This is a genomic window from Streptomyces antioxidans (genome assembly GCF_000968685.2).
In the GTDB taxonomy this organism is placed as follows: domain Bacteria; phylum Actinomycetota; class Actinomycetes; order Streptomycetales; family Streptomycetaceae; genus Streptomyces; species Streptomyces antioxidans.
This window is the reverse complement of the sequence record NZ_LAKD02000005.1, coordinates 167,555-221,165: the sequence shown is the minus strand read 5'-3', so window position 1 is coordinate 221,165 and position 53,611 is coordinate 167,555. Positions and strand designations below refer to the sequence as shown.

General features: G+C 70.7%; 51 protein-coding genes and 1 rRNA gene (1 of these 52 only partly in view). 34 read left to right on the top strand and 18 right to left on the bottom strand.

Going from position 1 to position 53,611, the window contains the following annotated elements; translation table 11 throughout:
- Positions 1–2: 2 nt before the first annotated feature.
- The 9 genes from rrf to VT50_RS04900 all read left to right on the top strand — a co-directional run bounded on the left by rrf (position 3) and on the right by VT50_RS04900 (position 7,112).
- Positions 3–119: ribosomal RNA gene (rrf, locus tag VT50_RS04940) — 5S ribosomal RNA — on the top strand.
- Between the two features lie 76 nt (positions 120–195).
- Positions 196–852, top strand: coding sequence for an HAD family hydrolase (locus tag VT50_RS04935; RefSeq protein ID WP_046084290.1), 657 nt, complete (start codon positions 196–198; stop codon positions 850–852).
- A 24-nt stretch (positions 853–876) separates the two neighbouring features.
- On the top strand, positions 877–2,142 hold the full coding sequence (locus VT50_RS04930) for an MFS transporter (protein WP_046084289.1): 1,266 nt from the start codon (positions 877–879) through the stop codon (positions 2,140–2,142).
- Positions 2,111–3,283: an acetoin utilization protein AcuC gene (locus tag VT50_RS04925; RefSeq protein ID WP_046084288.1), complete on the top strand. Its 1,173-nt coding sequence runs from the start codon at positions 2,111–2,113 to the stop codon at positions 3,281–3,283. Before VT50_RS04930 ends, VT50_RS04925 begins: the two co-directional genes overlap by 32 nt.
- A gap of 122 nt (positions 3,284–3,405) precedes the next feature.
- The gene (locus VT50_RS04920) at positions 3,406–4,221 is read left to right on the top strand and encodes a phosphatase (RefSeq protein ID WP_046084287.1); all 816 of its coding nucleotides are present in this window, start codon (positions 3,406–3,408) and stop codon (positions 4,219–4,221) included.
- 129 nt (positions 4,222–4,350) lie between these two features.
- The gene (locus tag VT50_RS04915; RefSeq protein ID WP_014053989.1) at positions 4,351–4,560 is read left to right on the top strand and encodes a helix-turn-helix domain-containing protein; all 210 of its coding nucleotides are present in this window, start codon (positions 4,351–4,353) and stop codon (positions 4,558–4,560) included.
- A gap of 137 nt (positions 4,561–4,697) precedes the next feature.
- Positions 4,698–4,796: a 30S ribosomal protein bS22 gene (locus tag VT50_RS04910; protein WP_003948845.1), complete on the top strand. Its 99-nt coding sequence runs from the start codon at positions 4,698–4,700 to the stop codon at positions 4,794–4,796.
- Positions 4,797–5,007: 211 nt separating this feature from the next.
- Positions 5,008–6,051, top strand: coding sequence for an NAD-dependent epimerase/dehydratase family protein (locus VT50_RS04905; protein WP_046084286.1), 1,044 nt, complete (start codon positions 5,008–5,010; stop codon positions 6,049–6,051).
- Positions 6,052–6,065: 14 nt separating this feature from the next.
- Positions 6,066–7,112: a lysophospholipid acyltransferase family protein gene (locus VT50_RS04900; RefSeq protein ID WP_046084285.1), complete on the top strand. Its 1,047-nt coding sequence runs from the start codon at positions 6,066–6,068 to the stop codon at positions 7,110–7,112.
- A 60-nt stretch (positions 7,113–7,172) separates the two neighbouring features.
- On the opposite strand, the gene VT50_RS04895 is transcribed toward VT50_RS04900, so the two are convergent.
- The 4 genes from VT50_RS04895 to VT50_RS04880 all read right to left on the bottom strand — a co-directional run bounded on the left by VT50_RS04895 (position 7,173) and on the right by VT50_RS04880 (position 11,317).
- Positions 7,173–8,417: a DUF5667 domain-containing protein gene (locus tag VT50_RS04895; protein ID WP_046084284.1), complete on the bottom strand. Its 1,245-nt coding sequence runs from the start codon at positions 8,415–8,417 to the stop codon at positions 7,173–7,175.
- A gap of 217 nt (positions 8,418–8,634) precedes the next feature.
- Entirely contained in the window at positions 8,635–9,441 is an 807-nt protein-coding gene (locus VT50_RS04890; RefSeq protein ID WP_046084283.1) for an ECF subfamily RNA polymerase sigma factor, BldN family, read from the bottom strand.
- A gap of 535 nt (positions 9,442–9,976) precedes the next feature.
- Positions 9,977–10,900, bottom strand: a complete 924-nt coding sequence (locus tag VT50_RS04885) for an HAD family hydrolase (protein WP_046084282.1) — start codon at positions 10,898–10,900, stop codon at positions 9,977–9,979.
- A gap of 138 nt (positions 10,901–11,038) precedes the next feature.
- Positions 11,039–11,317 (bottom strand): glutaredoxin family protein, encoded by a 279-nt coding sequence (locus tag VT50_RS04880; RefSeq protein ID WP_046084297.1) that lies wholly within the window; start codon positions 11,315–11,317, stop codon positions 11,039–11,041.
- Between the two features lie 351 nt (positions 11,318–11,668).
- Between VT50_RS04880 and VT50_RS04875 the strand changes: the two genes are divergently transcribed.
- From VT50_RS04875 to hemB, 5 genes are read left to right on the top strand one after another with little or no spacing between them, the layout of a single operon-like run.
- Positions 11,669–12,490 (top strand): redox-sensing transcriptional repressor Rex, encoded by an 822-nt coding sequence (locus VT50_RS04875; RefSeq protein WP_046084281.1) that lies wholly within the window; start codon positions 11,669–11,671, stop codon positions 12,488–12,490.
- Positions 12,487–13,965 (top strand): glutamyl-tRNA reductase, encoded by a 1,479-nt coding sequence (locus tag VT50_RS04870; protein WP_046084280.1) that lies wholly within the window; start codon positions 12,487–12,489, stop codon positions 13,963–13,965. The genes VT50_RS04875 and VT50_RS04870 overlap by 4 nt, the downstream gene beginning before the upstream one ends.
- Positions 13,962–14,951: a hydroxymethylbilane synthase gene (hemC, locus tag VT50_RS04865; protein WP_046084279.1), complete on the top strand. Its 990-nt coding sequence runs from the start codon at positions 13,962–13,964 to the stop codon at positions 14,949–14,951. The genes VT50_RS04870 and hemC overlap by 4 nt, the downstream gene beginning before the upstream one ends.
- On the top strand, positions 14,948–16,612 hold the full coding sequence (locus VT50_RS04860; RefSeq protein WP_046084278.1) for a bifunctional uroporphyrinogen-III C-methyltransferase/uroporphyrinogen-III synthase: 1,665 nt from the start codon (positions 14,948–14,950) through the stop codon (positions 16,610–16,612). Before hemC ends, VT50_RS04860 begins: the two co-directional genes overlap by 4 nt.
- Positions 16,609–17,613, top strand: a complete 1,005-nt coding sequence (gene hemB / locus VT50_RS04855; RefSeq protein ID WP_046084277.1) for a porphobilinogen synthase — start codon at positions 16,609–16,611, stop codon at positions 17,611–17,613. Before VT50_RS04860 ends, hemB begins: the two co-directional genes overlap by 4 nt.
- 80 nt (positions 17,614–17,693) lie before the next feature.
- On the opposite strand, the gene VT50_RS04850 is transcribed toward hemB, so the two are convergent.
- From VT50_RS04850 to VT50_RS04835, 4 genes are all read right to left on the bottom strand, one after another.
- Positions 17,694–17,945: a hypothetical protein gene (locus tag VT50_RS04850; protein ID WP_206269342.1), complete on the bottom strand. Its 252-nt coding sequence runs from the start codon at positions 17,943–17,945 to the stop codon at positions 17,694–17,696.
- Entirely contained in the window at positions 17,942–19,621 is a 1,680-nt protein-coding gene (locus VT50_RS04845; protein ID WP_046084275.1) for a sodium:solute symporter family protein, read from the bottom strand. The genes VT50_RS04850 and VT50_RS04845 overlap by 4 nt, the downstream gene beginning before the upstream one ends.
- A complete protein-coding gene (locus VT50_RS04840; RefSeq protein ID WP_046084274.1) occupies positions 19,621–20,241 on the bottom strand; it encodes a nucleoside/nucleotide kinase family protein in 621 nt (206 codons plus the stop codon). The genes VT50_RS04845 and VT50_RS04840 overlap by 1 nt, the downstream gene beginning before the upstream one ends.
- Before the next feature lie 97 nt (positions 20,242–20,338).
- Positions 20,339–21,214: a sugar phosphate isomerase/epimerase family protein gene (locus tag VT50_RS04835; protein WP_046084273.1), complete on the bottom strand. Its 876-nt coding sequence runs from the start codon at positions 21,212–21,214 to the stop codon at positions 20,339–20,341.
- A gap of 125 nt (positions 21,215–21,339) precedes the next feature.
- Here VT50_RS04835 and VT50_RS04830 point away from each other — a divergent pair, with 125 nt between their 5' ends.
- A complete protein-coding gene (locus VT50_RS04830) occupies positions 21,340–22,593 on the top strand; it encodes an ROK family protein (RefSeq protein ID WP_240529040.1) in 1,254 nt (417 codons plus the stop codon).
- A 168-nt stretch (positions 22,594–22,761) separates the two neighbouring features.
- The gene (locus VT50_RS04825) at positions 22,762–23,643 is read left to right on the top strand and encodes a D-alanyl-D-alanine carboxypeptidase family protein (RefSeq protein ID WP_046084271.1); all 882 of its coding nucleotides are present in this window, start codon (positions 22,762–22,764) and stop codon (positions 23,641–23,643) included.
- A 157-nt stretch (positions 23,644–23,800) separates the two neighbouring features.
- Here the strand turns inward: VT50_RS04825 and VT50_RS04820 are convergent, their stop codons facing one another.
- Positions 23,801–24,394 (bottom strand): AMIN-like domain-containing (lipo)protein, encoded by a 594-nt coding sequence (locus VT50_RS04820; protein ID WP_046084270.1) that lies wholly within the window; start codon positions 24,392–24,394, stop codon positions 23,801–23,803.
- 254 nt (positions 24,395–24,648) lie between these two features.
- Here VT50_RS04820 and VT50_RS04815 point away from each other — a divergent pair, with 254 nt between their 5' ends.
- Positions 24,649–26,142 carry an alpha/beta hydrolase gene (locus VT50_RS04815; RefSeq protein WP_046084269.1) on the top strand — a complete coding sequence of 498 codons (1,494 nt, stop codon included), beginning with the start codon at positions 24,649–24,651 and terminating at the stop codon, positions 26,140–26,142.
- A gap of 135 nt (positions 26,143–26,277) precedes the next feature.
- On the opposite strand, the gene argS is transcribed toward VT50_RS04815, so the two are convergent.
- The gene (gene argS / locus VT50_RS04810; RefSeq protein ID WP_046084268.1) at positions 26,278–28,068 is read right to left on the bottom strand and encodes an arginine--tRNA ligase; all 1,791 of its coding nucleotides are present in this window, start codon (positions 28,066–28,068) and stop codon (positions 26,278–26,280) included.
- A 155-nt stretch (positions 28,069–28,223) separates the two neighbouring features.
- On the opposite strand from argS, the gene lysS reads away from it, so the two are divergent.
- Positions 28,224–29,969 carry a lysine--tRNA ligase gene (lysS, locus tag VT50_RS04805; RefSeq protein ID WP_075200249.1) on the top strand — a complete coding sequence of 582 codons (1,746 nt, stop codon included), beginning with the start codon at positions 28,224–28,226 and terminating at the stop codon, positions 29,967–29,969.
- Between the two features lie 71 nt (positions 29,970–30,040).
- Here lysS and VT50_RS04800 read toward each other — a convergent pair whose 3' ends face one another.
- The 3 genes from VT50_RS04800 to VT50_RS04790 form a co-directional block, all read right to left on the bottom strand.
- Positions 30,041–31,501 carry a DUF2637 domain-containing protein gene (locus VT50_RS04800; protein WP_206269341.1) on the bottom strand — a complete coding sequence of 487 codons (1,461 nt, stop codon included), beginning with the start codon at positions 31,499–31,501 and terminating at the stop codon, positions 30,041–30,043.
- A gap of 97 nt (positions 31,502–31,598) precedes the next feature.
- The gene (locus tag VT50_RS04795; protein ID WP_046084265.1) at positions 31,599–32,303 is read right to left on the bottom strand and encodes a hypothetical protein; all 705 of its coding nucleotides are present in this window, start codon (positions 32,301–32,303) and stop codon (positions 31,599–31,601) included.
- A gap of 147 nt (positions 32,304–32,450) precedes the next feature.
- Entirely contained in the window at positions 32,451–33,335 is an 885-nt protein-coding gene (locus VT50_RS04790) for a hypothetical protein (protein WP_046084264.1), read from the bottom strand.
- 171 nt (positions 33,336–33,506) lie between these two features.
- On the opposite strand from VT50_RS04790, the gene VT50_RS04785 reads away from it, so the two are divergent.
- Complete coding sequence (locus VT50_RS04785; RefSeq protein WP_046084263.1) at positions 33,507–34,700, top strand: RtcB family protein; 1,194 nt, start codon at positions 33,507–33,509, stop codon at positions 34,698–34,700.
- Between the two features lie 148 nt (positions 34,701–34,848).
- Here VT50_RS04785 and VT50_RS04780 read toward each other — a convergent pair whose 3' ends face one another.
- Complete coding sequence (locus VT50_RS04780; RefSeq protein WP_046084262.1) at positions 34,849–35,604, bottom strand: SDR family NAD(P)-dependent oxidoreductase; 756 nt, start codon at positions 35,602–35,604, stop codon at positions 34,849–34,851.
- A 199-nt stretch (positions 35,605–35,803) separates the two neighbouring features.
- On the opposite strand from VT50_RS04780, the gene VT50_RS38950 reads away from it, so the two are divergent.
- Entirely contained in the window at positions 35,804–36,955 is a 1,152-nt protein-coding gene (locus VT50_RS38950) for a hypothetical protein (RefSeq protein ID WP_046084261.1), read from the top strand.
- On the opposite strand, the gene VT50_RS04770 is transcribed toward VT50_RS38950, so the two are convergent.
- The gene (locus tag VT50_RS04770; RefSeq protein ID WP_046084296.1) at positions 36,945–37,277 is read right to left on the bottom strand and encodes a YnfA family protein; all 333 of its coding nucleotides are present in this window, start codon (positions 37,275–37,277) and stop codon (positions 36,945–36,947) included. The two genes, VT50_RS38950 and VT50_RS04770, sit on opposite strands and share 11 nt — an antisense overlap.
- A gap of 86 nt (positions 37,278–37,363) precedes the next feature.
- On the opposite strand from VT50_RS04770, the gene VT50_RS04765 reads away from it, so the two are divergent.
- Both VT50_RS04765 and VT50_RS04760 read left to right on the top strand, forming a co-directional pair.
- Positions 37,364–37,789, top strand: coding sequence for an effector-associated constant component EACC1 (locus tag VT50_RS04765; RefSeq protein WP_053048421.1), 426 nt, complete (start codon positions 37,364–37,366; stop codon positions 37,787–37,789).
- Positions 37,786–39,201, top strand: coding sequence for a caspase family protein (locus VT50_RS04760; RefSeq protein ID WP_053048420.1), 1,416 nt, complete (start codon positions 37,786–37,788; stop codon positions 39,199–39,201). Before VT50_RS04765 ends, VT50_RS04760 begins: the two co-directional genes overlap by 4 nt.
- 43 nt (positions 39,202–39,244) lie before the next feature.
- On the opposite strand, the gene VT50_RS04755 is transcribed toward VT50_RS04760, so the two are convergent.
- On the bottom strand, positions 39,245–39,793 hold the full coding sequence (locus VT50_RS04755) for a hypothetical protein (protein ID WP_075200248.1): 549 nt from the start codon (positions 39,791–39,793) through the stop codon (positions 39,245–39,247).
- 116 nt (positions 39,794–39,909) lie between these two features.
- Between VT50_RS04755 and hemL the strand changes: the two genes are divergently transcribed.
- The 7 genes from hemL to ccsB all read left to right on the top strand — a co-directional run bounded on the left by hemL (position 39,910) and on the right by ccsB (position 47,774).
- Entirely contained in the window at positions 39,910–41,226 is a 1,317-nt protein-coding gene (gene hemL, locus VT50_RS04750; protein ID WP_075200247.1) for a glutamate-1-semialdehyde 2,1-aminomutase, read from the top strand.
- An 8-nt stretch (positions 41,227–41,234) separates the two neighbouring features.
- Positions 41,235–41,921, top strand: a complete 687-nt coding sequence (locus VT50_RS04745) for a histidine phosphatase family protein (protein WP_206269340.1) — start codon at positions 41,235–41,237, stop codon at positions 41,919–41,921.
- Positions 41,922–42,099: 178 nt separating this feature from the next.
- Positions 42,100–43,287: a polysaccharide deacetylase family protein gene (locus tag VT50_RS04740; RefSeq protein WP_046084257.1), complete on the top strand. Its 1,188-nt coding sequence runs from the start codon at positions 42,100–42,102 to the stop codon at positions 43,285–43,287.
- Between the two features lie 120 nt (positions 43,288–43,407).
- Positions 43,408–44,025, top strand: a complete 618-nt coding sequence (locus VT50_RS04735) for a TlpA family protein disulfide reductase (protein WP_046084256.1) — start codon at positions 43,408–43,410, stop codon at positions 44,023–44,025.
- A 6-nt stretch (positions 44,026–44,031) separates the two neighbouring features.
- Positions 44,032–44,796, top strand: coding sequence for a cytochrome c biogenesis CcdA family protein (locus VT50_RS04730; protein ID WP_046084255.1), 765 nt, complete (start codon positions 44,032–44,034; stop codon positions 44,794–44,796).
- A 3-nt stretch (positions 44,797–44,799) separates the two neighbouring features.
- Entirely contained in the window at positions 44,800–46,683 is a 1,884-nt protein-coding gene (gene resB / locus VT50_RS04725) for a cytochrome c biogenesis protein ResB (RefSeq protein WP_046084254.1), read from the top strand.
- On the top strand, positions 46,680–47,774 hold the full coding sequence (ccsB, locus tag VT50_RS04720) for a c-type cytochrome biogenesis protein CcsB (protein WP_046084253.1): 1,095 nt from the start codon (positions 46,680–46,682) through the stop codon (positions 47,772–47,774). Before resB ends, ccsB begins: the two co-directional genes overlap by 4 nt.
- Before the next feature lie 133 nt (positions 47,775–47,907).
- Here ccsB and VT50_RS04715 read toward each other — a convergent pair whose 3' ends face one another.
- A complete protein-coding gene (locus tag VT50_RS04715; protein ID WP_046084252.1) occupies positions 47,908–48,438 on the bottom strand; it encodes a PLD nuclease N-terminal domain-containing protein in 531 nt (176 codons plus the stop codon).
- Between the two features lie 90 nt (positions 48,439–48,528).
- Here VT50_RS04715 and VT50_RS04710 point away from each other — a divergent pair, with 90 nt between their 5' ends.
- From VT50_RS04710 to VT50_RS04700, 3 genes are all read left to right on the top strand, one after another.
- A complete protein-coding gene (locus VT50_RS04710) occupies positions 48,529–49,980 on the top strand; it encodes a menaquinone biosynthesis decarboxylase (RefSeq protein WP_046084251.1) in 1,452 nt (483 codons plus the stop codon).
- Positions 49,977–50,900 (top strand): menaquinone biosynthesis prenyltransferase MqnP, encoded by a 924-nt coding sequence (gene mqnP, locus VT50_RS04705; RefSeq protein ID WP_046084250.1) that lies wholly within the window; start codon positions 49,977–49,979, stop codon positions 50,898–50,900. Before VT50_RS04710 ends, mqnP begins: the two co-directional genes overlap by 4 nt.
- A gap of 81 nt (positions 50,901–50,981) precedes the next feature.
- Positions 50,982–51,656 (top strand): UbiX family flavin prenyltransferase, encoded by a 675-nt coding sequence (locus VT50_RS04700; RefSeq protein WP_046084249.1) that lies wholly within the window; start codon positions 50,982–50,984, stop codon positions 51,654–51,656.
- Here the strand turns inward: VT50_RS04700 and VT50_RS39505 are convergent.
- Positions 51,653–51,829 (bottom strand): hypothetical protein, encoded by a 177-nt coding sequence (locus tag VT50_RS39505; RefSeq protein WP_167396581.1) that lies wholly within the window; start codon positions 51,827–51,829, stop codon positions 51,653–51,655. The genes VT50_RS04700 and VT50_RS39505 overlap by 4 nt on opposite strands.
- 112 nt (positions 51,830–51,941) lie before the next feature.
- Between VT50_RS39505 and VT50_RS04695 the strand changes: the two genes are divergently transcribed.
- Positions 51,942–52,403: an Lrp/AsnC family transcriptional regulator gene (locus VT50_RS04695; RefSeq protein WP_044571827.1), complete on the top strand. Its 462-nt coding sequence runs from the start codon at positions 51,942–51,944 to the stop codon at positions 52,401–52,403.
- A 46-nt stretch (positions 52,404–52,449) separates the two neighbouring features.
- Positions 52,450–53,611, top strand: partial view of an aminofutalosine synthase MqnE gene (gene mqnE / locus VT50_RS04690; protein WP_046084248.1) — the 5' portion only. Its footprint extends 17 nt past the window's final position; 1,162 of the gene's 1,179 nt are visible here — the first part of the coding sequence; its start codon is at positions 52,450–52,452; its stop codon lies off the right edge, out of view.

Here is a 53,611-nt window from a genome sequence, read left to right as displayed (position 1 = left end):
GTTTCGGTGGTCATTGCGTTAGGGAAACGCCCGGCTACATTCCGAACCCGGAAGCTAAGCCTTTCAGCGCCGATGGTACTGCAGGGGGGACCCTGTGGGAGAGTAGGACGCCGCCGAACAATCTTTATGAAAAGCCCGGTTGGGAGCTTCGGCTCCTAACCGGGCTTTTCGCATTTCGGTTTGTAGGCTGACCTCATGCGCTATGACCTGGTCATCTTCGACAACGACGGAGTGCTCGTCGACAGCGAGCCCATCTCCAACCGGCTGCTCGCCGCCCACCTCACGGAGTTGGGGCACCCCACCAGCTACGAGGACTCCATACGCGACTACATGGGCTCCGCCCTGCACCGCGTCCACGACCTGGTACTCGAGCGCTCTGGCCGACGGCTTCCGTCCGACTTCGACTCCACCTTCCACGACCGGGTCTTTGACGCCTTCCGCCGCGAGCTGCGGCCCGTGGCCGGTGTGGCCGACGTGCTGGAGAAGCTGCGGGCCGACGGCGTTCCGTACTGTGTCGCCTCCTCCGGGAGCCATCAGCGCATCCGCGTCGCCCTCCGTACGACCGGGCTGTACGACCTCTTCGGCGAGGACCACATCTTCAGCTCCGAGGACGTGGGCCGGGGCAAGCCCGCCCCGGACCTGTTCCTGCACGCGGCCGAGTCCATGGGCGTCGCGCCCGAGCGCTGTGCCGTGGTCGAGGACAGCCCGCTCGGAGTCCAGGCCGCCCTGGCCGCCGGGATGGATGTGTACGGCTATACGGCCATGACGCCCGCCGCCAAACTCTCCGCCGCCCGGGGTCTCTTCACGGAGATGACCGAACTGCGAAGACTGCTCACCTCTACCCACAAGTAGCCCGGGGCCGTACGCTCCACGCCCATGACGGATGCGCGTGGAAGCCGCAGGCTCCGGCAGGGCCGGGCCTCATTGGCCATCAGCTTCTTCGTCCAGGGTGCGATCTTCGCTTTGCTGGTGACGCGCATACCCGCGCTCCAGGACCGGTACGGGATATCCGATGGGCTGCTGCCCGTCTTCCTGGCCGCCGTGCCGATCCTCGCCGGGGCGGGCAGCGTCGGCACCGAGCATCTGGTCAGGCGGATGCGTCCGGGGCTGGTCCTCCGCGTGGTGCAGCCCATCGTCTCCCTCGCCCTGCTGGCCGCCGGATCGGGCACGGCGGTGTGGCAGCTCGCGCTGGCGCTCGCGGTGTTCGGGCTGACGGTCGGGGCGCTCGACGCGTCGATGAACATGCTCGGGGTCAGCCTCCAGCGCGCCTACGGGCGCAGCATCATGCTCGGCTTCCACGGCGCGTACAGCCTTGGAGGGATCGCCGGGGCCTCGCTCGCCTGGGCCGGGGCACACTGGGACCTGCCGCTGCCCACGCTCTACGCGCCGCTGGTGGCCGTCCTGGTGCCCGTCGCGCTGATCGCCAGCCGCTGGTACGTCGACCGAGGCGCCCATCAGCCCGAACAGGCCCAAGGCGCCCATCAGACCGGACAAGCCGAGCTTCAGCCCCAGCAGGCCGAGCCCGCACGCCGCGACGGCGCCTCCGTGGGCATGCGCGCGCTGCTGCCGCTCTGCCTCGTCATGGCCTTCGCCTACATCGGCGATTCCACCGTCTCCAACTGGAGCGCCAAGTATCTGGAGGACGTGCTGCACAGCTCCGAGCAGCTGGCCACGGTCCCGTACAACGTCTATATGGTCACCACGCTCCTCGGCCGCTCCTTCGGCGACCTCGGGGTGCGGCGCTTCGGCGCGGTCACCGTGGTCAGGGCCGGGGCGCTGCTCGCGGGCGGCGGCTTCGCGGTGGTCGCGGCGGCGCCCGGGGCGTGGGTGGGGATGGCCGGGTTCACGCTGCTGGGGCTGGGGCTGTGCGTACTGGTGCCGCAGACCTTCGCGGCCGCGGGGCGGCTCTTCCCCGGGGCGTCCGATGCCGCCGTCGCCCGCCTGAACATCTTCAACTACGTGGGCTTCCTCATCGGCTCCCCGCTCGTCGGCGCGCTGGGCGGGGCGTGGAACTACCGTGCGGCGATGCTGGTGCCGATGGCGCTCGTGCTGATGACGATCCGGTACGCGAGGTCGTTCAGCCCCGTACCAGCCGGATACGGTGACGGGCATGAGCGGCCGCGCACAGTTGATGTGGGATGAGGAAGTAACCGGATACGACTTCGGCGCCGGGCATCCGATGGACCCGGTGCGGTTGGCGCTGACCATGCGGTTGGTGCAGGCGTACGGACTGGACCGGGCGGTCCGGGTGGTGGCCGCCAAACCGGCGGGGGAGTCGACGCTGCGCCTGGTCCACGGGCAGGAGTACATCGAGGCGGTACGACGGGCCTCGGGCGCCCCGGAGGCGGCGGACGGCTCGTACGGGCTCGGGACGATCGACGATCCAGCCTTCGCGGGGATGCACGAGGCGTCCGCACTGATCGCCGGGCAGTCGGTGGGCGCGGCCGAGGACGTCTGGCGCGGGGAGGCGCTGCACGCGGTGAACTTCGCGGGCGGGCTGCACCACGCCATGCCCCGGGGCGCGTCCGGGTTCTGCATCTACAACGACGCGGCGCTGGCGGTCGCGCGGCTGCTGGAGCTGGGTGCGGAGCGGGTCGCGTATGTGGATGTGGACGTCCACCACGGGGACGGGGTGCAGGCGGCCTTCTGGGACGATCCGCGAGTGCTGACGATCTCGCTGCACGAGCACCCCCGGACGCTGTTCCCGCAGACCGGCTGGCCGGAGGAGGCGGGCGGGGAGGGCGCCGAGGGCTCGGCGGTCAATCTGGCCCTCCCGGCCGGGACCTCGGACTCGGGCTGGCTGCGGGCCTTTCACGCGGTGGTGCCGGAACTGCTGGCGGCGTTCCGCCCGCAGGTGCTGGTGACCCAGCACGGCGCGGACACCCATGTCGAGGACCCGCTGGCCCACTTGGCGGTGACCGTCGACGCGCAGCGGGCGGTCGCCGAGAGCTGTCACCGGCTGGCGCACGAGCACGCGGACGGACGCTGGGTGGCGCTCGGGGGCGGCGGCTACGCGGTGGTGGACGTGGTGCCGCGGTCCTGGACGCATCTGGTCGCGATCGCGGCGGGGCGGCCGGTGGAGCCCACCACACCGGTGCCGGAGGAGTGGCGGCAGGAGGTGTACCGGCGGACCCGGATGGACGCGCCGCGGCGGATGACGGACGGGCGGGAGCCGGACTGGCAGGACTTCCACGAGGCCGGGTACGACCCGGCCGACCGGCTGGACCAGGCGGTTCTGGCGACACGCCGGGCGGTCTTCCCGCACCACGGGCTGCTGCCGTAGGGCGGCCAGCCCCCGGGGCCCCGCGTGGTCCGCGGGACAACCCGTAGCGGCCGTTACGCCAACCGTGGGGTCTGCCCGCGTATCCGGGCGGCCGAGGGGGCGGGTCCGCCAGCATCGGTGGCGTGTTGAGTACCGCGGCGCTGCGTGCGCATCTGCTGGCGGCGCGGCTCGCCGGGCCCGTGGCCACGAGCCGGGAGGGGAGCCTGCGCCGCTATCGGCTCTTCGCGGCCCGTGACCCCCGGGTGCTGCTCGGGCTGGAGCCCGAATACGACTGGTCCTTTATGGAATTGCTCGGCCTGATGGGCGAGAAATGCGGAGTTTCGATCGACCCGGCCAATGTTTCGGGTCCGGATGTGATCGATCCGGGGCTGACGATCGCCGCGCTGGACGCCTTCGCGGACCGGCTGCGCGGGGCCGCCCGGGACCGGCTCCCGGTGCTCCTCGGCACCGGTCATCCCCACCGTCTCCTCGGCTTCTACGCCGCGTTGGCGTCGGCGCTCTCGGCGGCGGGCTGCCGTGTCCTCACTCCCGCGCAGGGTAGATGTATCGACATAACGACGCGGTTCGGCGTACGTACCCACCGGCTCTCCTACGTACGAGGTGTCGCGATGGTGCGGGCGCCCGGCGCTCGCCCGACCGCGAGTGAGCCGGGCGCCCACAGCCATTCGCCGCTCCCGGTTCGGGTCGCCCTCGGCTGTGCCGCGGAGTCCGGCGGGCCCCTGCCCGGGCTTGTCATCGGAGACCACGGATGGGTCTGCGGAGCAGGTCAGCTGGGCTTTGAGGCCATCGGTCCCGGTGACACGGACGACCCCGCGCTGTTCGTCGGGGAGGCCGAGGGGCGGGTGTCCGTCGCCGTTCCGCTTGATGACGGTGTGCGGTCTGGTTACTACCGGCCGATTACTCGCTATGTACTCAATCGAGCGTGTCTGTCACAGTAGGCGTCCGATCGCTACTCCTCTTCCCCACTTGCATCACCCGCCCCTAACCTGGGGTGGAGCGCGCATGCGACCAGGAGTCACCGGAGGGGAAGCCGGTGCCCGACATGTGCGGAAGGTTCAGGTGTTGTCATGGCTGCTGGCGAACGGCCTCTGAACGAGGTTCAGTTTCTGACCGTGGCGGAAGTCGCCTCGGTGATGCGAGTGTCCAAGATGACCGTGTACCGCTTGGTGCACAGCGGTCATCTGCCGGCGATCCGGGTGGGCAGGTCTTTCCGGGTCCCAGAGCAAGCGGTTCATGAATACCTCCGCGAATCGTATGTGGGGGTGGAGTCCGCCTAGTCCGCCCAGGCCGTTTCCGGGCCCGGGGAGGACCCTCGGATTACGTGGTTCGCTTGGCGCCGGGTAGGCTGGCCCGATGTAGGTCGTGTGGGCTCGGACGCCCCGCACCGAGTGAATCGAAGTGAGCGAGGGTAGTCGTGGGCTCTGTTATCAAGAAGCGGCGCAAGCGGATGGCCAAGAAGAAGCACCGCAAGCTGCTCAAGCGCACGCGCGTCCAGCGTCGCAACAAGAAGTAAGCAAGCGACGCTGTGTTCGTCCCGCGGCCCTCCCACCACCGGTGGGAGGGCCGCGGTGCATGGGCGGCGCGGGTCTCCGCCGCGTCCGCCCCTGTGGCCCCGGCCTAAAACGTCGCACCGCGCGGCGAGTGGTCATCACAGTGCAACATCGACCGGTTACGGTGTTCGGCACAACCCAGCTCGGACGAGGGTGGGAAGGAAGGCGCTGATCTTGGGAAAGGTCGTGCTCGTCACCGGGGTCGCTCGCCGGCTGGGAGGCCGTTTCGTCCGGCGCATACAGCGCGAACCCGATGTGGAGCGGGTGATCGGCGTGGACGCCGTACCGCCCGAACACCGCCTCGGCGGCGCCGACTTCGTCCGGGCCGATATCCGTCATCCCACGATCGGGAAACTGCTCGCCGAATACGGCGTCCACACCGTCGTCCACATGGATATCAACGGCACTCCGCTGGGCGCGCGCGGCAATCGCGCCTCGGTCAAGGAGACCAATGTCATCGGCACCATGCAGCTGCTCGGCGCCTGCCAGAAGGCCCCGTCGGTGCAGCGGCTGGTGGTGAAGTCCAGCACCAGTGTCTACGGCTCCGCGCCCCGTGACCCCGCCGTCTTCAGCGAGACCACCCCGCCCAAATCCCTGCCCAGCGGCGGCTTCGCCAAGGACACCGTCGAGGTCGAGGGATACGTCCGCGGTTTCGCCCGGCGCCGCCCCGATGTCGCGGTGTGCGTGCTGCGCTTCGCCAACATCCTGGGGCCGTGCGCGGACTCCCCGCTCGCCGAGTACTTCGCGCTGCCGGTGCTGCCCACCGTCATCGGCTACGACCCGCGGCTGCAGTTCGTCCACGAGAAGGACGCCATCGAGGTGCTGCGGATCGCGGCCTCCGAACCGCGCCGGTCCACGCTCAACAGCGGCACGTTCAACATCGCCGGAGACGGGGTGCTGCTGCTCTCCCAGGCCGCCCGGCGGCTCGGCCGCCCGACCCTGCCGCTGCTGCTGCCCACCCTGCGCTGGGCCCGCACCGCACTGCGGTCCCTCGGCATCACCGACTTCTCGCCCGAGCAGATCCGGCTGCTCACCCACGGCCGGGTCGTGGCCACCACCCAGATGCGCGAGACCCTGGGATTCGAACCCGAGCACACCACCGCCGGTGCCCTCGCGGACTATGCGCACAGCCGCGGCCCCGGGCTGCTCCCGCCCGAGACCCTTGCCCGTACCGTCGACCGGCTCGCCGCGCTGCTGCCCGCCGGCGCCCAGCCTTAAGGAGCGCAACCACCATGGCGGACGCCAAGGTCATTCCGTTCGGTGAGGAGCCCCGGTCGTCCCGGAGGAAGGTCCCCCGGCTGGGCCGCGGCGGCCGCTCCCAGGGCTCGCTCAAGCCCGTACCGCAGCAGCGCGACGAGGCGCTTGAGCAGTGCCCCCAGACGGCGGCCGCGGCCGTGCCGCCCCTGCCTCCCGACCCGCCCAAACCCGCCCCGGGCAGCGGCGACTGGGAGCGCAAGCTGGCCCACGGGCTGAGTTTTCTGCGCCGCAGGATCACCGGGGACTACGAGGTCGACGACTTCGGCTACGACCACGATCTGACCGAGCAGGTGCTGATGTCCCTGCTCCGTCCGCTGTCCGACAAGTACTTCCGGGTCGAGGTGAAGGGGATCGAGAACATCCCCGACAGCGGCGGCGCCCTCGTCGTCGCCAACCACTCCGGAGTGCTCCCGCTGGACGGGCTGATGCTCCAGGTCGCGGTGCACGACAACCACCCGGCCAAGCGCCATCTGCGGCTGCTCGCCGCCGATCTGGTCTTCGTGCTGCCGGTCATCAACGAGCTGGCCCGCAAGGCCGGGCACACCCTCGCCTGTGCCGAGGACGCCCAGCTGCTGCTGGAGCGCGGCGAGGTGGTCGGGGTGATGCCGGAGGGCTTCAAGGGGATCGGCAAGCCGTTCGCCGAGCGGTACAAGCTGCAGCGCTTCGGGCGGGGCGGCTTTGTCTCGACGGCGCTGCGCGCGGGGGCGCCGATCGTGCCGTGCTCGATCGTGGGTGCGGAGGAAATCTACCCGATGGTGGGGAACGCGAGGACCCTGGCCCGGCTGCTCGGCATTCCGTACTTCCCGATCACGCCGACCTTCCCGCTGCTCGGGCCGCTGGGCGCGGTGCCGCTGCCGACGAAGTGGACCATCCAGTTCGGCGAGCCCATCCCCACCGACGGGCATCCGCCGGAGGCGGCGGACGACCCGATGCTGATGTTCAACCTGACCGACCAGGTACGAGAGACGATCCAGCACACGCTCTACAAGCTGCTCGTCCAGCGCCGGTCGGTGTTCTTCTGAGTTCGGGTTCCTGACCGAAAGGCGGTCCGGGGGCGGGCGGTGTGCCCACCCCCGGCACTTTCACCTCGTGTCGTCGCCGTCGATGCTCAGGCCCGGCAGCAGGTCCGGAAGGAGCGGGGGGATGGTGATGTCCGGCTGGGACGGCTTGCTGCCCGGGTCGCCCTTGCCCGTGGAGGGGCTGGGGCTGGACCCGCCCCCGAGCGGTGGGTCCAGCAGGTCACCTGCCCCGCCCACCAGCCCGCCGCTCTGGCTGCTGGTGCTGGCCGAGGACGACGGGTGCGGCCCGGGGGCCGTCTTCCCGTCGGTGCGGCCCCCGCTCGGGGCGGCCGAGGCGGACGCCGGGCGGTCGTCCGGGTCCAGCCCGCCCGCGCGCTGTGGCGTATGGCCGGTCTGCGGGCCGGACTGGGCCTGCTGGCCCTTCTTCGTGGGCAGCAACGCCCGCAGCGGACCGACCTCTTGGTCTATGGCGTCGAAGACCGAGCTCACCTCGTCGCCGACGTCCATGAGCTGGACCGGCAGCCGCTCGCGCAGTCGGCTCCAGCCGTCGCGGTGGGCCTGGGAGAAGCTGGACAGCTGCTGGATGGGGCCGAGCGAGCCATCGCGCTGATAGACCTCGTGGAGCAGCCGGTGGCCCTCGGAGGCGTCATGGCGCATCCCGGCCAGGACCCGGCGGATCTCGCCCAGCGAGTCATGGTCCAGATCGCCGGTGCGGGTCCGCTCCATCAGGCGGCGCGCCTCGCTCATCCGCGTGGACGCCTGGTCCAGATAGATCCGGCCCCGGTCGGCGTCGCCGTCCGCCATCTCGAGCTTCAGGTCTTCCATACCGCGCTTGAACCCGTAGAGGGTGTCTCCGGGCAGCGCGTTCGAGCTGGCCGCGGCGACGCCGCCGAACGCGCCCGCCGCCACGCCGACCGTGAGCCCCCCGGCCGCGAGCCCCTTGGACCAGCGGGAACGGGGGCGGAATCTTGCCACCGGGGGTTTGGCCCGGTGGGCACCACTGGGGCGGCGGCGCTGCTCGGGCACGCGCGGCGCCCCCTCGGCGAAGGCCGCCTCCATGGCGGCGAGCAGCTGCGCCCGCTGGGTGGCGCGGACCTCCGGGTCCAATGCCGGTGCGGGCAGCTCGCCCAGCCCGCTCGCCAGGGCCAGCAGCCGTCTCCGCTCGGCGCTCTCCGCCGATGGGGAACCTGGCTGTTGCTGCGGCGTCTCGTCCTGGGCGGCCTGGTGGTTGCTCTCCAGGTCCTCCAGGGCCTCCAGGGCCTTGGCGAAGGCGTTCGCCCGCCGGTGTGCCGATACGTTCGCGATCACAGGCGGCACCTCCTCTCGTCGTGACGGTCGACTCCCCAGGACACCCGAGGGTTCCGTGCCATGCGCGCGTCCACCCGATCGAGTGAGTGGATCACGGGCAGGGCACGACCACGAGGCGCCTGCATCCCCCACAACGAGCGGCGCAGCACCCGGGTTACGCCCTCCCCGGCGGCCCTCCCGACGGGCGGACGGACCGTGGCCGGGAGGATACGGACGGTCAGCGGGCGTCGTCCGGCAGGAGCCGGGCCAGGGTGCGCACGGCCCGGTACTGCAGCGTTTTGATCGCGCCCTCGTTCTTCCCCATGACCCGGGCGGTCTCGGCGACCGAGAGGCCCTGGAGGAAGCGGAGCGTCACGCACTCCTGCTGCTGCGGGTTGAGCTTGCGCACCGCCTGCAGCAGGGCCGCGTTGGACAGCGATTCGAGGACGGAGTCCTCGGGGCTGCGCTCGACCTCGTTGGCGTCCAGCATCTCGCCGGTGGTGACCTCGAGCCGGAAGCGGCTGGACTTGAAGTGGTCGGCGACGAGGTTGCGGGCGATGGTCACCAGCCAGGCGCCGAAGTCGCGGCCCTGCCAGGTGAAGGTGCCGATGCGGCGCAGGGCCCGCAGGAACGTCTCGCTGGTGAGGTCCTCGGCCGTGGCCCGGCCGCCCACGCGGTAGTAGATGTAGCGGTAGACCGTGTCGGCGTACTGGTCGTAGAGCCTGCCGAACGCCTCGGCCTCTCCGGACTGGGCGCGCTCGACGAGGTCCATCATGCGGCGGCTGTCGCTGTCGGCGCTTGGGCGCCGGGCGGTGGGGGTGGAGCCGCGGGGGCGTCTGCCCACCGCGGCGCCGCCGTCCGCCAGGGCGTAGCACGGACCGGCCTGGCCGGGGCGGTCGACCGTGCCGACGGCTGGGCTGACGGGCTGTGGGGTGGCGAGGGCGGGGACGGCATACGCGGTGGGGACGAAGCCGCGCAGACAGTCGAGGACCGTTGCGCGCAGCGTAGCCAGGCCCGAGGCGTCAACCCCGACGTGTGGGTACACGGGACTCCCAGAGGCAGAGCTTCCATCACGTGCAGTACGGGACCGTCACCCGCCGTAGGGACGCGTGGGTACCGGTTTGCGTCTAAGGAGAATAACGCTTCGTACAGGCGGCACTACACCCAGTTGCTCAAATCATCGTTTCCGTTCGCTCTGTTATGGATTGATGACGCATCAAGTATCGAACGCATGCCACCAATTGACCGGAACCGTTCGTGGGTTGTGCGATTGTGTGGCGTGTTGTGACAAAGCGGCGGTAAGGGGACTGGCGGGGGCGCTGTGGGGTAGGAAGCGCGGAATGACCGAAACAGGACGGGCGCGTTCGGTTGGTGACGCGGTGTATCGATGGGCACGTCGTCACGGAGCGCGATCGGCGGTCAGCCTTGACCGTCCTCGGTCACGGTCGTGCGCAGGCGGTCAGCACCGCCCGAACGGGGCACTCCGGAAGGGGCTCCACGGGAGGTCAGCGAGGGGTAGGGGTGACGCCGGGGGGCCGGGACGGGCCTCGGCGGCCGGTGGTCGGCGGCGGCCGGGGTGGTCAGCGGCGCCTGCGGTGCAGGGCCACCGCGGCCGCCGTGCCGCCCGCCACCGCGCCCACCCCGGCCGCCGCCGGAATGCCGATCTTGGCCGCTTTGCGTCCGGTGCGGTAGTCGCGCAGCCGCCAGCCGTGCTCGCGGGCGTGCCTGCGCAGCCGGGTGTCCGGATTCACCGCGTACGGATGGCCCACGATCGACAGCATCGGGATGTCGTTGGCGGAGTCGCTGTAGGCCGCGCAGCGGGCCAGGTCCAGCCCCTCGGCCCCCGCCAGCGCCCGTACGGCCTCGGCCTTGGCCGGGCCGTGCAGCGGTTCGCCGACCAGCCGGCCGGTGTAGATGCCGCCCACCGACTCGGCCACCGTGCCCAGCGCCCCGGTCAGCCCCAGCCGCCGGGCGATGATCGTCGCGGTCTCCACCGGTGCGGCGGTCACCAGCCAGACCCGCTGCCCGGCGTCCAGATGGGCCTGGGCGAGGGCGCGGGTGCCGGGCCAGATGCGGTCGGCCATGTACTCGTCGTAGATCTCCTCGCCGATCGACATCAGCTCGGCGACCCGGTGGCCCTTGACGATGGACAGGGCGCTGCTGCGCACGTCCTCCATGTGCGCCGGGTCCTCGACCCCGGCCATCCGGAACCAGGCCTGCTGCCAGGCGAAGCGGGCGAGTTCCCGCTTGCGGAAGAAGTGCCGCTTGTAGAGGCCGCGGCCGAAGTGGAAGAGCGCGGCGCCCTGCATGACCGTGTTGTCCAGGTCGAAGAAGGCGGCGGCCAGCTCGTCCCCGACGACGGGGAACTCCGGCTCGGCGGGCAGCTGCGCCGCGGGGGTCTCGGCCGACGACTTGCGCGCGGCCTCGGCCGACGCCTCTCCGGCGAGGACACTCCGCTCGGTGGCGGGTCGTCGGCGTCGGGTCAACCATCCCAGTGCGGCCATGGAGGGAGCATAGCCAGCGCTCCGGCGCATCCCGTTACGCCCGGGTGTCGGGCCGATTCAGGTTACGCGAAAGGGAGGCGCGCAGAGGCGCGCAGGGGGGAACGGGCCGGGTGCGGGGGCCCGGTGCGGGGGCCCGAATCAGCCGCCGAGCGCGGCGCGCAGCCGCTGGGGATTCACCCGCCAGAAGTCGTGCTGCTCGCCGTCGATCAGCACCACCGGGATCTGTTCCCAGTAGGCGCGGTACAGCTCCTCGTCCTGGGTGATGTCCTTCTTCTCCCAGGGGGTGCCCAGCTCGCCGCAGACCTCCTCGACCACGGCCTCGGCGTTCTCGCACAGATGGCAGTCGGGCTTGCCGATCAGCGTGACCGTGCGCTCGGTGGGCTTCTTGCGCGGAGTGCGGCGCAGCAGCGGAGTCATGTCCATAAGCATGCCCTCTCGCCCGCCCGGGCCGCCCCCGACGGATTCGGAAGTGGGCTGTCGGTCGATTACGATCGTGGGCGTTTTGTTGCTGTCCGGGGGTAAAAAGGTGAGGAGTGAGGGCCTGTGCTCCCGTCGGCGGTCCAGTGGGGCGCGCGCGCCCGCCGGGAACGGTGCGGCGCAGGTAGGGGTTCCGCGGTTGGCTCGATAAGGCGCGTGACACCGGTCACTTTGCTCGGACAAAGCGGACACCATCTTTGTGCACGCGTTCACAAAGACATAGCCTGCTGTCGATGGGGCGGTCATGAAACACCCGGCCGCCCGCAGCCTCGCTCTACCCGCAGGAGCACCGTGGCAACTGGCCGAACTCACCGACCGGCGACCCGTAGCCGAGGGATCCCCGAGGCCACCGTCGCCCGGCTACCGCTGTATCTGCGGGCGCTGACCGCTCTCTCCGAGCGCTCGGTGCCCACGGTCTCCTCGGAGGAGCTGGCCACCGCGGCCGGCGTCAATTCGGCCAAGCTGCGCAAGGACTTCTCCTATCTCGGTTCGTACGGCACCCGCGGTGTCGGCTACGACGTCGAGTACCTCGTCTACCAGATCTCGCGGGAGCTCGGGCTCACCCAGGACTGGCCGGTTGTGATCGTCGGCATCGGTAACCTCGGCGCCGCGCTCGCCAACTACGGCGGCTTCGCCTCCCGTGGCTTCCGGGTCGCCGCGCTGATCGACGCCGACCCCGCGATGGCCGGGAAGCCGGTCGCGGGCATCCCGGTGCAGCACACGGATGAGCTCGAGAAGATCATCACGGACAACGGGGTCTCGATCGGCGTCATCGCCACCCCGGCGGGCGCGGCCCAGCAGGTCTGCGACCGGCTCGTGGCCGCCGGGATCACCTCGATCCTCAACTTCGCGCCCACCGTGCTGTCCGTTCCGGACGGGGTGGACGTGCGCAAGGTCGATCTCTCCATCGAGCTCCAGATCCTCGCCTTCCACGAGCAGCGCAAGGCGGGCGAGGAGGCCAGTGCCCCCGAGGAGGCCGCGGGGGCGGTTCCACCGCCGCCCGTCGCGCCCCATCGCGCGCGCCCCGGCGCCCCCGGCGCCCCCGGCGCCCCCGGCGCCGACAGTGGCCGGCAAGGACCTGACGGGGACGTGCCCGCCGTGATGCCCGCATGAGTCTCCTCGTCGTCGGACTGAGTCACCGCAGCGCGCCCGTGAGCGTGCTGGAGCGCGCCGCCCTGGTGGGGGACGAGCAGTCGAAGCTGGTGCAGGACGCCCTCGTGGCCGAGCCCGCCACCGAGGCCGCGGTGCTGGCCACCTGCAACCGCATCGAGCTCTACGCCGACGTGGACAAGTTCCACGCCGGGGTCGCCGAGCTGTCCACGCTGCTCGCCCAGCACACCGGCGTCGGCCTCGACGAGCTCACCCCGTACCTCTACGTCCACTACGAGGACCGGGCCGTCCACCACCTGTTCTCGGTGGCCTGCGGGCTGGACTCCATGGTCGTCGGCGAGGGCCAGATCCTCGGCCAGATCAAGGACGCGCTGGCGCTGGGGCAGGAGCTGCACACCGCCGGGCGGCTGCTGAACGATCTCTTCCAGCAGGCGCTGCGGGTCGGCAAGCGGGCCCACAGCGAGACCGGGATCGACCGGGCGGGCCAGTCGCTGGTCACCTTCGGCCTGGAGCAGCTGGCCCAGGGCGCGCCGGTGGCCGAGTGGGCCCGGGGCAAGCGTGCCCTGGTGATCGGCGCCGGTTCGATGTCCTCGCTGGCCGCGGCGACGCTCGCGCGCGCCGGTGTATCAGAACTGGTGATCGCCAACAGGACGTTGGAGCGGGCGCTGCGCCTGGCCGAGTCCCTGGCCCAGCAGCACGCCGCCACCCGGGCCGCGATCGCGCCCGCCGACCCCGCCGGTGCGGAAACGTTGCGCGCGGGTCTGGTGGCCCGCGCCGTCCCCCGGGACCGGGTCTACGCCGAGCTGCCGCACGCCGACATCGTGGTGTCCTGTACGGGCGCGACCGGCCTGGTCCTGACCGCCGCCGAGCTGCGCACCGCACTCGCCCAGCGCGCCGCCTGCCCGCCCGGGGCGCACCCCGCCGGGACGGACGTCTCGCTGCTCGACCTGGCGATGCCGCGCGACATAGACGCGGCGGCGCACCGGATCGACGGGCTCCACCTGGCGGACATCGAGTCCCTGGCCGAGGCGGCCGCCGAGCCGTCCGGCGCGCCGGGCTCGTCCGCCGGGGCGATGGCCGCCGATGTGGACACGGTGCGGGCGATCGTCTCCGAGGAGGTGGCCGCCTTCGGGGCGGCCCAGCGTGCCGCGCACATCACCCCGACGGTCGTCGCGCTGCGTACCATGGCGGCGGACGTCGTCGCCAGTGAGATCGCCCGCCTCGACGGGCGACTTCCCGATCTGGACGACAAGCAGCGGGCCGAGATCACGCAGACCGTGCGCCGGGTCGTCGACAAGCTGCTGCACGCGCCCACCGTGCGGGTCAAGCAGCTCGCGAGCACTCCGGGCGGCGCCGGTTACGCCGACGCGCTGCGGGAGCTCTTCGACCTCGATCCGCAGGCGGTCGCCGCCGTCAGCCGCGCCGAGGGCTCGGCCCGCACCGCGGAACCGAACGACCCGAAGGGAGGCCGGGCATGAACCCCACCCCCTCACCCGCCGCCTCCGGCGGCGCTCCGCCGCTGCGCCTGGGCACCCGCCGCAGCGCGCTCGCCATGGCCCAGTCCGGCCTGGTCGCGGACCTGGTCCGGGAGGCCACCGGGCGCCCTGTCGAGCTCGTCGAGATCACCACGTACGGCGACACCTCGCGGGAGCACCTGGCCCAGATCGGCGGCGCCGGGGTCTTCGTCTCGGCGCTGCGCGAGGCGCTGCTCGGGGGCGGGATCGATCTGGCCGTGCACTCGCTGAAGGACCTTCCCACCGCGGAGCCCGAGGGGCTGGCGCTGGCCGCGGTCCCGCGCCGCGAGGACCCGCGTGACGCGCTGATCGCCCGGGACGGGCTCACCTTCGCCCAGCTCCCGCCCGGGGCCAGGATAGGCACCGGCTCCCCGCGCCGCGCGGCCCAGCTGAACGCGTGGGCCCGCTCCCGCGGCCTCGACATCGAGACCGTGCCGATACGCGGCAACGTCGGCACCCGCATCGGCTACGTCCGCTCGGGACGGCTGGACGCCGTGGTGCTCGCCGCCGCCGGTCTGATCCGTCTGGGACGGATCGGCGAGGCGACCGAGCTGCTTGACGCCGACCATGTTTTGCCCGCCCCCGGCCAGGGGGCCCTGGCAGTGGAGTGTGCCGCGTCCAACGCGGCGCTCGCTGCCCGGCTCGCCGAGCTCGACGACCCGTCCACACGGGTCGCCGTGACCGCCGAGCGATCCCTGCTCGCCGCCCTGGAGGCCGGCTGCAGCGCACCCGTGGGGGCGCTGGCCGACCTGCTGGGCGACGGTCAGGCTGTCACCGAAATGCGCCTGCGCGGCGTCGTCGGCACGCTCGACGGCACGACGCTGGTGCAGCTGTCCACCACCGGTCCCGTACCCGCATCGCCCAGTGGGGCCGCGGACCTCGGTCGCGTACTCGCCGCCGAGATGCTCGCCAAGGGTGCGGCCGGTCTTATGGGGGAGCGAGCACTTTGAACCCCACCGCCCCGAATCACCCCGGCTGCGGACACGTCACCTTCCTCGGTGCGGGCCCCGGAGATCCGGGCCTGCTGACCTTGCGCGCCGTGGAGGCACTTGCCACCGCGGACGTGTTGATCGCCGACCCTCAAGTGCTCGACGTGGTGCGCGAGCACGTCAGGCCGGGCGTGGCCGCGGACGCTCAGGGCACACCGCGGCAGGCGGACGCTGATGGGTCGTCAGCCACCGCCGCCGTCCCGGTACTCAGGGACAGCGCCAATCTTGTCATGACGGCCGCGCGCGGCGGCAAGCGGGTCGTGCGCGCGGTCGCGGGCGACCCCGGCCTCGATGGATACGCCGCCGACGAGATGCTCGCCTGCGCGGCCGAGGGCATCGTCTTCGAGGTGGTGCCCGGTGTGGCCGCCGCGGTGGGGGTGCCCGCCTACGCGGGAGTGCCGCTGCGGGACGCCCACAGCGCGGATGTGCGCTTCGTGGACGCCCTGAGCGCCGATGAGCGCTGCTGGAGCGAGATCGGTTCGTCCGACGCGACCGCCGTGGTCTCCGCGACCCTGGAGACGGTGGCCGCCGCCGCGGGCGAGCTGGTGGCCGCGGGCCGCAAGCCGGACACTCCGCTCACCGTGACCGTCGCCGGTACCACCACCCGCCAGCGGACCTGGACCGCGACGCTGGGGACCATCGCCCAGGTGCTGAAGGCGGCCAAGGTGCTGCCGTCGCCGCAGGGCGCCCAGCCGGTGATAGCCGTGGTCGGCGAGCAGAGCGCGGCCGGCCGGCGCGATCAGCTGTCATGGTTCGAATCCAAGCCGCTGTTCGGCTGGAAGGTCCTGGTGCCGCGCACCAAGGAGCAGGCCGCCTCGCTCTCCGATCAGCTGCGCGGCTACGGCGCGGTGCCCAGTGAGGTGCCGACCATCGCCGTGGAGCCGCCGCGCACCCCGCAGCAGATGGAGCGCGCCGTGAAGGGCCTGGTCACCGGGCGCTATGAGTGGATCGCCTTCACCTCGGTGAACGCGGTCAAGGCGGTGCGCGAGAAGTTCGAGGAGTACGGGCTCGACGCCCGCGCGTTCGCCGGGATCAAGGTCGCGGCGGTGGGCGAGCAGACCGCCAGGTCGCTGATCGACTTCGGGGTGAAGCCGGATCTGGTGCCCAGCGGTGAGCAGTCCGCGGCCGGGCTGCTGGAGGACTGGCCGCCGTACGACCCGGTCTTCGACCCGATCGACCGGGTGTTCCTGCCGCGGGCCGACATCGCCACCGAGACCCTGGTCGCCGGGCTGATCGAGCTGGGCTGGGAGGTCGACGACGTGACCGCGTACCGCACCGTGCGCGCCTCGCCGCCGCCGGCCGAGACCCGTGAGGCCATCAAGGGCGGCGGGTTCGACGCGGTGCTCTTCACCTCGTCGTCCACCGTGCGGAACCTCGTCGGCATCGCGGGCAAGCCGCACAATGTCACTGTCATCGCCTGTATCGGCCCGGCCACCGCGAAGACCGCGGAGGAGCACGGACTGCGGGTGGATGTGCTGTCGCCCGAGCCCTCGGTGCTCAAGCTGGCCGAGGCGCTCGCTGACTTCGGGACGGCGCGGCGGCAGGCCGCGGTCGAGGCCGGGGAGCCGGTCACCCGCCCGAGCGAGCGACGGCCCGGTTCACGAAGGAGGGCACGCTCTTGACCACCTCGTACGGCGGCTTCCCCGGTACGCGGCCGCGGCGGCTGCGCACCACGCCCGCGATGCGGCGCATGGTCGCGGAGACCCGGCTGCACCCGTCCGGGCTGATCCTGCCCGCGTTCGTCCGCGAGGGCGTGACCGAGCCGGTGTCGCTGCGGTCGATGCCGGGCGTGGTCCAGCACACCCGGGACACGCTGCGGAAGGCGGCGGCCGAGGCGGTCGCCGCGGGGGTCGGCGGGATCATGCTCTTCGGGGTGCCCGAGGAGTCCAAGAAGGACGCGGTCGGCACCCCCGGCACGGACCCGGACGGCATCCTCCAGGTGGCGATCCGCGATGTGCGCGCCGAGGTCGGCGACGACCTCGTGATCATGTCCGACCTCTGTCTGGACGAGCACACCGACCACGGCCACTGCGGGGTCCTGGACGCCGAGGGCCGGGTGGACAACGACGCCACGCTGGAGCGGTACGCGGAGATGGCCCGCGTCCAGGCCGACGCGGGCGTCCACACGGTGGGCCCGAGCGGGATGATGGACGGGCAGGTCGGAGTGGTCCGTGAGGCGCTGGATGGCGCCGGGCACCAGGACGTGTCGATCCTCGCCTACACCGTGAAGTACGCCTCCGCCTTCTTCGGCCCGTTCCGCGAGGCGGTGGGCTCCTCGCTGAGGGGCGACCGCAAGACCTACCAGCAGGACCCGGCCAACGCCCGTGAGTCGCTGCGCGAGCTGGAGCTGGACCTGGCCGAGGGCGCGGACATGGTCATGGTGAAGCCCGCCCTGCCGTACCTGGACATCCTGCGGCAGATCGCCGACGCCGTGGACGTGCCGGTGGCCGCGTACCAGATCTCCGGTGAATACGCGATGGTCGAGGCGGCCGCGGCCAACGGCTGGATCGACCGCGACCGCGCCATCATGGAGACGCTGACCTCGGTACGGCGGGCGGGCGCGGGAATGATCCTCACGTACTGGGCGACGGAGGTCGCGCAGCGGCTGAACCGCGGGGAGTGACCGGAATGACGACGGGGCCGGGGGCGCGGAGCCCCCGGCTTTCGCGTCACCGGCCTTCGCGTCACCGGTCGGCCTTCATGTCACCGGTCCCCGCGCCCCGCGGGGGCCAGTCTGGCCCAGACCGCGAACGCCGCCGCCACGGCCAGCAGTCCGAGGCCGATCCACAGGTTGATGCGGATGCCGTCGGCCTTGGCCACCTCGGCGGCGCCGTCCGTCACGCCCAGCACGGTCAGCACCGCGCCGTAGAGGCCGAGCAGCCCGGCGATGAGCCAGCGCACATCGAAGGTCTTGCCCGGGGTCATGGGGTCCTCGCCCCTCTTCATGTCGCTCATACGGCGATCACCAGCCAGACGCTCAGGGCCGCTGTCAGGGTCAGGATGACGCTCCCCAGCACCACCGGGGACTTCCACCACGGCTGCCGCACCAGCGCCTCATGGGCGTCCGGCGAGTCGGGGTCGGGCAGGCCCCACACCAGACCGGCCAGTTCGGCGACCGGCTTGGGCCTGGTGACGAGGGTGACCGCGACCGTGACGACCGCGTCCACGGCGAAGGCGAAGAGCGCGCCGTAGAAGTTGGCCATCTGGGCGTTGATGGTGTCGTGCGGGCCGACCTGGCCGCCGGGGTAGAACCAGCCGATGTGGTACGCGGAGAGATGGGCCGCTGCCGCCGCGGCCGTGCCGGAGAGCATGCCCCAGAAGCCCGCCCACGGGGTGACCCGCTTCCAGAACATCGCCAGCAGGAAGGTCGCGAACAGCGGCGAGTTGAAGAACGAGAACAGCAGCTGGATGTAGTTCTGGATGTTGTCGTACTCGGAGGCGACGAACGCGGCGGCCACGCTCACCGCGATGCCCGCGACCGTGGCGTAGCGCCCGGCCTTGAGGTAGTAGCCGTCCTCGCGCCCCTTGACCACGTACGGCTTCCAGATGTCGTACGTGAACACGGTGTTGAAGCCGGAGATGTTGGCCGCCATGCCCGCCATGAAGGCCGCCAGCAGCCCGGTGAGCGCGATGCCGAGCACACCGCTCGGCAGGAAGCGCTGCATCATCTCGGGGATCACGTCGTTGTACGTGGGCCCGCCGGGCTTTCCCAGCCGGGGGACGATGATCAGCGCGATCATGCCGGGGACCACGGTGAACAGCGGCAACGCCATCTTGGGGAAGGCGGCGATCAACGGGGTGCGGCGGGCCGCGTTGAGGTCCTTGGCGGCCAGGGACCGCTGCACCTCGGCGAAGTTGGTGGTCCAGTAGCCGAACGCGAGGACGAAGCCCTCGCCCATCGCCAGGCCGATCCAGTCGCCCAGCGGATTGGTCCAGTGGCCCGGTGTGGTGCCCTGCCAGGTGTGCAGCAGACCGGGGTCCTGTACGGCCTCCTTGAGGCCGCTGAAGCCGCCCACCGAGTGCAGCCCGATGACGACGATCGGTATGAGTCCGGCGAGGATCACGAAGAACTGCAGCACCTCGCCGTAGATCGCGCCCGCGAGCCCGCCCAGGGTGATGTACGCGAGGACGAAGACCGCCGACAGCAGGATGGACAGCCACAGCGGCCAGCCGATCAGCAGCTTGACGATCAGGGCGAGCGCGAAGAGGTTCACCCCGGCCAGCAGCATCTGCGCCACGGCGAAGACGACGCTGTTGAGGAGATGGGTCTGGTTGTTGAAGCGGCGGCGCAGATACTCCGAGACGCTGTGGACCCGCGTCGAGTAGTAGAACGGCATCATCACGACGCCGAGGAAGACCATCGCGGGGATGGCCCCGAGCCAGTAGAAGTGCACCGCGGCGGCCCCGTACTGGGCGCCGTTGGCCGCGCCGCCGATGATCTCCAGGGCGCCGAGGTTGGCGGATATGAAGGCCAGGCCGGTGATCCAGGCGGGCATCGAGCGCCCGGCGAGGAAGAAGTCACCGGTGGTGTGGACGGCCCGCTTGGTGGTCAGGCCGATGGCGACGATCGCGCCGAAGTAGACGGCGAGCAGGAACCAGTCGACGGCTCCGAGGCTGAGCGTGCCGGTCATCACCGGCCCCTGACGACGAGGTCGGCGGTCGCCCGCCCGGGGGCCACCAGCCGGGCGTTGGCCTCGTCGGAGGTGAGGACCCAGCGTTCGGCCTCGGCGGGCTCCTTGCCGAACTGCCGATGGCGCTCGATCAGCCGCCGCACCCGCTCCTCGGTGTCCAGCTCGACCCACCAGGTCTCGTCCAGCAGTTCGCGGACCGGGCGCCAGGGCGCGTCGTCCAGCAGCAGGTAGTTGCCCTCGGTGATGACGAGCGGGACCTCGGGAGCCACCGGGATGGAGCCCGCGATGGGCTGCTCCAGCTCGCGTTCGAAGCCCGGCGCGTACACCGGCTCGCCGGGGCGCGGCTCCTTGAGCCGCCGCAGCAGCGCGGTGTAGCCGTACGGGTCGAAGGTCTCCGGGGCGCCCTTGCGGCCGGTCAGGCCGAGGCGGCGCAGCTCGGTGTCGGCGAGGTGGAAGCCGTCCATCGGGACGAGGACGGCGCGGTCCGGGCCGAGCGCCCCGGCCAGGTGCTCGGCGAGGGTGGTCTTGCCGGCCCCGGGCGGTCCGGCGATGCCGAGCAGTTGGCGGTGGCCGGAGTCGGCCAGGCGCCGGGCGCGCTCGAGGAGTTGCTGGGGAGTCATGGCGGATGCCTTCGGGAGTGCGGGTCTTGTGGGGAATGCGGGTCGTTCGGGGAGTGCGGGTCTTGCGGGGCGTCCGTGGTCTCGGGCGGGTGCGGGGTCAGACCACCGCCGCGCGGGCGTGGGCGGCCTTGAGCTGGCCTGCGATGTACGAGCGGGCGTGGGCGGCGAGGTCGGCGCCGTCGGACCACAGATCGCGCCAGACGGCGAGGTCATGGGAGAGACCGGGGGCGATCACGGCGGAGGAGAAGGACTCGAAGGTGATCGGGCCCTGGTAGCCGATGTCCGCGAGGGCGTGGAAGAAGGCGGGGAAGTCCACGGTGCCGGAGCCGAGGTAGCCGCGGTGGGACTCACCGATGTGGACGTAGCCGAGGCGGTCGCCGCAGGCGCGGACCGGGCGGGAGAAGTCCTGCTCCTCGATGTTCATGTGGTACGTGTCCAGGTGGACCAGCACATTGGCCGCGCCGATCTCGTCGATCAGCTCAAGGCCCTGCCGGGCGGTGTTGACCAGGTTGGACTCATAGCGGTTGACGACCTCCAGGCCGAGCGTCACGCCCAGTCCTTCGGCCTCGGCGGCGAGCCTGCGCAGGGCCCGGACGGCGTGTTCGCGGCCCTTGGCGGTCGGCGGGTGGCCGTACTTGCCGAGCGCGCCGTAGAGCACCCCGCCGAAGTAGTGGCCGCCCAGGTCATGGGTGAGGCGGAGGGCCTGGCGCAGCAGCGCTTCGCCGCGGGCGGCGGTCGCGGGGTCATCGGAGGAGACGTCCGAGTCGAAGGGGAGGCCGCGGGAGCAGACGACGCCGAGCTCATGGGCGGCGAGCACCTCGCGGGTGGCCTTCACATCGACGATCCCCGGGTCGTGGAGGGAGATCTCGACCAGGTCGTATCCGGCCTCGCGGCTGCGGGCGGCGGCGGTCCGGGCGCCCTCGGGCGTCCAGTCGCCGGTCCACACGAGTGCGTGCACTCCGAGGTCGTTCATGGCGATCCCTTCTGCTGCCTGCCCTTCGGGCGTGCTGTGCGGCATTGCCCGCCTGATGCTACGCATCTTTTGCATGAAGGCAATACATAAGTCTTCTTGGGATCGGTCGTAAAGGAAGGTACGGTGTGGGCGGTACCGAACAGAGCGTGAACGGCGGAGGACAGGGCCCAGTGGCGGAGGCGGTCTCGGCAGGTCAGCCAGTGCAGGCGCATCCCACGGGCCCCGGGGCGGTGCTGGCGCTCATCCGCGGCGGCCGGGCCGCCACCCGCGCCCAGCTGATGGCGGCCACCGGGCTCTCCCGGTCCACCATGGCCAACCGACTGGAGGCGCTGACCGAGGCGGGCTATCTGGAGGCGTCCGGCGCGGCCGACTCCACCGGCGGTCGCCCGGCGGGCTCCTTCCGGCTGCGCCGCGACGCTGGGGTGCTGTTGGTGGCCGACATCGGCGGCAGCCATGTGCACACCGCGCTCGCCGACATGGCCTGTGACGTCCTCGTCTCGCACCGCAGGGACCTCGATGTGGCCGAGGGTCCCGAGGTGGTGCTCGGCCAGGTGGCCGCCGACTTCCGGCGGCTGCTGAAGGAGGCGGGCGAGCCCGCCGGGCGGGTGCGCGGCATCGGCGTCGGCGTGCCGGGTCCGGTCGAGTCGGGCACCGGCCGGGTGGTCAGCCCGCCCATCATGACCGGCTGGGACGGCTATACGGTGCCCGACTTCTTCCGCGAGACCTACGACTGCCCAGTGCTGGCCGACAAGGACACCAATCTGATGGCGCTGGGCGAGCACCGGGTCAACTGGCCCGACGTCCGGCACCTGCTCTTCGTCAAGGCGGGCACCGGCATCGGCTCCGGTCTGGTGCTCGGCGGCCGGCTCCACCACGGCTCCCAGGGCGCCGCGGGCGACATCGGCCACATCCCCGCCCCCGGGCTCGACGAGACCTCCCCGGACGCGCCCCTGTGCCGCTGTGGCAACTCCGGCTGTCTGGAGGCGGTGACCGGCGGCTGGGCCCTGGTGCGCGACCTCACCGCCGCCGGGCACGAGGTGGCCACCACCGACGATGTGGTGCGCCTGGTGCGCTCCGGCAACGGCGACGCCGTACGGCTGCTGCGCCACGCCGGGCGGCAGCTCGGGCAGGGCGTCGCCGACGCGGTCAGCCTGCTCAACCCGTCGATCCTGGTGGTCGGCGGCGGCCTGGCCCATGCCCAGGAGCACCTGATCGCCGGTATCCGGGAGGTCACCTACCGCCGGTCGCTGCCCCTGGCCACCCGGGACCTGCGGGTGGTCCTCTCCCCGCTGGCCACCCGCGCGGGTGTCACCGGCGCGGCCCATATGGTCGCCGACGCCCTCTTCGACCCGGCGGCGGTCGACTCCCGGCTGCGGTGACACGGCGCCGGGCGCGCCCCGGGGCACAGCCGCGCACCCGGGGGAATTTCCAGGAAATCTCCGCAGAGGGCACATCCATCGGGCCCTCTCAGGCGTCTGATCAGGGAGCGGCCCTGCGATGCGGCCGCAGGCCAGGGGCATTTGGAGATATTCACGTTGAAAACCGGCATGAAGGGTCTACGTCGCGTATCCGCGGTCACGATCACCGCTGGAGCCGTGCTGACGGCGGGGGCGTTCACCGCCTCCGCGCAGGCCGCGACGACCGCTACTCCCACGATCGCCGCCAAGGGCGGTTTCGTGATGAACAACGCCACGGGCAAGAGCCTGTTCACCAAGGCCGCGGACAGCCGTCTTTCCACCGGCTCCACCACCAAGATCATGACCGCCCGGGTGGTGCTCGCACAGCCGAACCTCAACCTGGACGCCAAGGTCACGGTCCAGAAGGCGTACAGCGACTACATCGTCGACAACAACTGGGCCTCCTCGGCCAAGCTGATCGTCGGCGACAAGGTCACCGTCCGCCAGCTGCTGTACGGGCTGATGCTCCCGTCCGGCTGTGACGCGGCGTACGCGCTGGCGGACAAGTTCGGCACCGGATCCACCCGGGCCGCGCGGGTGAAGTCGTTCATCGGCAAGATGAACACCACCGCCAAGTCCCTCGGGCTGAAGAACACCCACTTCGACTCGTTCGACGGCATCGGGCACGGCGCCAACTACTCGACGCCGCGCGATCTGACCAAGCTGGCCAGCAGCGCGATGAAGTACTCCACGTTCCGCTCGGTCGTGAAGACGAAGTCGACCAAGCAGAAGGTGACCACGAAGAGCGGCGGCTACCGCTATATGTCGTGGACCAACACCAACAATCTGCTGGGCAGTTACTCGGGCACCATCGGCGTCAAGACCGGCTCGGGCCCGGAGGCCAAGTACTGCCTGGTCTTCGCCGCCACCCGGAGCGGGAAGACGATGATCGGCACCGTTCTCGCCTCCACCTCGGTGGACAAGCGCACGGCGGACGCGAAGAAGCTGATGGACTACGGCTTCGGCAGGTAGCCGACCCCCGTAGCACGGCGAGGGGCCTGCCCCGCGAACCCATCGGGTCGCGGGGCAGGCCCCTCGTCATGGCCGCGGCGCCGCGTTCAGCGCACCGGGTTCAACGCCCGGCTTTTCGCGCTCAGCTTGGCGCGTTCGACGCCTGGCGTTTCAACGCTCAGCTTGCCGCCTTCGCGGAGTGCGCCACGTCCACCACGACATGGCCGTCGGTCTGGAAGACGCGGAACGGCAGCCGTTCCCGCACCCCGAGGCCCACCTGGGTGTCACCCTCGACGCTGGCGCCGAAGCGGGTGTCACGGAAGGTCTGGTAGCCGGAGACGTCCACCCCCCGCAGCGGCTTGCCCGCCCGCCCCGGGTACGACTCCGCGCCGCTGGCCGGGTCGTAGCTCGGCGCGGACACACGGATGTCCAGGATCGCGTCGCCGTGGACCGGGATCTTCTCGCCCGAGCCGTCCTGGTGCAGGGCGTCCACATACCCCACGTGGTAGCCGACGGGATCGGCGGCCGTGGCCCCCTTCACGTCGAACACGATGCGGTCGTAGCACGCGTGCCGCCCCGTCCTGATGTTCCCCAGCGGAGTGTGTTCCTCCGGCTGGGCCTTCTTCTCGCCGCTGCCCCAGCCGTTCTCGCAGGTCGTCGCCGTCTTGGCCGCGGTCTGCGTGGCGGCTCCGGCCGTCCCTGCCGTTGTCGCCGCTGCCAGCGCGCCGCCCGCGAGCGCCATCGCCGCGAGCGCGGTGCCCCACCGTCGCATGGTGAGCCCCCAATGGTCTGTTGTCTGTTGGTCTGTTGTCTGTAGGTGTGTGGTGTGTTGGTGGCCTGCTGATGACAGGTGATTCACGGGATTGGACGGGCCCGGGCGGCGAGAAGTTGTTCCGGCCAGGAAAGGTGGCACGAAGTGTCCTCCGCGCGGGGGCACTCACGGCAGTCGCCCGGGGGTTTTCCCCCGGTTGGGTCGGCCGGGTGCCCGGATGGGACGGGAAGGCCCGTTCGACAAGGCTTGTGCACATGAGACCGATGACCGGCAAGACCGCCGCACTGACCCTCGCCACCGCCGCCACCGCCTCCGTCCTCGGGGTCGCGTCCGCGAACGCGACCCCGGACCCGCCGGCCGGCCCGGCCGCCGCCGCGCTCGACTGGGGCGCCTGCGAGGGCACCGGGCTCGACCCCCGCCAGGAGTGCGCCACGCTCAAGGTGCCGCTGGACTACCGCGATCCCGGCGGCAGGCGGATCTCCCTCGCCGTCTCCCGCATCCCCAGCGAGCGGCCGCGGGCCCGCCGGGGCGCCCTGGTGCTGATCCCGGGCGGCCCCGGATCGCCCGGTCTCGAGCAGCCCAGCACGCTCGGCAAACAGCTGCCGCAGTCGGTGCGGGACGCCTACGACATCGTCAGCTTCGACCCGCGTGGCCTGGGGCGGTCCACCCACACCGGATGCGATCTGAACCCCGCCGATCTCTCGCTGCTCGCCTCCCGCCCCTGGCCCGCCCCGAATGGGGACATCACGGAGAACATCACCACCAGCCGCCGCATCGCCGACACCTGCGCCCGCAACGGCGGCGAACTGCTGCGCACCATCAGCACCGTCAACGAGGCGCGGGACATCGACAGCGTCCGCCGGGCGCTCGGCGAACGGAAGCTGTCCGCATGGGGCGTCTCATACGGGACGTACGCGGGCTCCGTCTACGCCCAGCTGTTCCCCGAGCACACCGACCGCTGGGTGCTGGACAGCAATGACGACCCGGACCCGGAGCGGGTGGAGCGCGGCTGGCTGGCCAACTACGCCGTGGGCGTCGAGGACACCTTTCCCGACTTCGCCCGCTGGGCCTCCGACCCGGGCAGCCCCGTGCGGCTCGCCGAGACCCCCGACGGAGTGCGGCGGCGGGTCCTGGACCTGGCCGCCCGGCTGGACGCGAAGCCGCTGCCGTGGCCCGGCGCCAACCCGCCCGAGCTGAACGGCAACGCGCTGCGCCAGGGCATGCTGAACGCCCTGTACTCCCGGGACGGCTTCGAGGGCCTGGCCCGGCTGATCGTCGACGCGGACGCGGGCGAGGTGCCCGCCGAGGCACCGGCCGACCCCCCGCAGGACGCCGCGGCCGTGTCCCTCGCGACCATCTGCAACGACGTGGAGTGGCCCACCTCCCTGCCCGACTACGCGCGGGATGTCGCGGTCAGCCGTAAGAGCCACCCGCTCACCGCGGGGATGCCGGTGAACGTCACACCGTGCGCGTTCTGGCATGACGAGCCGCGGGACAAGCCGGTGCGGATCACCGAGCAGGGGCCGTCGAACGTCCTGCTGGTGCAGAACAAGCGGGATGTGGCCACCCCGTACGGAGGGGCGCGGGGCCTCCGGCGTGCCTTTGGCGACCGGGCCCGGATGGTCAGCGTGGACGCGATGGGGCACGGCGCGGCGTATGTGGAGAACGGCAGCGCCTGCGCGGACCGGAGGGTGACGGACTTCCTGCTGACCGGTGAGCGGCCGAAGCGCGATGTGCTCTGCCGGTGACGCGGTGACGCGGTGACGCGGTGACGCGGTGACGCGGTGACGCGGTGACGCGTAGGGCGTGCCGCCGATGAACGCGGAGAGCCCCGCCCCGGGAAGCCGGGGCGGGGCTCTTCACACGCGGCTCACCGCGGTGGCTCAAAGGCGCTCGGGGGTGCGGATGCCCAGCAGGGACATGCCCTGCCCCAGCGTCCGCGCCGTGATGTCGCACAGGAAGAGGCGGTTGTCCACCTGGGCCGGGCCGCCCTCCGCCTTCAGGACCGGGCACTGGTCGTAGAAGGTCGTGTAGAGCGAGGCCAGTTGGTACAGATACCCGGCCAGCTTGTGCGGCTCGTACCCGGCGGCCACCTCGCGCAGCGTCTCCCCGAACTGGTCGAGGTGCAGTCCCAGCGCCCGCTCGGCCGGGGCCAGCGGAAGCTCCGGGTGGGCCAGCGGCCGCTGGCCCTCTTTGGCCAGGCGCAGGATCGACTGGATCCGGGCGTACGCGTACTGGAGGTAGACCGAGGTGTCCCCGTTGAGCGAGACCATCTGGTCCAGGTCGAACTTGTAGTCCCGCGAGGCGGAGGTGGACAGATCCGCGTACTTCACCGCGCCGACGCCGACCTGGGCGCCGCGCTCGAGGATCTCCTCCTCGGTGAGGCCGAGCTTCTTCTCGCTCTTCTCCCGGACCACGGCCGCGGCCCGCTCGGTGGCCTCGTCCAGCAGGTCCTCCAGCCGCACCGTCTTGCCCGCGCGGGTCTTGAACGGCTTGCCGTCCTTGCCCAGGACGGTGCCGAAGGCGAGATGCACGGCGTGCACCTGGTCATTGAGCCAGCCGATCCGGCGGGCGGCCTCGAAGACCATCTTGAAGTGCAGCGACTGCCGGGCGTCCACCACATAGAGCAGGGTGTCGGCCTTCAGGTGCTGCACCCGGTCGCGGATCGCGGAGAGGTCGGTGGCCGCATAGCCGAAGCCGCCGTCGGACTTCTGGACGATCAGCGGCACCGGCTTGCCCTCGGGGCCCGTGATGTCGTCGAAGAAGACGCACAGCGCACCCTCGGAGCGCACGGCGACACCGGACTCCTCCAGCAGCCGGCAGGTCTCGGCCAGCATGTCGTTGTAACCCGACTCGCCGACCACATCGGGGTCGTGGATCTCGATGTCCAGCTTGTCGAAGACCGAGTAGAAGTAGATCTTCGACTCGTCCACGAACTTCCGCCACAGGGCGACGGTCTCCTGGTCGCCCGCCTGGAGATCCACCACCCGCCGCCGGGACCGCTCCTTGAACTCCGCGTCGGAGTCGAAGAGCGCCCGCGCGGCCTTGTAGAGCCGGTTGAGGTTGGACATGGCCTCCTCGCCGGAGGCGGCGTCCTTGTGGTCCAACTCATGGGGGTGCTCGATCAGATACTGGATGAGCATGCCGAACTGGGTGCCCCAGTCGCCGATGTGATGGCGGCGGATCACCTTCTCGCCCGCGAACTCCAGGATCCGCACCACCGCGTCGCCGAGCACCGCCGAGCGCAGATGGCCGACGTGCATCTCCTTGGCCACATTCGGCTGGGCGTAGTCGATCACGGTGGTGCCGGGCTCCCGCGCGTACGGCACGCCGAGGCGGTCGTCGGCGGCGCGGGCGGCGAGGGTCGCGGTGATCGCGGAGTCGGCGATCGTGATGTTGAGGAAGCCGGGGCCGGAGACCTCGATGTCGGCGATCACCGGATCGGGGTCGGCCGAGGTGGCGGCGACCGGAAGGTGCGCCACGACCTTGGCGGCCAGCTCACGGGGGTTTCCCTTGAGCTGCTTGGCCAGCGCCAGCATCCCGTTGGCCTGGAAGTCGGCCCGGTCGCTTCGTCGCAGCAGCGGGTCCGCGGAGCCGGCCTCCGGCAGGGCAGCCGAGAGGGCGTCCGCGAGGCGCTGATGGACCGTAGCGGCGAGGGAGAGGACCGATGCCATGGATGAGGTGCCATTCCGATAGTGGTGGTATGGACAACCCAGTATTTCACGGCGGGTCCAACGATTTCCCCGGCCTGTGGATAACCCGGGCTCGCCCGGCGGGCCCTGTGGGTGAATCCGGATGGGCCCGTTCCGTCTGGGACAATGGGCGTGCCATGACCGCTAGGAAGGAAGTGCCGACCGTGGCTCAGAGCACCGAGACCGACTGGGTCTCCCGATTCGCCGACGAGGTCATTGCCGAGGCGGAGCGCCGCGCCCCGGGCAAACCTGTCGTCGTCGCCTCGGGCCTCAGCCCGTCCGGCCCGATCCACCTCGGCAATCTGCGCGAGGTCATGACCCCGCACCTGGTCGCCGACGAGATCCGGCGCCGGGGCCGCGAGTGCGTTCACATCCTGTCCTGGGATGACTACGACCGGTATCGCAAGGTCCCGGTCGGGATCGACCCCTCCTGGTCCGAGCACATCGGCAAGCCGCTCACCTCGGTCCCGGCCCCGCCCGGGTCCCCGTATCCGAACTGGGCGGAGCACTTCAAGGCGCCGATGGCCGAGGCGCTGCGGGAGATGGGCATCGAGTTCCACCCCGTCAGCCAGACCGAGAAGTACACCTCGGGGGCGTACCGGGAGCAGATCCTGCACGCGATGCGCCACCGCCGGGAGATCGACGCCGTCCTGGACCGGTACCGCACCAAGGACAAGCCCGGCGCCAAGAAGCCCAAGCAGCAGAAGCCGGTGGACGAGGCGGAGCTGGCCGCCGCCGAGGGCTCGGGCGCCGCCGCCGAGGACGACGGCAGCGCGGGCGCGGCGGGTTACTACCCGTACAAGCCGTACTGCTCGGTCTGCGAGCGCGACATGACCACGGTGACCTCGTACGACGACGAGACCACCGAGCTGGCGTACACCTGCGCGTGCGGCCACGGCGAGACCGTCCGCCTGACCGAGTACAACCGCGGCAAGCTGGTCTGGAAGGTCGACTGGCCGATGCGCTGGGCGTACGAGGGCGTGGTCTTCGAGCCCTCGGGCGTCGACCACTCCTCGCCGGGCTCGTCCTATGTGGTCGGTGGCCAGATCGTCCGCGAGGTCTTCGGCAGCGACCAGCCCATCGGCCCGATGTACGCGTTCGTGGGCATCAGCGGCATGGCCAAGATGTCCTCCTCCAAGGGCGGTGTGCCCACCCCGGCCGACGCGCTGGAGATCATGGAGGCGCCGCTGCTGCGCTGGCTGTACGCCCGCCGCAGGCCCAACCAGTCCTTCAAGATCGCGTTCGACCAGGAGATCCAGCGGACCTACGACGAGTGGGACGCGCTGGAGCGGAAGATCACTGAGGGCACGGCCCAGCCCGCGGACGCGGCCGCGTACCGCCGCGCGACCCGCACCGCCACGGGCGAGCTGGCGAGCACCCCGCGCCCGCTGCCGTACCGCACGCTGGCCTCGGTGGTGGACATCACCACCGGCCATGACGAGCAGACGCTGCGCATCCTCAGCGAGCTCGACCCCGACAACCCGGTGAAGTCCCTGGAGGAGACCCGGCCCCGGCTCGACAAGGCCGAGCGCTGGATCACCACCCAGGTCCCGGCCGATCAGCGCACCCGGGTCCGGGACGAGCCGGACACGGAGCGGCTGGCCGCGCTGGGCGACACCGAGCGGGAGTCGCTGCGGCTGCTGCTCGACGGCCTGGACGACCACTGGTCGCTGGACGGCCTCACCACGCTGGTCTACGGGGTGCCCAAGATCCAGGCGGGGCTGTCGCCGGAGGCCAAGCCGACGCCGGAGCTGAAGGTCGCCCAGCGGTCGTTCTTCGCGCTGCTCTACACCCTGCTGGTGGGCCGGGACACCGGCCCGCGGCTGCCCACGCTGCTGCTGGCGGTGGGGGCGGACCGGGTGCGCAAGCTGCTCGCGGCCTGACCTCCGCGACTCCCGGGCGCCGGGCGGATGGCCTTACGGCCGCCGCCCGGCGTTCCCGCTCCGCGGGACGGCTACGGGATGGCCTCGCGCTCCAGCCGGACCCGCTCCTTGAAGTCCTCGACGTACCCGGCCAGCTCGCTGTTGCTGAGACCGGTCACGCCGTAGGACTCCCGCAGCCGCTGCCCGAACTGGTACGCGGAGGGGAACCGGCTGTTGTCGGCCAGGAACTGGCGGAAGGTCGCGTAGTAGACCTCCTCGCGCGGCACGTCGTCCGGCAGCTGATCGAGCTGCTGCTCCGGCTGCGGCTCCTCGTAGGCGTACCGCTCGGGCTCGCGCTGCTCCGGTACGTAGACGCCCTGGTGGTTCCCCACGCCCTCACCGCCCAGCGGACGCACCCGGCCGCCGGGCCCGACCGGCACGGTCAGCTGGGGCTGCGGGAATTGCTGGGGCTGCGGCGCCTGGCCCGGGACCTGCTGGTCCTGCGGCTGGAACTGCTGCGGCTGCGGTACCTGCTGCGGGTGCTGCGGTACTTGCTGCGGGTACTGGTCCTGCGGGTGCTGCGGCTGCTGGGTCTGCTGCTCGACCGGCGCGGGGTGGGCGGCCGCCGGGTCGAAGGGCACGCCGTTCCGGCCGTCATGGCCCGGCCCGGCGGGCTGCTGGTACACCGGCAGGGGCAGCGAGAGCGGCAGCTCCTGCGTCTGGGGCTGCTGGGGGTGCTGCTGCGGGCCGGGGTCCGGCACGGCCCCCGGCGCGCCGTACGGGTCCGGCTGGGCCGCAGGGGACCCGTTCTTGGCCCCCGCCCCGCCCGCCGGAGACCGGCCCGGGGGAAGCGCGGTCGCCGACACCGTGGTCGGGTCCAGACCGGCCGCCGCGAGCCCCGCCGGGGCGGTGTCCGCCAGCGGCACCCCGTACCGCGCCAGCCGCAGCGGCATCAGCGACTCCACGGGCGCCTTGCGGCGCCAGGAGCGCCCGTAGCGGGCCCGCAGCCTGGCCTGGTAGACCAGCCGGTCCTGCTCCAGCCTGATGACCTCCTCGTAGCTGCGCAGCTCCCACAGCTTCATCCGGCGCCACAGCCGGAAGGTGGGCACCGGCGCGAGCAGCCAGCGGGCGATGCGGACCGACTCCATGTGCCGGTCGGCGGTGATGTCGGCGATCCGGCCGACCGCGTGCCGTGCGGCCTCGACGGAGACGACGAACAGGATCGGGATCACGGCGTGCATGCCGACCCCGACCGGGTCCGGCCAGGCCGCCGCGCCGTTGAAGGCGATGGTGGCCGCGGTCAGCAGCCAGGCGGTCTGCCGCAGCAGCGGGAACGGAATGCGGATCCAGGTGAGCAGCAGATCCAGCGCGAGCAGCACCACGATCCCCGCGTCGATGCCGATCGGGAAGACATTGGCGAACTTGCCGAAGCCCTTGTCGAGGGCGAGATCGCGCACCGCGGCGTAGGAACCGGCGAAGCCGATCCCGGCGATCACCACCGCACCGGTGACGACCACTCCGGCCAGTATTCGGTGCATCCGTGTCAATTGCATCGCGGCCACCCGCGACCCCTCCCCGTCCTCAACAACAGCCGCATCAGCGTCGCATACACGTCAAGTCTCATGGGCGGGAAGGGGCCGTGTCGGCGCGTCAGGCTCCGCTCTTGACGCCCTTACCGATGGCATCGACGGCCTCCTTGGCGGCGGACTTGGCGTCCTTGAGCAGGTCGGCCGCGTCCGGGGCCTTGGCGGTCTCATAGCCCGCGCCGTCGTACTGGACGGTGATGACGACATTGGCGGTGCGGACCACGACCGTCTGGTCGCGGAAGTCGTCGCCGTCCTTCTTCTCCTTGGTGCTGACCGTGGTCGCCTCGTCACCGATGCCCGCGACCTTCTCGGTCTTGGGGTCGGTCACCTTGCCCGCGGTGGCGGCCCTGCTGGCCTGCTGGGCGGCGTAATCCCCGGCGCGCTTGTCGCCGGAGCCGAGCCCCTGGTCGGAGCGGAACAGCTTGAGGGAGATGGTCAGCGAGCGGTAGTCGAACTTGTCGAGGCCGCTCCACAGGCAGCTGGCGGACGTATTGGTGTCGGCCGAGGGAAGTGCCTTGCCCTTCTTGTTCTGCGCCTTCGGGACGAGGTCGTCGACCGTCTTCCCGGAAAGCACGGAGCACACATCGGGCAGCTTGGTGAACTTCGCTGCCGCGACGGTGGGTGAAGCGCTGGGCGAGCCGGGTCTCGCCGAACCACCGGTGTCCTTGTCGTCCTTCTTGCCCGAGCCGGAGGAGCAGCCGGCGACGAGCACCACAGGTACGGTCGCGCAGGCGAGTATTCGGGCGAGTCGCGGGGCTGAACGGTGCATGGGTCCTTCGCTCATTCTCTGTCGATGGGCGGATGTGCCGCCCGCGTCATTAGTCGGCACGGTACGCGGCCGACGCGCGGGCGTCCCAATTTCCGAGGTCTCCGCGGGGTGGGGACGGGGTGCTCACACGGATGGTGCGAGGGCCCCTTATTCGTTCAGGCGACCGGTCAGTTCATCGGCCAAATCCTGGGCGTTTTCCTGCAGTTCCCGGCTGCTGGGAATGTGCTTCTTGTCGGTCGTCCACTGGTCGTACTCAATGGTGGCAATCACATTCGAGGACCGGAACACGACGGTGATGTCGCGGTGTATGCCCGAGTCCTTGGTGATCAGTCGGTCATTGAGAAAGGCGTCGTCACCGAGGTCGTCCAGCCGGCGCGGGGCGGTGTCGCCCGAGGAGGTGTCACTTTCGTCACTTCCGCCGCTCGCGTCGGCGCCCGCGGAGGGGCTATCGGTGCTTTTGCCCCCTCCGTCGCCCTTACCGCTCTTACCGGACTCATCGGATCCCGAACCGGCGGAGGCGGAGGAGTCGCCGTCGCCCGCGTCGCTCTCGGGGCTGGAGGGGCTGGCGGGAGGGCTCGTGGCGTCCGGGATGTCGGCGGCGACGGCCTTCTTCTCGTACGTCTCCTGGGCCCGGTCGTCATCGCTGACCGAGGGGTCGTACGAGACCACCCGCTGGAAGTCGAGCGTGAGATAGCGCGTGCCGCTCGTGGTCTCCACCTTCCAGCGGCAGCCGTCCCGGCGGTCTATGTCATACGTCACGGCCGCCTGGCCATCGTACGCCTTGTCGTCCTGCTCGGCGCCGGGCAGCAGGGTCTGGAGGGTCTTACGGCTGGCCGCGCCGCACGCCTCGGGCAGGGTGCGATAGCGCCCGGGCTCGGCCGAGGAGGCCGTTCCGGAGTCGCCGGAGTCGCCGTCGTCCGGGTCGGTCGTCGAATCGGAGCCGGTGCATCCGCCAAGCCCTGCCGCGATGAGCACGGTGATGAGCACGGCGACTGCCGGGGCGGCCCGCCGTCCGTCCCCCCTTCGCTGCACTGGCTGCACTGTCCGTGTCCCTTCGTGCGACGGAAAACTCCTTGCCACCCGCAGGCGGTGGCTGGACACAATGTCTATCGCACGCACCGCCGTGCCTGCCGGTCGCCCGCCACCTATGGGGCATTGGCCCGGCTTTTGCGTTTTCAGTTTTTTACGGGGGATGAGTACATCATGTCGTATGTCGAGGTGCCCGGCGCGCATGTGCCGATCCGGATGTGGACCGACCCTTCGACGGTCGAGGGCGGGGCCATGCAGCAGCTGCACAATGTGGCCACGCTGCCCTGGATCAAGGGCCTCGCCGTGATGCCGGATGTGCATTACGGGAAGGGCGCCACGGTCGGCTCGGTGATCGCGATGCAGGGCGCGGTGTGCCCGGCGGCCGTCGGCGTGGACATCGGCTGCGGCATGTCGGCCGTCAAGACGTCGCTGACCGCCAATGACCTTCCGGGGGACCTCTCGCGGCTGCGGTCCAGGATCGAGCAGGTGATCCCGGTGGGGCGCGGTATGCACGACGCCCCGGTGGACCCCGGGCGGCTGCACGCGTTTCCGACGACGGGGTGGGACGACTTCTGGAGCCGGTTCGGGGGAGTGGCCCAGGCGGTCAGGTTCCGCCAGGAGCGGGCGGTCAAGCAGATGGGTTCGCTCGGATCCGGTAACCACTTCATCGAGTTCTGTCTCGACGACGAGGGCTCGGTCTGGCTGATGCTGCACTCCGGCTCCCGCAACATCGGCAAGGAGCTGGCCGAACACCACATCGGCAAGGCCAGGAAGCTGCCCCACAACCAGGGTCTGGTCGACCGCGACCTGGCCGTCTTCATCGCGGACACCCCGCAGATGGCGGCGTACCGGCACGATCTCTTCTGGGCGCAGGAGTACGCGAAGTACAACCGCGCGATCATGATGGCGCTCTTCCAGGACGTGGTGCGCAAGGAGTTCAAGAAGGCCCGCCCGGTCTTCGAGCCGGTGATCAGCTGCCACCACAACTACGTGGCCGAGGAGCGCTACGAGGACATGGACCTCCTCGTGACCCGTAAGGGCGCCATCCGCGCCGGGAACGGGGACTACGGGATCATCCCGGGCTCCATGGGCACCGGCTCGTACATCGTGCGCGGTCTGGGGAACGAGGCGTCGTTCAACTCGGCCTCGCACGGAGCGGGCCGCAAGATGAGCCGCAACGCGGCGAAGAAGCGCTTCTCGACCCACGATCTGGCGGAGCAGACGCGGGGCGTCGAGTGCCGCAAGGACTCCGGCGTCGTGGACGAGATCCCGGGGGCGTACAAGCCGATCGAGAAGGTCATCGACCAGCAGCGGGACCTCGTCGAGGTGGTGGCACGGCTCAAGCAGGTGGTGTGCGTGAAGGGCTGAGCTCAGGACCGCATGTGCGGGACCGTACGTGGTGTGGGCCGCGCGTCCTCCCGCGGGGAAGGCGCGCGGCGGACGACCGGTGCCCGGCGTCTGGGGCGGAGGCCCCGCCCGCCGCAGGACGAGAGCCGCGGGACGAGAGCGGACGGGCTCAGCGCTCGCGGTGGACCTTGTGCTGGGCGGCCTGGGCGCGGGGGCGGATGACCATCATGTCGATGTTCACATGCGAGGGGCGGGTGACCGCCCACTCGACCGTGTCGGCCACGTCGTCAGCGGTCAGCGGCTCGGCCACGCCGTCGTAGATGGCCGCGGCCTGGCTCTCGTCGCCGCGGAAGCGGTTCACCGCGAACTCGTCGGTCCTCACCATGCCCGGGGCGATCTCGATCACCCGCACCGGCTCACCGCACAGCTCCAGCCGCAGGGTGGCCGCGATGGCGTGGGAGCCGTGCTTGGCGGCCACGTACCCGCCGCCGCCCTCGTACGCCACATGGCCCGCCGTGGAGGACAGCACGACGATCGTGCCGTCGCCGGAGGCGGTCAGGGCGGGCAGCAGTGCCTGGGTCACCTGGAGCACGCCCACCACATTGACCTCGTACATCGCCCGCCAGTCGGCCGGGTCGGCGGTGGCCACGGTCTCGGTGCCGACGGCGCCGCCCGCGTTGTTCACCAGGACGTCGCAACGGTCCAGACCGGCGGCGAAGGACTCCACGGCGGCGCGGTCGGTGACGTCCAGGACGTATGCCTCGGCCTGGTGCCCTGCCTCGGTCAGCTCTGCGGCGAGCGCTTCGATGCGCTCCTTACGGCGGGCGGCGAGGACGACGCGGAATCCGGCGGCCGCCAGGCGGCGCGCGGTCGCGGCTCCGATCCCGCTGCTCGCGCCGGTGATCACTGCGGTACGGGTGGTCATCGGCCCTCCAATGGTGACGTGGCGCAAACGGTGCTGTGTGCGCATGATCCATATGCAGGATATGACGGCCCGATTTACCTCCAACCGAGGGACTGAAGATAGGAATCCGCTAGGGGCCCTCGGGCTCGGGGAAGGGTGCACTGCGTCCGGCGCGGCGCCGGTAGGTGGAGCACCCATGCCCAAGGAGTGAATTCAGGTAATGACCCAGCAGAGCAGATTCCTTCAGCGGTCCCGTCGTTCCTTCCGGCGCTGGGGCGTGGCCTCAGCGGGCGCCATCGCGGCGGCGGCCCTGGTCGCCGGGGCTCCGGGAACCGCATGGGCGTCGGGCAGCACCCCTGACCCGCAGTCGCCGCAGAGCAACCACTGTCCCCAGGACCGGGCGCACGGCGACAACAACGAGAACCACGACCAGGGGAACCACGAGAACGGCCATCGCGAGGACACCCAGGGGCAGCACGAACACGGCCGCTACGAGTCGAACAGCGACCAGGACCCCAATAGTGGCCACCACGATGACCACGCCCGGGACGACCAGGGCGGCCGTCACGACGAGGGCGGGCGGTACGGGGGCCGCAGCGCGGCGCGCCCCGAGCAGGCGGCGCAGCCGGAGCAGATGGCGCAGCCGGAGCAGGTGGCGCAGCCCGTGCAGGTGGCGCAGCCGGAGCAGGCCGTGCAGCCGTACGAGGAGGCCCAGCCCGCTGAGGAGGCCCAGGACCGCGGTGCCGCCCGCCCCGTCGCCGTACCCGTCCACGAGGACGACCAGGCGCACCACGGCCAGGAGCACAAGGAGCAGCAGAAGCAGCCGAAGCAGCAGGAGCAGCCGAAGCAGCCGAAGCAGCAGGAGCAGAAGAAGAGCGACCCGGTGACGCTCGCCGAGGCGGTCGAGATCGCCGAGTGCGAGGTCGGCGGCCAGGCGGTCAGCGCCGAGCTGGTGGACTGCCCCGAGGACGACCCGCGCCACCAGGGCAAGCACGAGGAGGGTCGCAAGGACGGCCGTAAGGACCCGCGCCACCACGCCGACCAGGGCAAGGACAAGCAGCCCAAGGGCCAGCCGAGCAAGGAGAAGCAGCCCAAGGAGAAGCAGCCCAAGGGCGAGCCGAGCAAGGACAAGCAGCCCAAGGTCGAGCACAAGGACCCGCACCAGCAGAAGGTCAAGCAGGTGTGGGTCGTGGAGGTCGAGTGCGACCACACCCTCACGACCGTCTTCATCGACCCGGACACCGGCTGCGTCCTCGGTACGGAGCAGCAGGAGCAGGACGACCACCACGGTGACCACGGCAAGCCGGGCAAGGACGACCACGGCGACCACGAGGGCAAGGGCGGCCACGGCCGGCCGGCGGTTACCTCCTAGGCACGTACATGATCACAGCGACTCCGGCCAGACAGATCAGCGCTCCGAGCACATCGAAGCGGTCGGGCCGGTAGCCGTCGGCGGCCATGCCCCAGGCGAGCGATCCGGCCACGAACACGCCACCGTACGCCGCGAGGATGCGGCCGAACTCAGCGTCCGGCTGGAGCGTGGCCACGAACCCGTAGGCACCAAGGGCGATGACTCCGGCGCCGATCCACGCCCACCCCCTGTGCTCACGCACGCCCTGCCAGACGAGCCAGGCGCCGCCGATCTCCAGCAGCGCGGCCACGGCGAACAGGGCGATGGAACGTGCGATGAGCATGGGGGCAGGGTACGGCCCGCCGCGCCAAGGGACGTAGCGGGAGGGGAGCGCTACGATCGGCGCCCACCACAGGATCACACCGGGGGATGGGTGCCGTGCAGTTCCGCCTTCGAGCCGACGCCGCCGAGGGGTCTCCCGGCGTCCTCGACCTCTATCGCTGGCTGACCGAGGACCCCGACGTCGCGGGCGCCGCGGAGATGGCGCTGGTGGACCAGGAGGACCGCGACGGCGCCTTGGGCGGCCTCGAGGTCATCTCCATCGTCGTCTCGAACCTCACCTCCCTCGGCAATCTGCTGCTCGCCGTGGCCACGTGGCGCGACGCGCGGGCGCCCGGTGCGGACGCGCGGGTGGAACGCGACGGCGTCTCCCTGCGCGTTGAGAGCACCGACCCGGAGACGATCCGCCGCCTCCTCCGGCAACTGGAGTCCCCGGAGGGCTCCCGGCCGCCGGAAGAGCCCCCGGAGGACTCCGGCCACCCGGATAACTCCGATCGCCCCGATCGCCCGGCATGACCTGGCGCTCCGGCACCTCGGGTGCCTCCCGTGCCTCCCGTGCGACGGGAGAGACCACGGCACCGGCGGCGCGCCTCGCGGACCCCTCCGCCTCCCGGGCCGTCCTCATCGAGGCCCATGCCTTCACCCGGGGCGGGGCCGCCTCCCGGGACCGGCAGCGGCATCTGGACGACCGGCCGTCCGTGGCGGCGGGCTGCGGGCGGCTGGCCGAGCTGTTCCGGGATCCCGAGGTGTGGGGCCTCCCCGAGGAGCGCTGCCGCATCGTTTCGCAGCCGACGCGCGACAGCATGCTGGAGGCCGTCCACCGCGCGGCCGTCGAGGCCACGGACACGCTCGTCGTCTACTACGCGGGCCACGGCCTGCTCTATCCGCTCAGCGGCGGCTTACACCTGGCCGTACCGGAGACGACGAAGGACAAGTCGTTCACCGCGGTGAAGTACGACGACCTGCGCGAGATCCTGCTGAGCGCCAACCATGTCCGCCGTAAGGTCGTCATCCTCGACTGCTGCTTCAGCGGCACCGCTCTGCGCGGCCATCTGTCCGCGGGGGACGACACGATCCGGCTGGCCGATGTCGAGGGCACCTCGGTCCTCGCCGCTTCCCACGCCACCAAGCAGGCGCTGGCGCCACCGGGGGAGCGATACCCGGCCTTCACCGGCGAGTTGATCGCCCTTCTCGAAGAGGGCGCCCCGGACGCGCCGGAGTTGTTCACCATGGCGGACCTCTACGACCGCGTGGACCGCGCCCTGATGCGCAAGAACCGCCCACGCCCGCAACAGCTGAACCGCGACCGCGGCGCCCATATCTCCATCGCCCGCAACCGCACTCCCCGTCAGGAACCGCCCGAGCCCGACGAGACCGCCTCCGCCCCCGGAACCTCCCGCCTGGGCGGACGCCGACGCGCCCTCGCCGCGGCCGCCCTGGTCCTCGCCGCCGCCGTCGGCCTGACCTTCTGGCTCCTGCCGGACGGCGACGGTCAGCGCGGAGCCGACGGCAAGGGCCCGAGCTGCGGCAAGGCCCACTCGGTCTTCGACACGGGAGATGGCACCCAACGCCGCGAGCCCTCAGTCGACTCGGTGCACAACGCGGCGTGCCGGGGCGACTTCGACACCATGGAAGTGGCCATGGACCGCGGGGGTTTCGACGGCACGGGCTTCTCCGCGGCCGCACCGGAGGAGGTCATCGCGTCCTGGAAGAAGCGCCCGGACCGGACGTCCTTCCTCCGCGGCCTGGCCACCCTGCTGGAGAGCGAACCGACGGTCGATCAGGGCGGTCTGACCTTCTCCAACGGCGATCAGGCGGCCACCTGGCAGCGAGGCCCCGGCACCGTGCCCGACAGCCACTACCGCTGGTCGGGCTACTTCCTCTGCAATGGGCCGGACTCCGACCACCCGGCCTGCGGGCCCCGTTGAGCACGTCGCAGAGCAAACCCCAGGCCCGGCTTAGGACTTCGGCTCAGGGCCACACCAGGCAGTACGGCTGGTGCCCCGCCTCGTGCAGCCGATGCGAGAAGTCCTGCCACTCATGGAGCAGTTGATAGACCATGAAGGCGTCCCTGGGGCCGCCGCGGTCGGGGACGGTGGACCAGATGAAGGCCGCGGCGCCCACGGCCTCCTCGCCGACGCCGCGCAGCGGATCGACGGCGGTCATCGGGAGCTTGACGACGGCGTAGTCGGGGTGGAGGACGACCAGTTCGAGCGGGGGGACCTTGTGCAGCGGGACGCCTTCGATACCGGTGAGGACCATCGCGGCCACTGTCTCCGGCTTGATCTTCGTGAACATGCCGTGGCCGAGCTCATCGCCGCCGAGCTCCTCGGGGCGCATCGAGATGGGGACCCTGGCCGCGGTGGCGCCGTCCGGCGCACCGAAGTACTTGTAGGTCACCCCCATGCGGCCCCCGCTTCTGCCTGCCCTGCCCGCCTCGTCCCGCCGATGGCGTCCGGGCCGGGCACGCTCGGGGCCTCGGTCGTCAGTCCCTTCACCCAGTTCGCCACCGCGATGCATATCTCCACCCGACCACTCGCGGCCACAACCGCGCAACCCGATCTCTGTGACAGAGACCTCCCCCACCATAGAGCTGTGAAACGCCCGGCCGCGGGGATACGTCCGCCTCTGACAACATGGCGTGCGTGAGCTATCCGTACGCAGCCCCAGTTTCGCAGACACTTTTCGATCGCGCGGCCGCCGTGACGCCCGGCGGCGTGAACTCTCCGGTGCGGGCGTTCCGCGCCGTGGGAGGTACGCCCCGGTTCATGGTGTCCGGGGACGGTCCGTACCTCACCGACGCCGATGGACGCGAATACGTGGACCTCGTGTGCTCGTGGGGGCCGATGATCCTCGGCCATTCCCACCCCGAGGTCACCGCGGCCGTGCAGGCCGCCGTCGCCCGCGGTACGTCGTTCGGCACGCCGGGCGAGGGAGAGGTCGAGCTCGCCGAGGAGATCGTGGCGCGGGTCGCCCCGGTCGAGCAGGTGCGTCTGGTGTCGTCCGGCACCGAGGCGACGATGTCGGCGATCCGGCTGGCCCGCGGGTATACCGGGCGGTCGAAGGTGATCAAGTTCGCCGGTTGTTACCACGGGCATGTGGACGCCCTGCTGGCCGCGGCCGGGTCCGGGGTGGCGACCTTCGGGCTGCCGGACACTCCGGGGGTGACGGGAGCGCAGGCGGGGGAGACCGTGGTGCTGCCGTACAACGACCTGGAGGCGGTCCGGGCGGCCTTCGCCGCGCACCCCGGGGAGATCGCCTGTGTGATCACCGAGGCGTCGGCGGGCAACATGGGCGTGGTGCCGCCGCTGCCCGGGTTCAACGCGGGCCTCAAGCAGCTCTGCGCCGACCACGGCGCGCTCTATGTCTCCGACGAGGTCATGACCGGCTTCCGGGTCTCCAGGGCCGGGTGGTTCGGGCTGGACGGCGTGGAGCCGGACCTGATGACCTTCGGCAAGGTCATGGGCGGCGGCTTCCCGGCCGCGGCCTTCGGCGGGCGCGCGGACGTCATGGAGCGCCTGGCCCCGGCCGGTCCGGTCTACCAGGCGGGCACCCTGTCCGGGAACCCGGTCGCCACGGCCGCGGGCGTCGCCCAGCTGCGGCTGCTGGACGACGCGGCGTACGCCGAGGTCGACGCGGCCTCCGAGCGGCTGCGGGCGATGGTGGCGGAGGCGCTTTCCAAGGAGGGCGTGGCGCACCGGATCCAGGCCGCGGGCAACATGTTCTCGGTTTTCTTCACCACCGACGAGGTCACCGACTACGAGAAGGCCAAGGCGCAGGAGGCGTTCCGCTTCACCGCCTTCTTCCACTCCATGCTGTCCCAGGGCGTTTACCTCCCGCCCTCCGCCTTCGAGTCGTGGTTCGTCTCCGCGGCGCATGACGAGAGGGCGCTGGAGCGGGTGCGGGCGGCTCTGCCGGGGGCGGTGCGGGCCGCCGCCGAGGCCACTGAATGATGGATGACATGACACAGAGCGAGAACGACATCACCGTCGTCCATGTGATGCGCCACGGCGAGGTCCACAACCCGGAGGGCGTGCTCTACGGCAGGCTGCCCGGCTACCACCTCTCCGATCTGGGGCGGCGGATGGCCGACCGGGTCGCCGAACACCTCGCCGACCGTGACATCACCCATGTGGTCGCCTCCCCGCTGGAGCGGGCGCAGGAGACGGCGGCGCCGATCGCCAAGGCGCACGGCCTGGACGTGGCCTCGGACGAGCGGCTGATCGAGGCGGCGAACGTCTTTCAGGGCAAGACCTTCGGCGTCGGCGACGGCGCGCTGCGCAAACCGGGCAACTGGCGCCATCTCGCCAACCCGTTCCGCCCGTCCTGGGGTGAGCCCTATGTCGACCAGGTGGTGCGGATGATGGCGGCGCTGGGCCGGGCGCGGGACGCCGCGCGCGGGCATGAGGCGGTGTGCGTCAGCCATCAGCTGCCGATCTGGATCGTGCGCAGCTTCGTGGAGCGGCGGCGGCTGTGGCACGACCCGCGCAGGCGGCAGTGCACGCTGGCCAGCCTCACCAGCTTCACCTTCCGCGGCGACCGGATCGTCTCGGTGGGCTACAGCGAACCTGCCCGTGATCTCGTTCCGCCCCATCTGCGCGCGGGTGCCAAGCCGGTGAAGGGCGCCTCCAAGGGCTTCGGTGCCTGAGCGGTGCGCCCGGCCGCGGCCGGGCCGGGGCGTGCCATCGACGTGCCATCGAATGGAGACATTGTGTCCGCCGTGTAATTGACCGCGCTCTTTCGGAACCTCGCTATTCGCCTCGCCATCTCCAGGGTTGTCCGGACACCCCGGGCAATGAGAACGGCGATCGTGAATTGAGGGCGTCATGCGTGAGGTCAGCCGGAGGGGGATCCTCGGTCTTGGTGTGGGAGCGGCGGCGTCACTGGCCGTCGCCGGCTGTTCCTCGGGGCCCGGATCCGGTACGCCGAAGCCCGCGAAGACGACCCAGGCGAAGCCGATCGGTGACGGCTCCACTTCGCACGGTGAGCGGCGTAAGGAGGCCCCGAAGCCGGAGCGGCTGGCGCGGGGGCAGAAGCCGCCGCAGTTCGTGGTGTTCTCGTGGGACGGCGCGGGAGAGGTCGGCAACGGTCTCTTCCCGCGGTTCCGCAAACTGGCCGAGGAATACGGCGCTTTCATGACGTTTTTCCTCTCCGGTATCTACTGCCTTCCCGAGTCGAAGAAGTCGCTCTACCGGCCGCCGAACAACCCGGTGGGCGCCTCCGACATCGGCTATCTCACCGATGAGCACGTCAAGGCCACCCTGCGGAACGTGCGCGAGGCGTGGCTCGAGGGTCATGAGATCGGCACCCATTTCAATGGCCACTTCTGCTCCGGAAGCGGCTCGGTGGAGAACTGGACGTCCGCGCAGTGGAAGTCCGAGATCGATCAGGCCATGTCCTTTGTCACGGAGTGGCGGACGAATACGCGCTTCACCGATGTGGAGCCGCTGCCCTTCGACTACCGCAAGGAGCTCATCGGCGGCCGCACTCCCTGTCTGAAGGGGCAGACAAATTTGCTGCCGACCGCCCGGGAGCTCGGCTGGCGCTATGACGCCAGTTCGCCGGGCGGACTTCAGGTGTGGCCGTCGAAGAAGCAGGGCCTCTGGGACTATCCGCTGCAGCAGATTCCCTTTCCGGGACACTCCTTCGAGGTGCTCTCGATGGACTACAACATTCTGGCGAACCAGTCGAAGAATTCCACCAACGCCCCGCCCGCGAACTACCCGGGCTGGCGCAAGCAGGCCACCGAGGCATACATAGCCGGTTTCAACCGGGCCTATGAGACCAATCGCGCCCCGTTCTTCATCGGGAACCACTTCGAGCAGTGGAACGGCGGCATCTATATGGACGCCGTCGAGGAAGCGCTCAAGCACATGGCCGACGAGAAGCACAAGGACGTCCGGCTGGTCTCCTTCAAGCAGCTCACCGACTGGCTGGACGCACAGGACCCCGCGGTCCTGGCCGAACTGCGCGGGCTCGGCGTGGGCCAGGCGTGGAGCGCGAACGGCGGCTGACGGCGCCGGTGGACGCGGGGCGGGCCGGGAGTGGACCGTGGACGAGGCCCCGCGCTGCGCGGCGGGGTACCCGGAGGGGGGTGGCGAAGATCCCCAAAAGGGCCATGCGAAACTTTTCACATGAGTGTCTGCCGTGCCCCTCGGGGCCTCGTGACCCGCCGTCGCGCAACCGTGCTGGCCGCCGGGGCCACGGTTGTGATGCTGTCCCTGACCGCCTGCGGCGGGGGCGGCACCTCGGGCGGCTCCGCCGACACCAAGTTCGTCCAGGGCAAGGGCGGCGTGGACACCGTCGCCGAGGAGAACCGCAAGGACGGACCCCAGCTCTTGGGCAAGACCCTGGAGGGCAAGCCCCTGGACCTGGCGGACTACAAGGGCAAGATCGTGGTCCTGAACGTCTGGGGCTCCTGGTGCGCCCCCTGCCGGGCCGAGGCGTCGAACCTCGCCAAGGTGGCCAAGGACACCGAGGCCAAGGGCGTGCGGTTCATCGGGATCAACACCCGTGACTCCAACCGCGCCCCCGCGCTGAGGTTCGAGAAGGAATACGGCATCGACTACCCGAGTCTGTACGACCCGATCGGCAAGCTCATGCTGCGCTTCCCCAAGGGCAGCCTCAATCCGCAGGCCATTCCCTCGACGATCGTGCTGGACCGGGAGGGCAGGATCGCGGCCCGCGCTCTGACGCCGCTCAGCGAGGAGCGCCTGCGCACGATGGTCACGCCGCTGATCGCGGAGAAGTGACCCTTTGTGAACACACTGGCCGCCGCGACCGATCCCAACGAGACCGTCCTGACCGGGGCGCTGCTGCTGGCGCTGCCGGTCGCCCTGCTCGGCGGACTGGTCTCCTTCTTCTCCCCCTGTGTGCTGCCGCTGGTGCCCGGCTACATGTCGTACGTCACCGGGGTCACGGGCACGGATCTGGCCGAGGCCAAGCGCGGCCGGATGGTCGCGGGCGCCTCGCTCTTCGTGCTCGGCTTCACCGCGGTCTTCGTCTCCGGGGGCGCGCTCTTCGGCAACTTCGGCTGGACGCTCCAGGAGCACAAGGAGACCATCTCCAAGATCCTCGGGGTCATCACGATCCTGATGGGCCTCGTCTTCATGGGGGTGCTGGGGGGCTTTGGACAGCGGGAGTTCCGCTTCCACATCAAGCCCACGCTGGGGCTCGCGGGGGCACCGGTGCTGGGCGCCCTGTTCGGCGTCGGCTGGACGCCGTGCCTGGGGCCGACGCTCACCGCCGTCAACACCCTGGCGTTCAATGAGGCGAGTGCGGGGCGCGGTGCCCTGCTCACCGCCGCGTACTGCGTGGGGCTCGGGCTGCCGTTCGTGGCGGTCGCCGTGGCCTACCGCCGGGCGCTGGGTGCCTTCGGCTGGGTCAAGCGGCACTACGTCTGGGTGATGCGAGCCGGGGGCGGCATGCTCGTCGCCCTGGGGGTGCTGCTGCTCACAGGTGTCTGGGACACCATGATGGGCTCCATGCAGACCTGGGCCCAGGGCTTCAACGTAGGGATCTGATCGATGTCCACCACCGATACCGACACCGCGGCCGGCAAGGGGGCCGGCGCGCCGCCCGAGGGTGGCGTGACCGCCGAGGAGCGCGAGCTCGGCGCCGCGGGGTCGCAGCTGTCCACCGCCCCGGCCGAGGAGATCAACATCCCCTCGCTGGGGCCGCTCGGCTGGGCCCGGTGGTTCTGGCGGCAGCTGACCTCGATGCGGGTGGCGCTGCTGCTGCTCCTGCTGCTCACCCTCGCCACGATCCCCGGTTCGCTGGTCCCGCAGACCAGCATCGACCAGCTCAAGGTGCAGGACTTCCAGGAGCGGCATCCGACGCTCACCCCGGTCTACGAGAAGCTCCAGCTGTTCCACGTCTACAGCTCGGTGTGGTTCTCGGCGATCTACCTCCTGCTGTTCATCTCGCTCATCGGCTGCATCGTGCCGCGCACCTGGCAGTTCATCGGCCAGCTGCGCGGCCGTCCGCCGGCCGCGCCCCGTCGGCTGACCCGGCTTCCCGCGTACACCACCTGGCGCAGTGAGGCCGAGCCCGAGCAGGTGCTGGCGGCCGCCCGGAAGATCATGAAGGGGCGCCGCTTCCGCGTCGAGGCCGCGGACGACGCGGTGGCCGCGGAGAAGGGCTATCTGCGCGAGGTGGGCAATCTGCTCTTCCACAGCGCGCTGATCGTGCTGCTGGTGTCCTTCGCCGCGGGGCAGCTGTGGAAGACCGAGGGCAGCAGCCTGATCACCGAGGGCGGCGGCTTCTCCAACAGCCTCACCCAGTACGACGACATCAAGACGGGGCAGCTGTTCAACAGCGACGATCTCGCCCCCTTCGGCTTCCAGCTGGACCGCTTCACCGCGACCTATGAACGCAGCGGTCCGCAGATGCGCACTCCGCGCACCTTCCGCGCCGATGTGAGCTACTGGGACGGCGCGGACGGCGCGAGCCACAAGACCTCGATCAAGGTGAACGAGCCGCTGGAGATCGCGGGCTACAAGGTCTTCCTGCTGAACCACGGCTACTCGCCGGTCGTCACCATCCGGGACGGCAAGGGCGATGTGGTGCACCGGGGCCCGGTGGTCGGGCTGCCGATCGACGGGGCCAACCTCACCGAGAGCATGGTCATCAAGGTCCCGGACTATCGGGACAAGAGCGGCAAGAAGGACCAAATCGGCTTCCAGGGGCAGTTCCTGCCGACCTGGGTGCGCAGCCAGGGCATGTTCTCCGTCTTCCCGGCGCTGGACAATCCGACGCTGGTCCTGACCGCCTACCACGGCAGCCTCGGCGTGGACGGCGGCACTCCGCAGAGCGTGTACCAACTGGACAAGTCGCGGATGAAGCAGTTCCTGGAGCCCGACGGCAAGACCAAGTTCGCCCGGGCGCTCAAGGTCGGCGACACCATGAAACTGCCGAACGGCGCCGGAACGCTGTCGTTCGACGGCGTCAAGGAATGGGCCAGCTTCCAGATCTCGCACAAGCCGGGTGACCAGGGCGCCCTCATCGGCGCCGTGGCCGCCCTGGTGGGCCTGGCCGCCTCCCTGTTCATCCAGCGCCGCCGGGTGTGGGTGCGCGCGGCGAGGGGCGACGACGGCACCACCGTGGTCGAGATGGCGGGACTCGGCCGCAGTGAGTACGCCAAGCTGCCCGAAGAACTCGCCGATCTGGCCGTCCGTCTCCAGACGGACGCACCCCCGGCCCCGGAAGCGGAACCCGACCCGGAGTCCGACCGGGACTCCGCCCCGAAGTCCGACCCAGAGTCCGATCGAGACTCCACCGGGGACTCCGGCGACGACTCCACCGAGGACTCCACCGGAGCCTCAGGAAAGGACTCCACCGGGGACTCCGCCCCGGAATCCGCATCCGACACCGCAGATCCCGAAGATCCTGCCGAAGGAGCGCGCGCGTGAACCTCGCCGCCGAAGTCAACGAGAACCTGGCTCATTACAGCAACGTGCTGATCTACTCGGCGATGGCGGTCTACACCCTCGCCTTCCTGGCACACATCGCCGAGTGGGTGTTCGGCAGCCGCAGCGCCGTCGGCCGCACCGCCGCCGCGATCACCGCCGAAGCCGAGGCCGTCCAGCGCGCCAAGGTGCACGTGCGGGCCGGCGGGCAGAGCGGCGGCACCGCCGTCCTGGAGCGGCCGAAGATCGTCACCCGCTCCATGGCGGGCAGCCGCTACGTCCCGGACGGGCCGGGTGCCGCGGGCGGCACCGAACAGGGTGATGTGTACGGCCGGATCGCGGTGGGCCTGACCTTCCTGGCCTTGCTCTTTCATGCCGCGGGTGTCCTCTTCCGCGCGCTGTCGGTGAAGCGGGCGCCGTGGGGCAACATGTATGAGTTCTCCACGACCTTCGCCATGGTCGCGGTGGCCACATATCTGGTGCTGCTGGCGCTGAAGAAGAATGTGCGCTGGATCGGACTGCCCCTCGTCACCACGGTCCTCCTCGACCTCGGCCTCGCCGTCTCTGTCTTGTACACCGCGAGCGACCAGTTGGTTCCGGCCCTGCACTCCTACTGGCTGTGGATCCACGTCAGCTGCGCGATCGTCTCCGGCGCCTCGCTCTACATCGGGGCCGTCGCCACGCTGCTCTACCTCTTCCGGGACCGCTACGAGATCCAGCTGGAGAACCCGAAGGGCAAGCAGTTCGGCCGGTTCGCCAAGTCCGTTCTGGGGCGGGTGCCCTCGGCGGCGTCGCTGGACAAGTTCGCGTACCGGATCAACGCCACGATCTTCCCGCTGTGGACCTTCACGATCATCGCGGGCGCGATCTGGGCCGAGGCCGCCTGGGGCCGCTACTGGGGCTGGGACCCCAAGGAGGTCTGGTCCTTCATCACCTGGGTCGCCTACGCCTGCTACCTGCACGCCCGCGCCACCGCGGGCTGGAAGGGCCGCAAGGCCGCCTACCTGGCGCTGATCGCCTTCGGCTGCTACCTGTTCAACTACTACGGCGTCAACATCTTCATCACCGGCAAGCACTCCTACGCCGGGGTCTGATACGCCGGGATCTGATACGCCGGGGTCTGACACCGGACTCCGATGCCGGACAGCGCGACGGCCGGTTCCCCTGACCCATGTCACGTCAGGGGAACCGGCCGTTGTCGTGCCTCGTCGGCCGCCCGGCCGCTCCTCAGGGCGCGGCAGGCGGGGTGTCCTCCGGACCGGACCCCGACCCCGACCCCGACCCCGACCCCGAGCTCGACCCCGAGCCGGAACCGGACCCCGAACCGGACCCGGAACCCGTACCGGAGCCCGGCCCCTCGTCCTTGCGGCGCAGCTTCTCCTCGCGGCGGCGGAGATCGGCCTCCCAGTCCCTCAGCCGCTCCTCGTCGCCCTCACGGTCGCCGGGCGGCTCGGCCGGTACGTCCCCGTCGTCCTCGGAGCCCTTGTCGTTGAGGGACTTGAGGAACTCGGGGTTGTCGTCCGGCGCGACCCAGCCGCCCCCGCCCCGGAGGCCGGGTCGCCCGCCGCCCCCGGGCGCGGCGCGCTTGCGGCCCGCGATCAGCCAGGAGACGGAGCCCACGACGGGGAACAGCAGGACGAGGATCGCCCAGATGGGCTTGGGGATATAGCGGATGTCCTGTTCGTCGGTGGTGATGCAGTCGATGAACGCGTAGATGCTCAGTGCCAGCGGCACCAGGATCATCAGCACCCGTAGCATGAGGCGATTCCCCCTGCGTGTGGTGTTCGGGGCGGTGGCTCGGGCCCCCAGTTACGGGACCAGGGTAGTGCGTACCGGATACTGGGACGCATGGCTTATGACGATCTTCGTTCCTTTCTGCGGGCGCTCGACAGGGAAGGCGACCTCAAGAGGGTCAAGGCCGAGGTCGATCCCTATCTCGAGGTCGGGGAGATCGTCGACAGGGTCAACAAGGCGGGCGGCCCCGCGCTGCTCTTCGAGAACGTCAAGGGCTCGGCGATGCCGCTGGCCATGAATGTCTTCGGCACCGACCGCCGCCTCCTGAAGGCCCTGGGACTCCGCTCGTACGACGAGATCAGCGAGAAGATCGGCGGGCTGGTCAAGCCCGAGCTGCCGCAGGGGTTCGTCGGGCTGCGCGAGGCGTTCGGGAAGCTGGGCGCGATGGCCCATGTGCCGCCGCGGAAGGTGAAGGAGGCGCCCGTCCAGGAGGTGGTCCTCACCGGCGAGGACGTCGATCTGGACCAGCTTCCGGCGCTGTTCACCTGGCCCGAGGACGGCGGGTCGTTCTTCAACCTCGGCCTGACCCACACCAAGCACCCGGAGACCGGGGTGCGCAACCTCGGCCTCTACCGCCTCCAGTGCCATGACCGCCGCACCATCGGCATGCACTGGCAGATCCACAAGGACAGCCGCAACCACTACCAAGTGGCAGCCAGGCGCGGGGAGAAGCTCCCGGTGGCGATCGCCTTCGGCGCGCCGCCCGCCGTGACCTACGCCGCGACCGCGCCGCTGCCCGGCGACATCGACGAGTACCTCTTCGCGGGGTTCGTCCAGGGGCGGCGGGTCGAGATGGTGGACTGCAAGACGGTGCCGCTCCAGGTCCCGGCCGCCGCCGAGGTCGTCATCGAGGGCTGGCTGGAGCCGGGGAAGACGCTGCCGGAGGGCCCGTTCGGCGACCATACGGGCTTCTACACGCCCCAGGAGCCGTTCCCGGCCCTGACCATCGACTGTGTGACGATGCGGCGGCGGCCGCTGCTCCAGTCGATCGTGGTGGGCCGTCCGCCGACCGAGGACGGACCGCTGGGGAGGGCGACCGAGCGGTTCTTCCTCCCGCTGCTCAAGATCATCATCCCGGACATCGTGGACTACCACCTCCCCGAGTCCGGTGGGTTCCACAACTGCGCGATCGTCTCGATCGACAAGAAGTACCCCAAGCACGCGCAGAAGGTGATGCACGCCATCTGGGGCGCCCACATGATGTCGCTCACCAAGCTGATCGTCGTGGTCGACGCCGACTGCGATGTCCACGATCCGCACGAGGTCTCCTGGCGCGCCCTGGGAAACACCGACTACGCCCGCGATCTGACCGTGGTCGAAGGCCCCGTCGACCATCTCGACCACGCCTCGTACCAGCAGTTCTGGGGCGGTAAGGCGGGCATCGACGCCACCGCGAAATGGCCCGAGGAGGGCTATGCGCGCGATGGCGGATGGCCGCGCATGGTCATGTCCGATCCGGAGACCGCCGATCGGGTGACAAAGCGATGGAAGGAGTACGGGCTGTGAGCGCCGATTCCGCGACCCCCGATCTCTTCGGCCCCGAACCGGCGCCGCCCGGCCGGGTCCGCGCCTTTCTGCGGCTGGTGATGATCGAGCACTCGGTCTTCGCGCTGCCCTTCGCCTACATCGCCGCGCTGACCGCGATGCACCTGTGGGACGGCGCCGTCCACTGGACGCGGCTGCTGCTGATCACGATCGCCATGGTGGGCATGCGCACCTTCGCGATGGCCTGCAACCGGATCATCGACCGCGAGATCGACGCCCGCAATCCGCGCACCGCCGGCCGTGAGCTGGTCACCGGCGCCGTGTCGGTGCGTACCGCGTGGACCGGCGCGCTCATCGCGCTCGCCGTCTTCCTCGGTTCGGCGGCGCTCCTGAACCCGCTCTGCCTGGCGCTGGCGCCGGTCGCGGCGGTGCCGATGGTGGTCTATCCGTACGGCAAGCGGTTCACCGACTATCCGCACGCCATCCTGGGCGTGGCCCAGGCCATCGGCCCGGTCGGCGCCTGGATCGGGGTCACCGGCGAGTGGTCGTGGGACGCGGCCATCCTGGGGCTCGCGATCGGCACCTGGATCGGCGGCTTCGACCTGATCTACGCCTGCCAGGACGTGGCGGCCGACCGGGCGCACGGGGTGCGGTCGGTGCCGGCACGCTTCGGCATCGGGGGCGCCCTCTATGGTGCGCGCGTCTGCCATGTGGTCACCACGGCCCTGCTGGTCTGGTACGCGCTGGCCACGGACGCCGGGGCGTTCTTCTGGGTCGGGCTGGCGATCGTCGCGGCGGCGTTCGCGTACGAGCACACCATCGTTCGGCCCGGCGATCTGTCCCGGCTGAACCGCGCCTTCTTCACGGTCAACGGCTTCATCGGGATCGCCCTGTTCTGCTGCGCGCTCCTCGACCTGGTGGTGCGGGGCCTTGGCCGGTGAGAGCCGCCGGATAGGCTCGGTGATGTGGAGACGCCGCACGAGCCTTACGGACCGCATGAGCCGTACGGGCCGCACGAAGGAGTGGGCGGGCGCCGTCCCTGGGTGGTCGGTGTGTCCGGCGCGTCCGGGACGCCGTACGCCGCCTCGGTGCTGCGCGCGCTGCTGGCGGCTGGCGAGGCGGTCGACCTGGTGGTCAGCCGGGCGTCACGGCTGACGCTGCTGGACGAGACGGGGATCGGGTTCCGGGACGCCCACTGGCGCGACGACCTGTGCCGCTGGCTGGCGCGCGGCGCGGACGGCACGCCGGACGCCTTCGAGGTGCCCGCCGGGGTGGCGGACGTGGCCCACTGGGCGCCCGGGGACCTGGCGGCCGGGCCGTCCTCCGGCTCGTACCCGGCCAAGGGGATGCTGATCGTCCCGGCGAGCACCGCGTGTGTGGCCGGGGTGGCGCTCGGGCTGTCGAAGGATCTGCTCCAGCGGGCCGCGAGCGTCACGCTCAAGGAACGGCGCAAGCTCGTGGTGGCGGTGCGCGAGACACCGCTGAGCGGACAGACGCTGAAGGCTCTGGTGGCGCTGGACGAGGCGGGCGCGGTGGTGCTGCCCGCCTCGCCGGCGTTCTACGCGGGGGCGACGCACATCCAGGATCTGGTGGACTTCGTCGCCGGACGGGTGCTGGACGCGGCAGGGGTGCCGCACAAGCTGTACCGCCGGTGGGAGGGGGAACTCGGTGGGGACCGGGGACGGGGAACGCCCTAGCGGGTCCAGCGCCGCCTGGTGCGCGCGGCGCGGGCCGCGACGACGGCCGCGCGGCGGGCCGTGCGGGAGACGGGCCGGTCGTTGGTACGGGCTGCACGCGAGCGGTTGGCCAGGTCCCGCAGCTCGAGCATGCGGGCCTCAAGACCCTCGATCGTGTACACGGTGAGTCTCATCTCCTGAGGGATGGTCGATCGCCTAAAAGATTTACAGGACTTGTGGTCCTGATGCCTTAGATTCTACATGTAATCTCGCTGTACCTCTGAATAATGGAAGGCGCTCGTGCTTATGGACGCGGTGGACAGGCAGCTCATCCAGGCCCTGCGGGAGAACGGCCGGGCCTCCTACGCGGAGCTCGGCAGGCTCGTCGGCCTCTCCGGGCCCAGCGTCACGGACCGGATCAACCGCCTGGAGGCCGCCGGGGTGATCACCGGCTATCGCGCGACCGTGGACGCCGCCTCCCTGGGGCTGGGCGTCACCGCGCTGATCGGCATCCAGCTCTCGGACGCCACCGACCACGAGGAGGTGGCCCACCGGTTGCGCGATCTCGCCGAGATCGAGGACTGCTGGTTCATCGCGGGCGACGACTCCTACATGCTCAAGGTGCGCGCGTCCGACGTGGACGGCCTGGAGCGGACCATCCGCAGGCTCTCCGGCACCAAGGGCGTCTCCCGCACCCGCACCACGATCGTGCTGTCCACGAAGTGGGAGAACCGGGTCGGCGAGCTTCCCGAGGACATCGAGGCGTAGTCTCGGCGAAGGCTGACATCAGCAGACGTATTGGGAGGCGACCGGGGTGACCGGGACCACACAGGACGCGGGTTTCAAGAGGGAGTTGGAGCAGAAGGTCCGCGCGGGCGAGCGGCTCTCGCGGGAGGACGGCATCGCCCTCTACGCGTCCGACGATCTGGCCTGGCTGGGTGGTCTCGCCCATGAGGTGCGCACCCGTAAGAACGGCGACGTGGTGCACTTCAACGTCAACCGCCACCTCAACATGACGAACGTGTGCACCGCGTCCTGTGCGTACTGCTCCTTCCAGCGCAAGCCCGGCGAGAAGGACGCCTACACGATGCGCATCGAGGAGGCCGTCCGCCTCGCCAAGGCGATGGAGAACGAGAACCTCACCGAGCTCCACATCGTTAACGGCCTCCACCCGACCCTCCCCTGGCGCTACTACCCGCGGTCGCTCAAGGCGCTCAAGGAGGCCCTTCCGCAGGTCTCGCTCAAGGCGTTCACCGCCACCGAGATCCACCACTTCGAGAAGATCTCCGGCATGCCGGCCTCGGAGATCCTCGACGAGCTGATCGACGCCGGACTGGAGTCGCTCACCGGCGGCGGCGCCGAGATCTTCGACTGGGAGGTACGGCAGCACATCGTCGACCACGAGACCCACTGGGAGGACTGGTCGCGGATCCACCGGCTCGCGCACGAGAAGGGGCTCAAGACGCCCTGCACGATGCTCTACGGGCACATCGAGGAGCCCCGCCACCGGGTGGACCACGTGCTGCGCCTGCGTGAGCTCCAGGACGAGACCGGCGGCTTCCAGGTCTTCATCCCGCTGCGCTACCAGCACGACTTCGTGGACATGAAGGACGGCAAGATCCGCAACCGCCTTCAGGCCCGCACCACCATGGCCACCGGCGCGGAGGCCCTGAAGACCTTCGCGGTCTCCCGGCTGCTCTTCGACAACGTGCCGCACGTCAAGGTCTTCTGGGTGATGCACGGCGTACGGACCGCACAGCTCGCGCTCAACCACGGCGCGGACGACATGGACGGGTCGGTCGTGGAGTACAAGATCACCCACGACGCCGATGACTACGGGACGCCCAACAAGCTCACCCGTGACGACCTGCTCGAGCTGATCCAGGACGCGGGGTTCCGGCCGGTGGAGCGGAACACCCGCTACGAGGTCATCCGCGAGTTCGAGGGCCCGGACCCGGCGCGCCGCGAGACCCCGC

Excerpts from the sequence above, each read along its gene's own strand:
- VT50_RS04900 (WP_046084285.1), top strand. The coding sequence starts at position 6,066 with ATGGCGGACGCCAAGGTCATTCCGTTCGGTGAGGAGCCCCGGTCGTCC.
- VT50_RS04880 (WP_046084297.1), bottom strand. The coding sequence starts at position 11,317 with ATGACTCCGCTGCTGCGCCGCACTCCGCGCAAGAAGCCCACCGAGCGC.
- VT50_RS04695 (WP_044571827.1), top strand. The coding sequence starts at position 51,942 with ATGGACGCGGTGGACAGGCAGCTCATCCAGGCCCTGCGGGAGAACGGC.
- VT50_RS04800 (WP_206269341.1), bottom strand. The coding sequence starts at position 31,501 with ATGCAATTGACACGGATGCACCGAATACTGGCCGGAGTGGTCGTCACC.
- VT50_RS04760 (WP_053048420.1), top strand. The coding sequence starts at position 37,786 with ATGACCTGGCGCTCCGGCACCTCGGGTGCCTCCCGTGCCTCCCGTGCG.
- VT50_RS04885 (WP_046084282.1), bottom strand. The coding sequence starts at position 10,900 with ATGGCCGCACTGGGATGGTTGACCCGACGCCGACGACCCGCCACCGAG.
- VT50_RS04825 (WP_046084271.1), top strand. The coding sequence starts at position 22,762 with ATGAAGGGTCTACGTCGCGTATCCGCGGTCACGATCACCGCTGGAGCC.
- VT50_RS04715 (WP_046084252.1), bottom strand. The coding sequence starts at position 48,438 with ATGCTACGGGTGCTGATGATCCTGGTGCCGCTGGCACTGAGCATCTAC.
- VT50_RS04935 (WP_046084290.1), top strand. The coding sequence starts at position 196 with ATGCGCTATGACCTGGTCATCTTCGACAACGACGGAGTGCTCGTCGAC.
- VT50_RS04745 (WP_206269340.1), top strand. The coding sequence starts at position 41,235 with ATGACACAGAGCGAGAACGACATCACCGTCGTCCATGTGATGCGCCAC.
- VT50_RS04765 (WP_053048421.1), top strand. The coding sequence starts at position 37,364 with ATGGGTGCCGTGCAGTTCCGCCTTCGAGCCGACGCCGCCGAGGGGTCT.
- VT50_RS04735 (WP_046084256.1), top strand. The coding sequence starts at position 43,408 with ATGAGTGTCTGCCGTGCCCCTCGGGGCCTCGTGACCCGCCGTCGCGCA.
- VT50_RS04770 (WP_046084296.1), bottom strand. The coding sequence starts at position 37,277 with ATGCTCATCGCACGTTCCATCGCCCTGTTCGCCGTGGCCGCGCTGCTG.
- VT50_RS04845 (WP_046084275.1), bottom strand. The coding sequence starts at position 19,621 with ATGACCGGCACGCTCAGCCTCGGAGCCGTCGACTGGTTCCTGCTCGCC.
- VT50_RS04815 (WP_046084269.1), top strand. The coding sequence starts at position 24,649 with ATGAGACCGATGACCGGCAAGACCGCCGCACTGACCCTCGCCACCGCC.
- VT50_RS39505 (WP_167396581.1), bottom strand. The coding sequence starts at position 51,829 with ATGAGACTCACCGTGTACACGATCGAGGGTCTTGAGGCCCGCATGCTC.
- VT50_RS04925 (WP_046084288.1), top strand. The coding sequence starts at position 2,111 with ATGAGCGGCCGCGCACAGTTGATGTGGGATGAGGAAGTAACCGGATAC.
- hemL (WP_075200247.1), top strand. The coding sequence starts at position 39,910 with ATGGCGTGCGTGAGCTATCCGTACGCAGCCCCAGTTTCGCAGACACTT.
- VT50_RS04780 (WP_046084262.1), bottom strand. The coding sequence starts at position 35,604 with ATGACCACCCGTACCGCAGTGATCACCGGCGCGAGCAGCGGGATCGGA.
- hemC (WP_046084279.1), top strand. The coding sequence starts at position 13,962 with ATGAACCCCACCCCCTCACCCGCCGCCTCCGGCGGCGCTCCGCCGCTG.
- VT50_RS04850 (WP_206269342.1), bottom strand. The coding sequence starts at position 17,945 with ATGAGCGACATGAAGAGGGGCGAGGACCCCATGACCCCGGGCAAGACC.
- VT50_RS04755 (WP_075200248.1), bottom strand. The coding sequence starts at position 39,793 with ATGCATCGCGGTGGCGAACTGGGTGAAGGGACTGACGACCGAGGCCCC.
- VT50_RS04915 (WP_014053989.1), top strand. The coding sequence starts at position 4,351 with ATGGCTGCTGGCGAACGGCCTCTGAACGAGGTTCAGTTTCTGACCGTG.
- argS (WP_046084268.1), bottom strand. The coding sequence starts at position 28,068 with ATGGCATCGGTCCTCTCCCTCGCCGCTACGGTCCATCAGCGCCTCGCG.
- VT50_RS38950 (WP_046084261.1), top strand. The coding sequence starts at position 35,804 with ATGACCCAGCAGAGCAGATTCCTTCAGCGGTCCCGTCGTTCCTTCCGG.
- VT50_RS04785 (WP_046084263.1), top strand. The coding sequence starts at position 33,507 with ATGTCGTATGTCGAGGTGCCCGGCGCGCATGTGCCGATCCGGATGTGG.
- VT50_RS04835 (WP_046084273.1), bottom strand. The coding sequence starts at position 21,214 with ATGAACGACCTCGGAGTGCACGCACTCGTGTGGACCGGCGACTGGACG.
- lysS (WP_075200249.1), top strand. The coding sequence starts at position 28,224 with ATGACCGCTAGGAAGGAAGTGCCGACCGTGGCTCAGAGCACCGAGACC.
- VT50_RS04710 (WP_046084251.1), top strand. The coding sequence starts at position 48,529 with ATGGCTTATGACGATCTTCGTTCCTTTCTGCGGGCGCTCGACAGGGAA.
- VT50_RS04795 (WP_046084265.1), bottom strand. The coding sequence starts at position 32,303 with ATGCACCGTTCAGCCCCGCGACTCGCCCGAATACTCGCCTGCGCGACC.
- VT50_RS04870 (WP_046084280.1), top strand. The coding sequence starts at position 12,487 with ATGAGTCTCCTCGTCGTCGGACTGAGTCACCGCAGCGCGCCCGTGAGC.
- VT50_RS04820 (WP_046084270.1), bottom strand. The coding sequence starts at position 24,394 with ATGCGACGGTGGGGCACCGCGCTCGCGGCGATGGCGCTCGCGGGCGGC.
- VT50_RS04840 (WP_046084274.1), bottom strand. The coding sequence starts at position 20,241 with ATGACTCCCCAGCAACTCCTCGAGCGCGCCCGGCGCCTGGCCGACTCC.
- resB (WP_046084254.1), top strand. The coding sequence starts at position 44,800 with ATGTCCACCACCGATACCGACACCGCGGCCGGCAAGGGGGCCGGCGCG.
- VT50_RS04930 (WP_046084289.1), top strand. The coding sequence starts at position 877 with ATGACGGATGCGCGTGGAAGCCGCAGGCTCCGGCAGGGCCGGGCCTCA.
- VT50_RS04740 (WP_046084257.1), top strand. The coding sequence starts at position 42,100 with ATGCGTGAGGTCAGCCGGAGGGGGATCCTCGGTCTTGGTGTGGGAGCG.